Source organism: Paraburkholderia sp. BL18I3N2 (assembly GCF_003001875.1).
GTDB lineage: Bacteria > Pseudomonadota > Gammaproteobacteria > Burkholderiales > Burkholderiaceae > Paraburkholderia > Paraburkholderia phytofirmans.
This window is the reverse complement of record NZ_PVNC01000006.1, coordinates 346,029-403,699: the sequence shown is the minus strand read 5'-3', so window position 1 is coordinate 403,699 and position 57,671 is coordinate 346,029. Positions and strand designations below refer to the sequence as shown.

General features: G+C 64.5%; 46 protein-coding genes, 1 pseudogene and 2 riboswitches (1 of these 49 only partly in view). Of the genes and pseudogenes, 13 read left to right on the top strand and 34 right to left on the bottom strand.

Annotation, left to right across the window (positions count from 1 at the left end; genetic code table 11):
• The 6 genes from B0G75_RS19565 to deoC form a co-directional block, all read right to left on the bottom strand.
• Positions 1–1,365, bottom strand: partial view of a sugar ABC transporter ATP-binding protein gene (locus tag B0G75_RS19565; RefSeq protein WP_106308968.1) — the 5' portion only. 207 nt of this gene lie to the left of the window's left edge; only the first 1,365 of its 1,572 coding nucleotides appear in the window; it begins with the start codon at positions 1,363–1,365; its stop codon lies beyond the left edge, outside the window.
• A 77-nt stretch (positions 1,366–1,442) separates the two neighbouring features.
• Positions 1,443–2,447, bottom strand: coding sequence for an autoinducer 2 ABC transporter substrate-binding protein (locus B0G75_RS19560; protein ID WP_012427059.1), 1,005 nt, complete (start codon positions 2,445–2,447; stop codon positions 1,443–1,445).
• A gap of 95 nt (positions 2,448–2,542) precedes the next feature.
• Positions 2,543–3,601 carry an ABC transporter permease gene (locus B0G75_RS19555; RefSeq protein WP_106308966.1) on the bottom strand — a complete coding sequence of 353 codons (1,059 nt, stop codon included), beginning with the start codon at positions 3,599–3,601 and terminating at the stop codon, positions 2,543–2,545.
• Between the two features lie 39 nt (positions 3,602–3,640).
• Complete coding sequence (gene rbsK, locus B0G75_RS19550) at positions 3,641–4,627, bottom strand: ribokinase (RefSeq protein WP_106308963.1); 987 nt, start codon at positions 4,625–4,627, stop codon at positions 3,641–3,643.
• 182 nt (positions 4,628–4,809) lie between these two features.
• Positions 4,810–7,200 carry an aldehyde dehydrogenase family protein gene (locus B0G75_RS19545; protein WP_106308960.1) on the bottom strand — a complete coding sequence of 797 codons (2,391 nt, stop codon included), beginning with the start codon at positions 7,198–7,200 and terminating at the stop codon, positions 4,810–4,812.
• 16 nt (positions 7,201–7,216) lie between these two features.
• Positions 7,217–8,227 carry a deoxyribose-phosphate aldolase gene (gene deoC / locus B0G75_RS19540; protein WP_106308957.1) on the bottom strand — a complete coding sequence of 337 codons (1,011 nt, stop codon included), beginning with the start codon at positions 8,225–8,227 and terminating at the stop codon, positions 7,217–7,219.
• A gap of 252 nt (positions 8,228–8,479) precedes the next feature.
• On the opposite strand from deoC, the gene B0G75_RS19535 reads away from it, so the two are divergent.
• The 4 genes from B0G75_RS19535 to B0G75_RS40730 all read left to right on the top strand — a co-directional run bounded on the left by B0G75_RS19535 (position 8,480) and on the right by B0G75_RS40730 (position 12,627).
• Positions 8,480–10,102, top strand: coding sequence for a sugar ABC transporter ATP-binding protein (locus B0G75_RS19535; protein ID WP_106308954.1), 1,623 nt, complete (start codon positions 8,480–8,482; stop codon positions 10,100–10,102).
• The gene (locus B0G75_RS19530) at positions 10,099–11,100 is read left to right on the top strand and encodes an ABC transporter permease (protein ID WP_106308951.1); all 1,002 of its coding nucleotides are present in this window, start codon (positions 10,099–10,101) and stop codon (positions 11,098–11,100) included. The genes B0G75_RS19535 and B0G75_RS19530 overlap by 4 nt, the downstream gene beginning before the upstream one ends.
• 67 nt (positions 11,101–11,167) lie before the next feature.
• Complete coding sequence (locus B0G75_RS19525) at positions 11,168–12,313, top strand: substrate-binding domain-containing protein (RefSeq protein WP_106308948.1); 1,146 nt, start codon at positions 11,168–11,170, stop codon at positions 12,311–12,313.
• Positions 12,314–12,456: 143 nt separating this feature from the next.
• Positions 12,457–12,627, top strand: coding sequence for a hypothetical protein (locus tag B0G75_RS40730; RefSeq protein ID WP_181309304.1), 171 nt, complete (start codon positions 12,457–12,459; stop codon positions 12,625–12,627).
• Positions 12,628–12,759: 132 nt separating this feature from the next.
• On the opposite strand, the gene B0G75_RS19520 is transcribed toward B0G75_RS40730, so the two are convergent.
• Positions 12,760–13,047 (bottom strand): DUF4148 domain-containing protein, encoded by a 288-nt coding sequence (locus tag B0G75_RS19520; RefSeq protein ID WP_106308945.1) that lies wholly within the window; start codon positions 13,045–13,047, stop codon positions 12,760–12,762.
• A 307-nt stretch (positions 13,048–13,354) separates the two neighbouring features.
• On the opposite strand from B0G75_RS19520, the gene B0G75_RS19515 reads away from it, so the two are divergent.
• Genes B0G75_RS19515 through B0G75_RS19505 form a run of 3 tightly spaced genes read left to right on the top strand, consistent with a single transcriptional unit; the run spans position 13,355 to position 19,503 of the window.
• Positions 13,355–16,609 (top strand): efflux RND transporter permease subunit, encoded by a 3,255-nt coding sequence (locus B0G75_RS19515; RefSeq protein WP_106308942.1) that lies wholly within the window; start codon positions 13,355–13,357, stop codon positions 16,607–16,609.
• 17 nt (positions 16,610–16,626) lie between these two features.
• Complete coding sequence (locus B0G75_RS19510; RefSeq protein ID WP_106308939.1) at positions 16,627–18,003, top strand: efflux RND transporter periplasmic adaptor subunit; 1,377 nt, start codon at positions 16,627–16,629, stop codon at positions 18,001–18,003.
• Positions 18,004–18,030: 27 nt separating this feature from the next.
• Positions 18,031–19,503, top strand: coding sequence for an efflux transporter outer membrane subunit (locus B0G75_RS19505; protein ID WP_106308937.1), 1,473 nt, complete (start codon positions 18,031–18,033; stop codon positions 19,501–19,503).
• A 14-nt stretch (positions 19,504–19,517) separates the two neighbouring features.
• Here the strand turns inward: B0G75_RS19505 and B0G75_RS19500 are convergent, their stop codons facing one another.
• The 10 genes and pseudogenes from B0G75_RS19500 to B0G75_RS19450 form a co-directional block, all read right to left on the bottom strand.
• A complete protein-coding gene (locus B0G75_RS19500) occupies positions 19,518–20,978 on the bottom strand; it encodes a heavy metal sensor histidine kinase (protein ID WP_106308934.1) in 1,461 nt (486 codons plus the stop codon).
• Positions 20,978–21,655, bottom strand: a complete 678-nt coding sequence (locus B0G75_RS19495; protein WP_106308931.1) for a heavy metal response regulator transcription factor — start codon at positions 21,653–21,655, stop codon at positions 20,978–20,980. The genes B0G75_RS19500 and B0G75_RS19495 overlap by 1 nt, the downstream gene beginning before the upstream one ends.
• Positions 21,656–21,948: 293 nt before the next feature.
• Positions 21,949–22,863 (bottom strand): ABC transporter ATP-binding protein, encoded by a 915-nt coding sequence (locus B0G75_RS19490; RefSeq protein ID WP_106308928.1) that lies wholly within the window; start codon positions 22,861–22,863, stop codon positions 21,949–21,951.
• A gap of 59 nt (positions 22,864–22,922) precedes the next feature.
• Positions 22,923–23,894 (bottom strand): ABC transporter permease, encoded by a 972-nt coding sequence (locus B0G75_RS19485; RefSeq protein ID WP_106308925.1) that lies wholly within the window; start codon positions 23,892–23,894, stop codon positions 22,923–22,925.
• 16 nt (positions 23,895–23,910) lie between these two features.
• Positions 23,911–25,335, bottom strand: a pseudogene (gene atzF / locus B0G75_RS19480) (allophanate hydrolase); the annotation flags it as partial.
• Positions 25,332–28,943 carry an urea carboxylase gene (gene uca, locus B0G75_RS19475; RefSeq protein ID WP_106308919.1) on the bottom strand — a complete coding sequence of 1,204 codons (3,612 nt, stop codon included), beginning with the start codon at positions 28,941–28,943 and terminating at the stop codon, positions 25,332–25,334. The gene uca and the pseudogene atzF (B0G75_RS19480), both read right to left, overlap by 4 nt.
• A complete protein-coding gene (locus tag B0G75_RS19470) occupies positions 28,940–29,596 on the bottom strand; it encodes an urea amidolyase associated protein UAAP2 (RefSeq protein WP_106308916.1) in 657 nt (218 codons plus the stop codon). Before B0G75_RS19470 ends, uca begins: the two co-directional genes overlap by 4 nt.
• Before the next feature lie 11 nt (positions 29,597–29,607).
• Positions 29,608–30,363, bottom strand: a complete 756-nt coding sequence (locus tag B0G75_RS19465) for an urea amidolyase associated protein UAAP1 (protein ID WP_106308913.1) — start codon at positions 30,361–30,363, stop codon at positions 29,608–29,610.
• Between the two features lie 57 nt (positions 30,364–30,420).
• A riboswitch (guanidine-I (ykkC/yxkD leader) is annotated at positions 30,421–30,555 on the bottom strand.
• A 463-nt stretch (positions 30,556–31,018) separates the two neighbouring features.
• Positions 31,019–32,074 carry an isopenicillin N synthase family oxygenase gene (locus B0G75_RS19455; RefSeq protein ID WP_106308907.1) on the bottom strand — a complete coding sequence of 352 codons (1,056 nt, stop codon included), beginning with the start codon at positions 32,072–32,074 and terminating at the stop codon, positions 31,019–31,021.
• 9 nt (positions 32,075–32,083) lie between these two features.
• Positions 32,084–32,986, bottom strand: a complete 903-nt coding sequence (locus B0G75_RS19450; RefSeq protein ID WP_106308904.1) for a sugar phosphate isomerase/epimerase — start codon at positions 32,984–32,986, stop codon at positions 32,084–32,086.
• A 154-nt stretch (positions 32,987–33,140) separates the two neighbouring features.
• Here B0G75_RS19450 and B0G75_RS19445 point away from each other — a divergent pair, with 154 nt between their 5' ends.
• The 3 genes from B0G75_RS19445 (at position 33,141) to B0G75_RS19435 (ending at position 36,234) form a co-directional block, all read left to right on the top strand.
• Positions 33,141–33,509 (top strand): hypothetical protein, encoded by a 369-nt coding sequence (locus B0G75_RS19445; protein ID WP_012427100.1) that lies wholly within the window; start codon positions 33,141–33,143, stop codon positions 33,507–33,509.
• 110 nt (positions 33,510–33,619) lie between these two features.
• Positions 33,620–33,758, top strand: a riboswitch (guanidine-I (ykkC/yxkD leader).
• A gap of 180 nt (positions 33,759–33,938) precedes the next feature.
• Positions 33,939–35,033 carry an ABC transporter substrate-binding protein gene (locus tag B0G75_RS19440; RefSeq protein WP_181309303.1) on the top strand — a complete coding sequence of 365 codons (1,095 nt, stop codon included), beginning with the start codon at positions 33,939–33,941 and terminating at the stop codon, positions 35,031–35,033.
• 157 nt (positions 35,034–35,190) lie between these two features.
• Positions 35,191–36,234 (top strand): rod shape-determining protein, encoded by a 1,044-nt coding sequence (locus B0G75_RS19435; protein ID WP_106278011.1) that lies wholly within the window; start codon positions 35,191–35,193, stop codon positions 36,232–36,234.
• 22 nt (positions 36,235–36,256) lie between these two features.
• Here the strand turns inward: B0G75_RS19435 and B0G75_RS19430 are convergent, their stop codons facing one another.
• The 14 genes from B0G75_RS19430 to B0G75_RS19365 all read right to left on the bottom strand — a co-directional run bounded on the left by B0G75_RS19430 (position 36,257) and on the right by B0G75_RS19365 (position 51,230).
• The gene (locus B0G75_RS19430) at positions 36,257–37,015 is read right to left on the bottom strand and encodes a GntR family transcriptional regulator (RefSeq protein ID WP_106308901.1); all 759 of its coding nucleotides are present in this window, start codon (positions 37,013–37,015) and stop codon (positions 36,257–36,259) included.
• 35 nt (positions 37,016–37,050) lie between these two features.
• Positions 37,051–37,446, bottom strand: a complete 396-nt coding sequence (hpxZ, locus tag B0G75_RS19425) for an oxalurate catabolism protein HpxZ (protein ID WP_106308898.1) — start codon at positions 37,444–37,446, stop codon at positions 37,051–37,053.
• Complete coding sequence (locus B0G75_RS19420; RefSeq protein WP_106308895.1) at positions 37,437–38,132, bottom strand: cysteine hydrolase family protein; 696 nt, start codon at positions 38,130–38,132, stop codon at positions 37,437–37,439. The genes hpxZ and B0G75_RS19420 overlap by 10 nt, the downstream gene beginning before the upstream one ends.
• The gene (locus tag B0G75_RS19415) at positions 38,129–39,739 is read right to left on the bottom strand and encodes an ABC transporter ATP-binding protein (protein WP_181309302.1); all 1,611 of its coding nucleotides are present in this window, start codon (positions 39,737–39,739) and stop codon (positions 38,129–38,131) included. The genes B0G75_RS19420 and B0G75_RS19415 overlap by 4 nt, the downstream gene beginning before the upstream one ends.
• Positions 39,740–39,741: 2 nt before the next feature.
• Positions 39,742–40,434 carry a cysteine hydrolase family protein gene (locus B0G75_RS19410; RefSeq protein WP_106308892.1) on the bottom strand — a complete coding sequence of 231 codons (693 nt, stop codon included), beginning with the start codon at positions 40,432–40,434 and terminating at the stop codon, positions 39,742–39,744.
• A 61-nt stretch (positions 40,435–40,495) separates the two neighbouring features.
• Positions 40,496–41,422 carry an ABC transporter permease gene (locus tag B0G75_RS19405; RefSeq protein WP_012427108.1) on the bottom strand — a complete coding sequence of 309 codons (927 nt, stop codon included), beginning with the start codon at positions 41,420–41,422 and terminating at the stop codon, positions 40,496–40,498.
• A complete protein-coding gene (locus tag B0G75_RS19400; protein WP_106308889.1) occupies positions 41,415–42,530 on the bottom strand; it encodes an ABC transporter permease in 1,116 nt (371 codons plus the stop codon). The genes B0G75_RS19405 and B0G75_RS19400 overlap by 8 nt, the downstream gene beginning before the upstream one ends.
• Before the next feature lie 40 nt (positions 42,531–42,570).
• Complete coding sequence (locus B0G75_RS19395) at positions 42,571–43,668, bottom strand: BMP family ABC transporter substrate-binding protein (protein ID WP_012427110.1); 1,098 nt, start codon at positions 43,666–43,668, stop codon at positions 42,571–42,573.
• 23 nt (positions 43,669–43,691) lie between these two features.
• Entirely contained in the window at positions 43,692–45,536 is a 1,845-nt protein-coding gene (gene atzF, locus B0G75_RS19390; protein WP_106308886.1) for an allophanate hydrolase, read from the bottom strand.
• A 262-nt stretch (positions 45,537–45,798) separates the two neighbouring features.
• Positions 45,799–46,497 carry a TetR/AcrR family transcriptional regulator gene (locus B0G75_RS19385; protein ID WP_106308883.1) on the bottom strand — a complete coding sequence of 233 codons (699 nt, stop codon included), beginning with the start codon at positions 46,495–46,497 and terminating at the stop codon, positions 45,799–45,801.
• 120 nt (positions 46,498–46,617) lie between these two features.
• Positions 46,618–47,535, bottom strand: a complete 918-nt coding sequence (locus B0G75_RS19380; protein WP_106308880.1) for an ABC transporter permease — start codon at positions 47,533–47,535, stop codon at positions 46,618–46,620.
• The gene (locus B0G75_RS19375) at positions 47,535–48,626 is read right to left on the bottom strand and encodes an ABC transporter permease (RefSeq protein ID WP_106308877.1); all 1,092 of its coding nucleotides are present in this window, start codon (positions 48,624–48,626) and stop codon (positions 47,535–47,537) included. The genes B0G75_RS19380 and B0G75_RS19375 overlap by 1 nt, the downstream gene beginning before the upstream one ends.
• On the bottom strand, positions 48,623–50,251 hold the full coding sequence (locus B0G75_RS19370) for an ABC transporter ATP-binding protein (RefSeq protein WP_106308874.1): 1,629 nt from the start codon (positions 50,249–50,251) through the stop codon (positions 48,623–48,625). The genes B0G75_RS19375 and B0G75_RS19370 overlap by 4 nt, the downstream gene beginning before the upstream one ends.
• 1 nt (position 50,252) lies before the next feature.
• Entirely contained in the window at positions 50,253–51,230 is a 978-nt protein-coding gene (locus tag B0G75_RS19365) for a BMP family protein (RefSeq protein ID WP_106308871.1), read from the bottom strand.
• Positions 51,231–51,439: 209 nt separating this feature from the next.
• Here B0G75_RS19365 and B0G75_RS19360 point away from each other — a divergent pair, with 209 nt between their 5' ends.
• Genes B0G75_RS19360 through B0G75_RS19350 form a run of 3 tightly spaced genes read left to right on the top strand, consistent with a single transcriptional unit; the run spans position 51,440 to position 55,030 of the window.
• Positions 51,440–52,240: a cysteine hydrolase gene (locus B0G75_RS19360; RefSeq protein WP_106308868.1), complete on the top strand. Its 801-nt coding sequence runs from the start codon at positions 51,440–51,442 to the stop codon at positions 52,238–52,240.
• A complete protein-coding gene (locus B0G75_RS19355) occupies positions 52,237–53,433 on the top strand; it encodes an amidase (RefSeq protein WP_106308865.1) in 1,197 nt (398 codons plus the stop codon). Before B0G75_RS19360 ends, B0G75_RS19355 begins: the two co-directional genes overlap by 4 nt.
• 10 nt (positions 53,434–53,443) lie before the next feature.
• Positions 53,444–55,030, top strand: a complete 1,587-nt coding sequence (locus B0G75_RS19350) for a gamma-glutamyltransferase family protein (RefSeq protein WP_106308862.1) — start codon at positions 53,444–53,446, stop codon at positions 55,028–55,030.
• A gap of 54 nt (positions 55,031–55,084) precedes the next feature.
• Here B0G75_RS19350 and B0G75_RS19345 read toward each other — a convergent pair whose 3' ends face one another.
• Genes B0G75_RS19345 through B0G75_RS19335 form a run of 3 tightly spaced genes read right to left on the bottom strand, consistent with a single transcriptional unit; the run spans position 55,085 to position 57,380 of the window.
• A complete protein-coding gene (locus tag B0G75_RS19345; RefSeq protein ID WP_106308859.1) occupies positions 55,085–55,675 on the bottom strand; it encodes a flavin reductase family protein in 591 nt (196 codons plus the stop codon).
• Entirely contained in the window at positions 55,666–56,418 is a 753-nt protein-coding gene (locus tag B0G75_RS19340) for a GntR family transcriptional regulator (RefSeq protein ID WP_106308856.1), read from the bottom strand. Before B0G75_RS19340 ends, B0G75_RS19345 begins: the two co-directional genes overlap by 10 nt.
• Positions 56,415–57,380: a polysaccharide deacetylase family protein gene (locus B0G75_RS19335; RefSeq protein ID WP_106308853.1), complete on the bottom strand. Its 966-nt coding sequence runs from the start codon at positions 57,378–57,380 to the stop codon at positions 56,415–56,417. Before B0G75_RS19335 ends, B0G75_RS19340 begins: the two co-directional genes overlap by 4 nt.
• Positions 57,381–57,671: the final 291 nt, after the last annotated feature.

The window sequence follows — 57,671 nt, the reverse complement described above, 5'->3', positions numbered from 1 at the left end:
GACGTCGACGCCGACCGTCGGTCCATGCAAAATCAGCACGTGCGGGTCGATGGCGAGCCAGCGGCCGATCAGCACACGCTGCTGGTTGCCGCCCGACAGCGATTGCACCGGCTTGTCGACACCCGGCGTGGCGATCTGCAAATCCTTCACCGTCTGCTCCGCAAGCGCCTGCGCGCGGACGCGGTCGATCTGGCCGAAGCGGTCGCGCAAGCTGGAGATCATCGCGGTGATCACGTTGTCGCGAATCGGCTTGTCGAGAAAAAGCCCTTCGTTCAGGCGGTCTTCCGGCACATAGCCGATGCGGTGATTCTTCGCGTCCGAGGGTGTGCGCAGTGAAATCGACTTGCCGTCGAGCGTCACTTGCCCGGATTGCGCCGGCGCGACACCCGCGAGCGCGCGTGCGAGTTCGTTGCGGCCCGAGTCGAGCAAACCGGTAATGCCGAGAATCTCGCCGCCGTGCAGCGCGAACGACACGTCGCTGAACTGGCCGGCGCGCGTATAACCGCGCACCTCCAGCACGACGTCGGGCTCGTGTGCGCCTTCGCGATAGCGCTCATTCGAAAGATGCCGCCCTGTCATCAGCTCGCTGATCTGCGCCTTGGTGAATTGCGCGATCGGTCCTTGCGCCATTTTCTGCCCATCGCGCAGCACGATCACTTCGCCGCCGATCGCATAGCATTCGTCGAGCTTGTGGCTGACGAACAGCACGGTGACGCCCTGCGCGCGCAGATTCGCGAGCACGGCAATCAGATTGTCGACTTCCTTCTGCGTGAGCGACGTGGTGGGCTCGTCCATGATGACGAACTTCGCCTCGCTGGCGATCGCGCGGGCAATCGCCACGAGTTGCCGCGTGGCGAGCGGCAATTGTTCGATCAGCGTGGCCTGAAACTCCGCGTTGCCGGGCAGGCCGACCGCTTCGAGCGCGCGTGCGGCCGTGCGTGCCAGCTCGCGCCGGTCGAAGGTGCGGGCCAGCTTGCCTTGATGCATAGCGAGTTCCGACGTGAGCGCGACATTTTCGGCCACGTTCATATTGGGCAGCAGCGAGAGATCCTGATACACGGTCTCGATGCCGGCGGCGAGCGATTCGAGCGCGGAGAGCCGCGCATGCCGCACGCCTTCGATCACGAGCTCGCCTTCGTCAGGCGGCTGCGCGCCGGAAATGATCTTGATGAGCGTGCTCTTGCCGCAACCGTTTTCGCCGAGCAGGTGATAGATCTGACCGCGCTCGAACGACAGGCTCACGCCGCGCAGCGCATGCACGCCGGTGAAGCGCTTGTGCACGCCGACAACCTGCAAAAACGGCTGCGACGTTTCGGGCTGCGTTGACGGCCGTGGTGACTGCGGTGAGGTTGCGTCTTGATTCATTTTAGCAAGTCACAGGTTGAGGCGTCCCCTTGCGAGGACGCCATGACACATGAAACAAAAACCGGAAGCCGCAAAGTTCAGAACGGATACTGCTTGTAGTTCGACTTGTCGACGTTCACCCAGCCCTGCCCGCGCACGATGATGCCCTTGCCCGGACCTTTAGCGACCGTTACCTTCGTGTAGCCCGGAATGCCGAGGTCGGCGCCGTTTTCAACCGTCTTGCCGTCCACCAGCATCTGCGCCACCTTGTTCATCGCGATGCCCGCGAGCTTCGGATCCCAGAACGCGATGCCGTTGATCGCGCCGCTTTCGAGGAACTTGCCGGCTTCCGTCGGCAGACCCGTGCCGTAGACGCAGATCTTGCCCTGCATGCCGGCCTCTTCCACCGCGCGGCCAATGCCGATCACGTCGAGCGACGACGAGCCCTGGAAGCCCTTCAGGTCCGGATGCTTGCGCAGCACTTCCTTCGCGACTTCATAGGCGCGCTCGCCATCGTTATTGGTTTCGAGCTTCGGCTCGACCAGGTTCATCTTCGGATACTTGGCCTTGGCGTTGCCGATGCCGCCGTCCGCCCATTGCACCTGCGAGCGGCTGCCGAGCGAGCCGACCAGCACGGCCCACTTGCCGTCGTCGTGCATGCACGAAGCGAGCCGCTCGTTCAGGCCGGCGCCGTAAGCGGTGTTGTCGAACGCCTCGATGTCGACCATCGTGTTCTTGGCGTTGTCCGCTTCATGCGTGACCACCTTGATGCCGCGATCCATCGCCTTCTTCAGCGCGGGTTCGAGCGTCGGCGGATCGTAGGGGACCACGGCGATGGCCGTGACCTTCTTGGCGATCAGGTCTTCGATGATTTTCAGTTGCTGCGCGGCGTCCGCACGGCCGGGGCCGGTCTGATACGCGTTGATGTTGGGGTTGTCCTTGGCGAACTGCTTGACGCCGTCGTCCATGCGGTTGAACCAGTTGATGCCGGTCACCTTGACGACCGTGACGATCGTTTCGTTCGTGGCAGCCTGCGCGGCAGCGATCACGCCTACCGTCAACGCGCCCGCTGCAAGCGCGGCACCCAGTCGAGTCAATTTCATGCGATGTCTCCTTTATCGTTCGATGTCGCCCACTTCACCGTCACGGACAGCCTGGGCTCGCTGTCCGCCGCGTACTGAAACTCTATGCAACGCCTCTAACTTTTTGGCGTTGAACTCGCTGGACTCGCAGCATTCGAAGCGCCCGTCCCGCCGCCGAAGCCGAAGATGGCGCGCACCCGTTCGCCGCCCGCAAACGCCAGCGACAGCAGCAACAGAAATCCCCACGCGCAGTCGCCGAAAAACTGCGATACGCCCATCAGATTGAACAGGCTGGAGAGAAACTGCAGCACCGTCGCGGCGAAGAACACGCAGATGATGCGGCCATGACCGCCGGCGGGATTCACGCCGCCCATCACGGCGATCAGAATCGCGATCAGAAGATAGGAATTGCCGTAGTCCCACTTCGCGCTGGACGTATGCGTCGCGCTGATCAGCCCGGCCAGCGACGCGAGCACGCCGCACATCGCATAGGTCGTGATCAGCATGCGGGCGCGCGGAATGCCGGCATAAAAAGCCGCCTTCGGATTCGTGCCCATCAGATAGAGACGCAAGCCGAATGGACTGCGTTTGAGCAGCCAGCCCAGCACGATCACCGCCGCGATAAAGATGCAAAACGCGATCGGCACCTGAAACAGCGTGCCATTGCCGATATTAGACAACGGGTCCACGTAATCGACATGCACCGACGCGCCATTGCTGAGCACCACCGCGAAACCGGTGAACAGCAACTGCGTGCCGAGCGTGCAGAGAATCGGCGTGAGTCTGAGGCGCGCGATCACCACGCCGTTCAGCAGTCCGCCGAGCAAACCCATCGCCACTACGATCACGCAAAAGAGCGACGTATAAAGCGCGGGCGAGTCGTCGCCATTGACGAAGCGTGGCACGACCAGCGCGGCCACCATGCCCGACAGATTGGCAAGCCCGACGCCCGAGAGATCGATGCCGCCGTTGCCCGACACCATCGAGAGCATGATGCCGAGCGCGAGCAGGCCGAGTTCGGGCAACTGGCCGCCCATCGACTGCAGATTGTCGATATCGACGAATTGGCCGCGCGAGAGCCACGTCGCGACCAGCACGACAAGCACGTTGACGATCAGCAGGAAATTCAGTTGCCGGTCGCCGAACAGTTTTCCAGCGGTGAACGCAGACTTCATGGTGACGACACGCTCCTTCAGGCTTCGCAAACGGTCAGTTCAGGATGGCTGGGATATGCCGGCCGGCTGGTTCGGATGGCTCGGCTGGTTCAGCACTTGGTTCACTTCGTCGAGCGTCGGCATGGAAGGCGCCGTGCCCGGACGCGTCACGGAAATACCGGCGAGCGCGCAACCGAAACGCAATGCGGTGATCGCATCGTCGCCACGCGCGAGCGCTGCCGCGAAGCCGCCCGTGAAGCCGTCACCGGCGCCGGCGGTTTCCACCACGCGGCCGCAGTGATACGCGGGCACGAGCAGCGATTGATTCGCCGAATGCAGGAGCGCGCCGCCCTCGCCCAGCGTGATGATCGCCGTGCCGACGCCTTTGGCGAGCAAGACGTCGGCGGCGCGGCGGGCATCGTCGGCGTTCGCGATCGGCACGCCGGTCAAAGCGGTCGCTTCGGTTTCATTCGGGGTGATGTAGTCGCACAGCGGGAAGATGGCGTCGTCGAGCGGCATGGCGGGCGCCGGATTGAACACGGTGATCACGCCGTGCTTGCGCGCCACTTCCAGCCCGCGGCGCGCGGCTGCGAGCGGCTGTTCGAGTTGCGTGACGAACACGCGGGCAGCGGCGATGTCGGCTTCGATCGCGTCGACGTCGGCGGCTTCCATCGTGCCGGCCGCGCCGGATGCAACGATGATCGCGTTCATGCCGGTGTTGTCGTCGACGAAGATGTGCGCCGCGCCCGTCGACACGCCGTCGATCACCGACGCGCGCGCCGTGATGCCTTCAGCGGCCCACGTGGCGCGTGCAATGGAGCCGAACGCGTCGTTGCCGATGCGGGTGCAGAACACCACGTCCGCCCCGACTCGCGCGGCCGCGACCGCCTGATTCGAGCCCTTGCCGCCCGGCCCCATGGCGAACGCCGTGCCCGCGATGGTTTCGCCGATCTGCGGCATGCGTCCCGCGCGAAACGTCAGATCGGTCACGTAGATACCGAGAATGACGACGCGTCCCTTTCCGTTTGGTTGCGCGGGCGTGTTCATGCGTGCTCCCCATTTGGCAGGGCAGCCTGATTCAAGGAGCGTTGAGTCGATGCTTCACATGCGCACAACACCGCTGTCTCCAACGGCAAATCCAGATTCTTCAGCACGTTGTCTCCTCCATTTTCTGGTTGGCGTGCGTGTCTTTACTTTAAGACGTTCGGTACGGCTGCCGGATCAGCCGGTCAATCTCCGTACGGTATCCAGATGTTCTTCACCTGCACCGCCTGACGCAGGAACGGCCGGCCTTCGCTCGCACGGTCGAACCAGTCGAACTGGCGGCCGTAATCGACAAACGTTCGCTTCAGGTTGCCGACCGATTCGCGCTCGACCAGCGTCGAGTCCGCCGCGCTGCCGAAGCACCAGACCGCATCGACGTCGTCGTGTTTGACGAGCGCGGGCAGCAACGCGCCGCGTTCACCCGTGACGATGTTCAGCACGCCGCCGGGCACATCGGACGTCTCGGCCACCTGATAGAAGTCGGTGACCGTGAGCGGCGACGCTTCGCTCGGCAAGACCACTACGCGATTGCCCATCGCCAGCGCGGGCGCCGCCAGCGAAACGAAGCCGAGCAGCGGCGCTTCGTTCGGACAGGCGATGCCGATCACGCCGAGCGGCTCATGCATGGCCAGCGCGACGCCACGCAGCGGCGGCGTATGGACGGCGCCGTCGAACTTGTCGGCCCACGCCGCGTACGTGAAAAGACGCTGCACGGAGGCATCCACTTCGGCACGCGCCGCAGCTTCGGTCGCACCGTTTCGCACGACGAGCTGGCGCACGAATTCATCCGCGCGCACGGCGAGGTTTTCCGCCAGATAGAACAGCACTTGCGCGCGGTTATGCGTGCTCGCCTGCGACCATTTCTGCGCCCCGCGTGCCGCTTCGACCGCGTTGCGGATGTCCTTGCGATTACCCCCGGCGACTTCGCCGACGGGTGTGCCGTCCGGCGCATGCACCGGCAGCGAATAGCCGCTGTCCGGGCGCGCCTGCTTGCCGCCGATAAACAGTTTCGCGGTGCGATCGATCGAGGTGACGTTCGACAACGGATCGAGCGCGGCCGCGTTGCGCACGACGGCTTGCGCCGTCCGACGCTCCGCAAGCTTGGGCCACGCCCGGGGTTTCAGATATTCGTAGATGCCCTCACGCCCGCCTTCGCGGCCATAGCCCGATTCGCGGTAACCGCCGAAGCCGACCGCCGCGTCGAACAGATTTGTCGCGTTGATCCAGACGACGCCGCTAGCGAGGCGCGGCGCAACATCGAGCGCGCGGCCGATGGTCTCGCTCCACACGCTCGCGGCGAGTCCATAACGCGAGTTGTTGGCGAGCGCGATCGCTTCGTCGGGTGTGCGGAAGCTCATCGTCACCAGCACCGGGCCGAAGATTTCTTCCTGCGCCAGCGTGGAAGCCGGTGCTACGCCGGTGACGAGCGTCGGAGGGAAAAAGCAGCCGCCGGACGGGATCGTCGTATCAGGCGACTGCCACACCGAGCAACCTTCACGCCGGCCGGTTTCCACCAGTGATTGAATACGTTCGAGTTGCACCGGATCGACAATCGCGCCTAGGTCGATGCTCTTGTCGAGCGACGTGCCCACGCGCAGCGTCTCCATGCGCCGTTTCAGCTTCGCGATGAAACGCGCTTCGATGCCTTCCTGCACGAGCAGCCGCGAGCCCGCGCAGCAGACTTGCCCCTGGTTGAACCAGATTGCGTCGACGACGCCTTCGACTGCGCCATCCAGGTCTGCGTCGTCGAACACGATGAAGGGGGATTTGCCGCCGAGTTCGAGCGTCAGCGACTTGCCAGAACCAGCAGTGGCCGAACGGATCAGGCGGCCCACTTCGGTCGAGCCGGTAAAGGCGATCTTGTCGACTTGCGGATGTTCGACCAAAGCCGCGCCGGTGCGCCCATCGCCGGTAACGACGTTCAGCACGCCGGCCGGCAAACCCGCGCGATGCGCAAGTTCGGCGAACAGCAACGCGGTGAGCGGCGTGTATTCAGCGGGCTTCAACACGACGCAGTTACCCGTGGCAATCGCCGGCGCGATCTTCCACGCGAGCATCAGCAGCGGGAAATTCCACGGCACGATCTGACCGACCACGCCAAGCGGCGCGTAATCCGCGAACTCGCTCTCCTGCAACTGCGCCCACCCCGCGTGATGCAGGAAGTGACGCGCGACGAGCGGCACGTCGATATCGCGCGTCTCGCGGATCGGCTTGCCGTTGTCGAGCGCTTCGAGCACCGCGAACAACCGGCTATGACGTTGCACCATGCGGGCAAGCGCATACAGATGCCGCGCCCGTCCGGCGCCGCCCAACGCGAGCCAACCCGGTTGCGCGGCGCGCGCGGCGGCTACCGCTGCGTCGATATCGGCCGCGTCGCCTTGAGCGACCTGCGCGAGTTGCTCGCCCGTCGCGGGCGCGTTCGACGCGAAGCGCTCACCCGCCGCCGGCGCATGCCACGCACCGCCGATGAAATGCCCGAAACCATCTTCATGCTGCGCCAGCCAGGCGCGCGCGGGTTGGTCGTCCTCGGGTGCGGGACCGTACTCCATCGATGAAAAATACTCGGCTACGCTCATGGGATCGGTCTTCTGTTCAGGCTACGGGGTGACGGTTGAAAGCGGAGTAACGGCCGCTCACGTAATGTTCGAGCTGGCGTTCGATATCGGCCAGCAGGCTCGACGCGCCGATCCGGAACAGCTCCGGTTCGAGCCACGCACGGCCGAGTTCTTCTTTCATCAGGATCTGATACGACAGGACGGACTTCGCGGTCGATACGCCGCCCGCCGGCTTGAAGCCGATCAGCACGCCGGTGCGTTCCTGGTATTCGCGGATCATGCGCACCATCACGAGCGACACGTCGAGCGTCGCGTTCACGCCTTCCTTGCCGGTGGATGTCTTGATGAAGTCGGCGCCGGCCATCATGCAGACCATCGACGCGCGCGCCACGTTCGAGAGCGTGCGGATGTCGCCGGTGGCAAGAATGGTTTTCAGATGCGCCGGGCCGCAGGCCGCGCGGAAGTCGCGCACTTCGTCGTAGAGCGCCTGCCAGTTGCCGGTCAGCACATATTCACGCGTGACGACGATATCGATTTCCTGCGCCCCATCCGCGACCGAGGCTTCGATCTCTTTCAGCTTCAACGGATGCGGAATCAAGCCCGCAGGAAAACCCGTAGAGACCGCGGCAACCGGAATGCCGCTGCCGTGCAGCGCATCGACCGCCGCCGCGACGAAGCGGTGATACACGCACACCGCGCCCGTCGTGATGCCTTGCGGCGCGAGGCCGAGCGCTTCGAGCAGATCGGCGCGCACCGGCTGCCGCGCCTTCGCGCACAGCCGCCGCACGCGGCCTTCGGTGTCGTCGCCGTTGAGCGTGGTGAGGTCGATGCAGGTGACGGCTTTGAGCAGCCAGGCCGCCTGCGCATCTTTCTTGACGCTGCGGCGCGTGCCAAGCGTGGCGGTGCGCCGCTCGACCGCCGACTGGTTGACGCGCAAGCCGTCGAGCCACGAGGCGTCGAACGGCATGCCGGGATTGCGCTCGGGATGAACGTTCGGTGTGCCGCGCAGCGCGACGACCGATGAAGACTGCAATGGGGCTTCTGGCATAAGACATCCGAAAATATGATGCGACGCACAACAGCCGCCGACAATTTGTTCGCACTTATGCTACAACGATTGATAGAATCATAACAAGCTTTGCGAGCAATCGTTACATCATCAAGCGGACGAGACCGGTGAACGCCCGTGAATGTTATTGACGCACCATATTCATGATGCGAAGATCACAACACGGTTTTCGGCCGGATAGCGTTATACAAAGAAAAGAATTTCGTCGCGTGGACGAAGGAGACATGCCAGATGAGTGAGCCGGTTGCGGTCGCGGCCGCGTCATCGCCTCAGGTTCCATTGATCCGTGTTGCGGGCGTCACCAAACGATTTGGCGGCGTGCACGCGTTGCGCGGCGTCAACCTCGAAGTGTTGCCCGGCGAAGTCCACGCACTGCTCGGCGAAAACGGCGCGGGCAAATCTACGCTGATCAAGATCTTGAGCGGTGTGCATGCTTACGACGACGGCGTCATCGAAATCGCCGGACAGAAAGTCGCGTTCGACTCCCCCGCTCAATCGCGCGACGCGGGTGTCGCCGTGGTCTATCAGGATTTGAGTCTCGTCGAATCGCTCTCGGTCGGCGCCAATCTCATGTTGGGGCGTGAGCCGCGCACGCGTCTGGGCTTCGTGAAGAATCGTCAACTCATGGCCACGGTCGGCGAGTTCCTGCGCTCGCACGGCATTCCACTCGATCCGAAAGTGCCGGTCGGCTCGCTGCCCTTCGCTTACCGCCAAATGACCGAGATCTGCAAGGCGCTGATGGGCGAAGTGCGCGTGCTGATTCTCGATGAACCCACTTCCGCGTTGACCGGCGGCGAAGAGCAGATTCTGTTCGACGCGATCCGCGCGGTCACGGCTCGCGGCGTCGGCGTGATCTATGTGACGCATCGCTTGAACGAGGTGTTCAGGATTTCGCAGCGCGTGACCGTGTTCCGCGATGGTGCGAACGCCGGCACATTCCAGACGGCGCAAACGGATATGAAGCAACTGGTGGCGGCGATCGTCGGTCCCGCTCATGCCGCGTTGCAGGCACGGCAGAAAACGGCGGTCGGCGATGGAGCCGCAGTGGTTGCCTCTACCGCAAGCGCGTTGCCGGCATCAGAACAGGCGTCCAACGCCGACGCCGCGCCCGTGCTCAAGTTATCGAACGTCAGCAACGACCGCCTGCATCACATCGATCTCGTGGTTCGGCGCGGCGAAGTCCACGGACTCGCGGGATTGATCGGCAGCGGACGCACCGAGATTCTGCAAACCGTCTTTGGCCTTCGATCCGTCGACGCCGGCAGCATCGAACTGGACGGTCGGACGCGCTCGCGCATCACACCCGCCGAGGCGATTCAACTCGGCGTGGCGCTGGTGCCGGAGGATCGTCACCTCGAAGGGCTCGTGCTCGATCATTCGATCGAACGCAATCTGACGTTGCCGCGCTTGCCGCATTTTTCCCGCTGGGGATGGCTGCGCAGTCAGGCCGCCGTGCAGCAGGCGAAGCGTTCCATGAAAGAGCTGGCCGTGAAAGCGCCCAACTCATCGACCGCGGTCAAGTTTTTATCCGGCGGCAATCAGCAGAAAGTGGTCTTCGCGAAGTGGAATCATCCGCGCCCCAAGTTGCTCATGCTCGACGAACCGACCGTCGGCGTGGATGTCGGCGCGCGCGAGGAAATCTACGGCGTGGTGAACGACGCCGCGCAAGCCGGCACCGGCGTGCTCGTCGTCTCGTCGGACCTGGATGAACTCCTGCGCCTGTGCGACCGCATTTCGATTGTCGCCGACGGCTGCATCATCAACACCGTCGAGCGCGCGGAACTCGCCAACGCCGAAGCGCTGCATCACCTGATCCAACTTTCCCGTTCTTCCCTCGAGGCGTTAGCAACATGAATGAATCTGTCTCGCCGCTGACGGCCGAACGGCAGGCGTCGCCGCCGCAGAAAAGCCGTATGCGGCGCATCGCGCAAGCCTTGCTGCAAGGCGACCGGCCTTATGCGCTGTATGCCGCGTTCGCGATTCTGCTGGTGGTGTTCAGTTTCGCGTCGCCGTGGTTCCTATCCATCGACAACTTCCTGAATATCGGCCGGCAAACCGCGCTCGTCTCGATCATCGCGATCGGCATGACCTTCGTGATCATCGCGCGGCAGATCGATCTTTCCGTGGGGTCGACGCTGGCGCTCTCTGGTATGTCCGCGGCGCTCGCCATGGCGTATGTGGGCAACAACTGGGTGATCGGCGCGATTGCCGGTATCGGCACCGGCGCGATCGTCGGCGCGATCAATGGGATCGTGACCACGCGCGTGAACATTCCTTCGTTTCTCGTCACGCTCGGCACACTGAGCGCGGCGCGCGGACTCGCGCTGATGGTCACCACCACCAAGCCCGTGATCATCGATAACGACTCGTTCATCTCGATCTTCGGCGAGGGCGATATTTTCGGCGTGCCGGTGCCGATCATCTGGACGCTGCTCGCCGTAATCGCCGGCATTCTGCTCTTGCACTACAGCGTGTTCGGCCGGCAGATCTACGCGGCGGGCGGCAATCCGACCGCCGCGCTCTATTCGGGTATCAACACGCGGCGCGTGACCACCCTCGCCTTCATTCTCACCGGCATGCTGGCCGGACTCGCCGCGCTCGTGCTCTCGGCGCGCTCGCATGCGGCGCGGCCCGACGTCGTGCAAGGCATGGAGCTGGATGTGATCGCATCGGTCACGCTCGGCGGTTGCAGTCTGTTCGGCGGACGCGGCTTCGTGCTGGGGACGCTGCTCGGCAGTCTGATCATCGGCACGCTCAATAACGGGCTGGTGCTGCTCGGCGTGAGTTCGTCGCTGCAACTGGTGATCAAAGGCGTGATCATCGTCGCGGCGGTTGCGTTTACAAGGAAGTAGGCAGGAAACAAGGCAGTTCGGACGTGAAGACGCGAAGCACAGACATGAAGACCAACGGAGGAGAAACATGAAACAACGTCGTGGTTCAAGAGTAGCGTTAGCCAGTGTCATGGCGGCCGCCGCCGTCGCCTGTCTGGCTTCCCCGGGTGCTTACGCGCAATGCGTGACCGGCGTACCCGCGGGCTCGATCGGTCCGAAGGGCATCGTCGGGCAAGGACCGAACGGCGAAAAAGCCGCCTCGGTGGATGCCGTGAAACTGACCGACGCCGACATTGCCAAAATCAAGGCCGGCAAGTTCAAGGTCGGCATCTCAATGCAGACCATGAATCTCGACTGGTCGCAACTTCAGGTTGCAGGCATCACCGATACGCTGAAGAAGTACGGCGTGGAAGTGATCGGCACGGCGTCGGCGGAATATCAGGTCGACAAGCAGATCGCCGATATCGAGAACACGATCCAGCGCCACCCGAACGGCATCATCTCCATTCCAGTCGACGGCACGGCGACGGCCGCCACCTACAAGAAAGTGTCCGCGGCCGGCATCAAGCTCGTGTTCATGGATAACGTACCGACCGGCCTGAAGCATCCGGAGGAATACTCGGCGATGATCTCGGCGGACAGCGAAGGCAACGGCCAGATCGCGGCGAAAGTGCTCGCCTCGTGCGTGCCGCAAGGCGCGACGGTTGGGCTCGTGAATTTCGGCGTGGATTACTTCAGCACGACGGAGCGCACCAAGGCCGTCAATGACTGGCTGAAGAAAAACCGTCCTGACATCAAGATCAAGCAGGTCGCCTTCACGGACCCGTCTAAAGTCGGCCAGATCGCAGGCGACTTCCTCACCGGGAATCCGGACGTGAAGGGTCTGTTCGCCGTGTGGGACCAGCCGGCTCTCGACACACTCACGTCGATGCGCGCGCAAGGCGTGACGATTCCCATGACGACGGTCGATCTCGGCCTGCAATCCGCGATCGAAATCGCCAAGGGCGGACCGCTGAAGGCGACCGGTTCGCAGCGTCCGTACGATCAGGGCGTCGCCGAAGCCATGGCGATGATGAAGGCACTGATCGGCCAGACGCCGCCGGCGTGGATCGGCGTGCAATCGTTGCCGGTGGTCCAGTCGAATGTGCTCGAATCTTATAAGACCGTGTTCAAGAAGGATCCGCCGCCGCAATTGGCGGATGCGTGCAAGAAGGCCGCGCCGGCTTGCGGTTGAGGCGCACGAGCCGCGCTTCGTCATCGCGCTTCGTCATCCCACTTCTCTCCTTCAGCTTCCGGGCGCCGGCGCAACAAGCCGGCGTCGGGCGCGAATCCTGCTACTCGATAGACCTACTACGTCGATTCGGATAAGGAGAAAAGATGACCCTGCTTATTTACCTGGCTGGCTGGATCATTCTGATCGGCGGCGTGTCATGGGGATTGATGGCCATGCACGTCGCGCAACATACGATTGCCATCGTGGCGGTCATTCTGCTCGGCGTTGCCGTCATTACCGGTGCGACGCGGGCACGCAACCGCGACCGGTCATAGCGTCGGCAATCTTTCACCTGCCGGGAGCAGCCTGCCCGATACGATGCTGAATTGGCGGCTGACGCCTCCCGGCGAGCATCAACGGATGGCGGCCGGTCTGCTCGATGAACCGGATGGCCGGACCGCCCCACCTCAATTCGAGGCCGGCTCTGCGTTCGCTGCCGGCACCTGCGCGGTGCGAACCGCAGCAGCGTTATCCGTGCGGTGCTCGATCGCATAAAGCTCCCGGTTTCGCGCGACTTCGGCGTCTGTCGGCGGATAGTCGTCATCGTGTGACGGCACCAGCCCTTCGGCCTGCTCCTGCTGCAACTGCGCCACCACATCGGCGCGCGTCAGACCTGACGTGCTGGTTTGCGCAAAGACATTCGCGCCGAATGCCAGGCTGAGCGCGGTGACGGCAACAGCGTTAAGCAATTTCATGATGTCTCTCCGGTAGGGGCAGGCAATGACTGGTAGCAACACGTCTCCCATTCTTGTCATTTCCCCTGTCCGGGCACTGACCTTCAGATTACCGTTTTGTTATCTATGCACGCCCGGCAAATCACCACGCGAGGCGATGCCACCTCCCGCGCCGTCGAATCAGCATCCACATAACAGAACGGTAATCTAACCGACGGCAGCCCGTCAGCGCCGCCACGCCACACTCCTGACTCACGAAGCCCGCGTCACGCGCCCCGCAGCACTGCAGCGACGCGTGCCTCCATCGGCCTTTTTTCAGGAATCCGTCATGTGGATCGTCAGGCTGGCGCTGCGCCGCCCTTATACCTTCGTGGTCCTCGCCGTGCTGATCTTTATCGTCGGCCCGCTCGCGATACTGCGCACGCCGACCGATATCTTTCCGAACATCGATATCCCGGTGGTCAGCATTGTCTGGAGCTATAACGGCTTCTCGGCCCAGGACATGGCCAATCGCATCACGTCGAACTACGAGCGCGCGCTGACTTCAGACGTGGACGATATCGAGCACATCGAGTCGCAATCGCTGAACGGCGTCTCAGTGGTGAAGATCTTTTTTCATCCGGGCGCGGACATCAATCGCGCGATCGCGGAGGCGGCGTCCAATTCGGCGTCGATGCTGCGCGTGCTGCCGCCCGGCACATTGCCGCCGAACATCATTACGTATAACGCTTCCACAGTGCCGATCCTGCAACTCGGCCTGTCCAGCGACACGCTGTCCGAACAGCAACTCTACGACCTCGGCAACAGCCAGATCCGCACGCAACTGGCGACGGTGCAAGGCGCGTCGGTGCCGCTGCCGTTCGGCGGCAAGGTCCGGCAGATCATGGTGGATATCGACCCGCGCGCGTTGCAGGCCAAGGGACTCGCCCCGCTCGACGTGGTCAACGCCGTCAACGCGCAGAACCTGATTCTGCCGGGCGGCACGGCGAAGATCGGCACGAAGGAATACAACGTGCAGATGAACGGCAGCACCGACACGGTGGCCGCGCTCAACGATCTGCCGATCAAGACCGTGGCCGGCGGCGTGGTGTACGTGCGCGACGTCGCTCATGTACGCGACGGCTACGCGCCGCAGACCAACATCGTGCGCAGCGACGGCAAACGCGCCGCGCTCCTGACCATCGAAAAATCCGGCAGCACCTCGACGCTGACCATCATCCAGCAGGTCAAGGCGATGCTGCCGCATATCGCGGCCGGCCTGCCGAGCGCGCTGCATATCACCGCTCTGTCCGACCAATCCGTGTTCGTGAAATCGGCCGTGGTGGGCGTGGCGCGCGAGGCGCTGATCGCCGCCGCCCTCACCGCCTTGATGATCCTGCTGTTTCTCGGCAGTTGGCGTGCCACGCTGATCATCGCGGTGTCGATTCCGCTCGCCGTGCTGACCTCACTGATCGCACTGTCCGCGCTCGGCCAGACCATCAACATCATGACGCTCGGCGGGCTTGCGCTCGCGGTGGGAATTCTGGTCGACGACGCCACCGTCGCCATCGAAAACATCACGCATCACCTGGAGAACGGCGAAGCTTTGCAGGACGCGATCCTGAACGGCTCCGGCGAAATCGCCGTGCCGACCTTCGTCTCGACACTGTCGATCTGTATCGTGTTCGTGCCGATGTTCCTGCTCTCCGGCGTCGCGCGCTATCTGTTCGTGCCGCTCGCCGAAGCGGTGGTATTCGCGATGATCGCGTCGTACTTCTTCTCGCGCACGCTGGTACCGACGCTCGCTATGTATCTGATGCGCGCGCGCAGCAATGCGGCCGCGACGGGCAGCGGTCCGATTGCGCGCCTGATCCGTTTTCAAGCCGGCTTCGAGCAGCGCTTCGAACGGCTGCGCGAACGCTATCGCGGCGTGCTCGGCGCGGCGATAGCGAGCCCGAAGCGCTTCATCGCGATCTTCCTCGTGCTTTGCCTCGGCTCGCTCGCGCTGGTGCCGTTCACCGGCCGCGACTTTTTCCCGGCTGTGGATACCGGCGAGATCCGTCTGCATCTGCGCGCGCCGACCGGCACGCGCATCGAAGACACCGCGAGCATTACCGACCAGGTCGAAGCCCGCGTGCGCGAGGTGATTCCGAAGCAGGAACTCGCTGCGGTGCTGGACAACATCGGCGTGCCGGTGAGCGGCATCAATCTGACCTACGACTCGTCGGACCCGATCGGCCCCGAAGATGCCGACGTGATGATCACGCTTGCGCCGAAACACAAGCCGACCGCGCAATACGTGGCGACGCTGCGCAACACGCTGACCAAGGAATTCCCCGGCGTCACGTTCGCCTTCCTGCCCGCCGACATCGTCAGCCAGATTCTCAACTTCGGGCTGCCCGCGCCGATCGATATCCAGATCGTCGGCAACAAGCTCGACGCCAACCGCGCGGTGGCGAACCGCCTGCTCGCGCAACTGCGCGGCGTGCGCGGCCTCGTCGACGCTCGGATTCAACAACCTGGTGACTCGCCCGCGATCAACGTCAACGTCGACCGCAGCCGGGCGATTCAGGCGGGTCTGTTGCAACGCGACGTATCGCAGAATTTGCTGATCGCCCTCTCCGGCAGTTCGCAGACCACGCCGAATTTCTGGCTCGATCCGCGCAACGGCGTGAGCTATCCGCTGGTGGCGATGATGCCGCAGTACGCCGTCAACTCGCTGCAGGCGCTGGCCAATATTCCGGTGGCGGCGAACGGCGGTGCGGCGACGATGGCAGCGGCCGCGGGCACGGCCTCGTTCCCGGCGAACGGCACCGGGCCCGCGCCGCAAAATCTGCTCGGCGCGTTGAGCACGCTGACACGCGGCACGCAGCAAGCCGTCGTCTCGCACTACAACGTGCAGCCGGTCCTCGATATCTTCGCATCGGCGCAAGGGCGCGATCTCGGCGGCGTGGCGGCGGATGTCAACCGGCTCGTCGAGCAGATCCGGCCGCAATTGCCGCCGGGCGCATCCATTGTCGTACGCGGCCAGGTGCAGGCCATGCACGATTCGTTCAGCGGCCTCGCGAGCGGCCTCGTGTTCGCCATCGGCCTCGTCTATCTGCTGATGGTGGTCAACTTCCAGTCGTGGCTCGACCCGTTCATCACGATCAGCGGCTTGCCGGGTTCGCTCGCCGGCATCGCGTGGATGCTGTTCAGCACGGGCACTCGCCTGAGCGTGCCGGCGCTCACCGGCACCATTCTGTGCATCGGCATCGCGACGGCCAACAGCATCCTGGTCGTCAACACCGCGCGTGAACTTCACCACGGCGGCAAGCCGCCGTTGCAGGCCGCGCTCGAAGCCGGCTTCAGCCGCTTCCGTCCGGTGCTGATGACCGCCCTCGCCATGCTGATCGGCATGCTGCCGATGGCGCTCGGCCTCGGCGACGGCGGCGAACAGAACGCGCCGCTTGGCCGCGCCGTAATCGGCGGCCTCGCGCTCGGCACGGTGTCGACCTTGCTGTTCGTCCCCGTCGTCTACGGGATGGTGCATGCGTGGCTCGACAAACGCCGCGCGGCACGCAGCGAAAAGCACGAATCCGCAGTCACCGCCCGCACTCTTTGATTTCGACGAGACCTTTTATGAACGATTCATCACTTCCGCGGGAGTCGGGTGGGCAGGCCGAACAGGCAGCCAACGCCGCTGAAACTCGCGCGCCAGACGCCGCTCATGCCGTTCATGCCGTTGACCCCGCATCGGCAGCTTCGCCCGCACAGGAATCAGACCGCGGCGCGCGCGCGCGTGCCACCGCGTCCGCTGAATCCACGCGTGACAAAACGGCCGCTGACGCCGTGTCGAACCGCGAGACGAATGCCGAACCGCGCCGCCGTCTCTGGCCGTTCGCGCTGAGCGGACTTGCAGCAGTCTTGCTGATCACAGGCATCGTGCCGCGCCTGCATGCGAGCGCCGCGCTGACTGAGCAAACGCAGGCGCAAAGCATGCTCAGCGTGTCGCTGGTCGCACCGCGCGCTGCGCCGGCCGTCAACGAACTGCTGCTGCCCGGCGCCGTCACGCCGTTCGCCGAAGCCTCTATCTATGCGCGCACCAGCGGCTACCTCGCGCACTGGAACACCGACATCGGCGCGCAGGTGAAAAGCGGCGAGGTTCTGGCGACGATCGAAGCCCCTGATCTGGACGCGCAACTGCGCCAGGCCCGCGCCGACGAAGCCACCGCGCAAGCCAATTTCGACTACGCGAAGACCACCGCGCAGCGCTGGCAGGACATGCTCAAGACCCAATCGGTCGCGCAGCAGGACGCCGACACCAAGCTCAGCGACATGGAAGCGCGCCGCGCGATGCTGGCGTCGGCGCAGGCCAATGTCGCGCATCTCGCCGAACTCGTCTCGTACGAAAAGATCACGGCGCCGTTCGACGGCGTGATCACCGCGCGCAACGTCGACGTCGGCGCACTGGTGACGGCGGGCGGCACGCCCGGCGCCGCGGGCATGTCGGGCGAGCTGTTCCATATCCAGCAGAACGGCGTGCTGCGCGTGTTCGTCGATGTCCCGCAGAACGACGCGCCGTACGTCACGCCGGCCACGGGCGTGTATCTGACCGCACAGCAGTATCCAGGCCGTCGCATCGCGGCGAAGGTGGCGCGCAGCACCGGTTCGATCGATCCTTCGAGCCGCACGTTGCGCGTCGAGGTCGACGTCGACAACAAGGACGGCGCGCTGTTGCCCGGCGCTTACACGCAGGTGCATCTGCAATTGCAATCGATCACGCCGGCGCTCGATCTGCCGGTCAGCGCGCTGCTGTTCAGGCCGGACGGCGTGACGGTCGCCGTGGTCGACAGCAACGGCCGCGCGCTGCTCAAGACCGTGCAGATCGGCCGCGATTTCGGCACGCACGTGGAAATCACGACCGGACTGGCCGCCACCGACCGCGTGATCGACAACCCCGGCGATTCGATCTCCACCGGCCAGATGGTTCAGATCATGCCGGCCATGCACGGCTGAGTGCTTCGTCAGATAAAGGATTTGCCGATGATCAACCTGTCTCTTCCCCGGTCTTTGCCGCGCCGCGCGCTGGCGGCCACGCTGATCGGCGCGCTGCTCAGCGCGTGCTCGACCCTGCCTGCGTACCAACGCCCGAGCGCCGACATTCCAGCGCAGTACGCGGGCGCCGTGCAAGCGGGCGCCGCGCCAGGCTGGGCGCAGGCCGCGCCGGCCGACTCTACGCCGCGCGGTCCCTGGTGGACGATCTTCAACGATCCCGTGCTGAACGAACTGGAGGCGCGCATCGACGTGTCGAACCAGACCGTGCGCAAGGCCGTCGCGCAGGTTCAGCAGGCACGCTCGATGGTGGACTATCAGCGCGCCGGCTTCTTCCCGACCATCACCGCCGGTGTCGCGCAGGATCGCTACCGGACCTCGCAGAACGTGGAAGGGAAATCGCTCGCGGGCAAGACGGTGCCGGACTATTCGGCAGGCGTGTCGGCGAGTTGGGAGCCGGATCTGTTCGGGCGGGTCCGCGACAGCGTGAATGGCGCGCAGGCCGACGCTCAGGCGAGCAACGCCGACCTCGAAGGCGTGCGCCTGTCGATGAGCGCGGACCTCGCCGCCGACTACTTCTCGTTGCGCTCGCTCGACACGCAGAAGAAGCTGCTCGACGACAGCGTGAACGCCTACGCCGCCGCGTTGACGCTGTTGCAGCAGCAGCTGAAGAACGGCGCGATCGATGCCTCCGCCGTCGCCCAGGCCACGACGCAACTCGAAGCGACGCGCACCCAGGACACCGACATCGACGTGACGCGCGCGCAGCTGCAGCACGCAATCGCGACGCTGATCGGCGAACCGGCATCGACCTTCACGCTGGCGCCGAACGGTTCGGCCGTGACACCGCCGGCAATTCCAATTGGTGTGCCCTCGCAACTGCTAGAGCGGCGCCCCGATATCGCCGCCGCCGAACGGCGCGTGGCTTTCGCGAATGCGCAAATCGGCGTGGCGCATGCGGCGTTTTTTCCGGATCTCGTGTTGTCTGCGAGCGCGGGGCTCGAAAGCACCTTTTTCGCGCCATGGTTGAGTGCGCCGAGCCTGTTCTGGTCGCTCGGCCCGCAACTGGCCGGCACGCTGTTCGACGGCGGCAAGCGCAAAGCCGCCCTGCACGGCGCCACCGCGCAATACGACGGCGCGGTCGCGGATTATCGACAGTCGGTGCTGGTGGCGTTCCAGCAAGTCGAGGACAACCTGTCCGCCCTGCACTCCCTCGCCGACGAAGCCGCCAGCCAGCAGCGCGCCACCACGGCCTCGGACCTGTCGTTGCGGCTCACGACGAATCGCTTCAACGCAGGCGCGGTCAGCTATCTCGACGTGGTGACCGCGCAGACGATTGCGCTGACGAACCAGCGTATCGCGGATCAGATCGCCGCGCGGCAATTGGAGTCGAGTGTGTTGTTGCTGAAGGCGTTGGGTGGGACTTGGGGCGAGGAAAGCAAGAGTGCGGCGGGAGCGGCGTAAGCGTTTCCCCACCCTCACCTAACCCGCGGAAACCTCAGCACGAACCGCGTCCCGCGCGCATCGCTCTCCGCATGCACCGAGCCGCCGTGCAGCTCCATGATCGCGCGCACGATGGCAAGCCCGAGCCCCGTCGAACCCGTGGACCCTTGCGACAGCCCCGCCGACGGCAGCGAACTGCGCGACGGATCGACCCGATAGAAGCGGTCGAAAATCCGTTCGAGATGCTCGGCGGGAATCGGCTGTCCCGGATTCTCCACGGTCACGCGCACCGCGTCGGCCGACGCGCAGGCGTCCAGCACGATCTCGCCGCCCGGCGGCGTATAGCGAATGGCGTTGGCGAGCAGATTGCTCACGGCGCGGCGAAACAACTCGAGATCGGCAGTCACGGCAGCCGTGCCGCTCACGCGCAAACGCACGTCCGCATCGTCGGCAATACCTTCGAAATACTCGGCGATATGCGTCAACTCCTGCCCCGCGTCGAACTCACGCAATTGCTTGACGAACTGCGGATGTTCGGCGCGCGCCAGAAACAGCACGCTCTCGATCATGCGCGAGAGCCGGTCGCATTCTTCGAGACTCGAGGCGAGCAGCGTTTCGTATTCGTCGACGGAACGCGGCCGCGCGAGCGCGACTTCGGCGGCGCCGCGCATGTTGCTGAGCGGCGTGCGCATGTCGTGCGCGAGGTCGGCGGTGAAGCGCGACAGACGCTGGAAACCCTGTTCGACGCGTTCGAGCATCGCGTTCAGCGAGGCCACCAAAGCTTCAAGTTCGCTCGGCACGCGCGCCACCGCGATGCGCGTATCGAGCCGATTCACCGTGACGAGGCTCGCGCTCGCCGCGATATCGCGCAACGGCCGCAGCGCGGCACGAATCAGCAGGTAACCGAGCAGCATGGCCAGCACCACGCCGGCCACGCCCGCGAACGTGAGCTTGTCGCGGTAGCGGTCCAGCAGCAGCCAGCGGTCGCTCATGTTGCGCGCTACCAGCAGGCTCGCCGTGTCGCCGTTACGCAGCCTCGCGTCCGTGAAAATGCCGCGGATCGGCGCGCCGTTGCGGCTGGTCCAGTCGCCAATATCGGCTTCCGTGATGCGCGTGGTCGCGGCAACGCGCGTGAGCGGCGGCAGCGCGGCAATGGTCGCGGCGCCGCTCGCCGCATCCGGCACGGCGAGCGCGCCCGCGATATTGTGTTCGATCGCTCGCTTGCCGTCGGGATCGAACACTTCCATCGACAGCGCTTCGTTGCCGAGCACGACGCTAGTCAAGCGCTCGCTGTGGTCGCGAATGCTTTGCGCCGAGTCCAGCTCCTCGGCGAGGCGCCGTGCATGACGCGCGGCGAGCACGATGTCGAGATTGTCCTGCGCCTTGATCTGCTTTTCGAGCGCGATATACAGGAAACTGCCGACCAGCACGAAAACCGTCAGCGTGGTGGCGCCGAACGCCAGCGCCAGCGCCGCGGCGAGAGAGCGGCCGCGCATCAAGCGGTGTCCTTCAGTTCGAGCACGTAACCCACGCCGCGCACGGTGTGAATCAGCTTGACGGGAAAGTCGTCGTCGATCTTGGTGCGCAAGCGGCGGATCGCAACTTCGACCACATTGGTGTCGCTGTCGAAATTCATGTCCCACACATACGACGCGATCTGCGTACGGCTCAGCACTTCGCCCTGACGGCGCGCGAGCAGTTGCAGCAGCGAGAATTCGCGCGGCGTGAGGTCGATACGCGTGCCGCCACGCTTCACGCGACGGCGGTTCACGTCCATTTCCAGATCGCCCACCTTGATCAGTTCGCTTTCGCGCGGCGGACCGCGGCGCGCCAGCGTGCGCACGCGCGCCAGCAATTCGACGAAGGCAAAGGGTTTGACGAGGTAATCGTCCGCGCCCAGTTCGAGGCCGCGCACGCGGTCGTCGACGTCGTCGCGCGCGGTAAGGAACAGCACGGGCGTAGTGCGTTTCGCGCGCAGGGTCTTGACGACGGTCCAGCCGTCCATGCCCGGCAGCATCACGTCGAGCACGATCACGTCGTACTCTTCTTCCAGCGCGAGGATCAGCCCTTGCGGACCGTCGTTGGCCACATCGACCGCATAGCCGGATTCTTCCAGGCCCTTCTTGAGGTAGGCCGCTGTTTTCAGCTCGTCCTCGATCACCAGGATGCGCATCGGTTGCTCCGCTTGGCGTTGACGGTGAAATCATACCGTCAAGCACTCGGGCGGGTGATTACGATCCGGTAATGTTGTTGCGCTCGCACGGCAGGCGCGGTGCGGCGCGCGTCGCCGACGAACTTCGCGGGGCCAGCGCCGCGCCGCCTTCCCGATGCGGCGCCACAGCACCGGCGTGCCGCGAGTCGTGCCGATCAGGTCGCGGACGTAGCACGCGCCGCGATGCGGCGTACCGGCGGCTTCGTTGCCGATGCGTCGCCGCGCGCTCGTGACAGAGCCGTGACCGCTATGCCCTATTCGACGTTGTCCGCCACATCGGTCATACGGATCATGTGCGGTTTGACGACGTCGTCCTCGTCGTCGCCGGTCTCCGTGGGCGGATGGATCAAGGCTTCGAGCCGCGCCTTGGTCGCCAGAAACTCGGGCGACGTGACCTGCGAATAGTCGCGCGGCCGCGGCACCGGCACTTCGATCAACTCCTGCACCTCGCCGGGATTCGCCTTCAGCACCAGGATGCGATCGGCGAGAAAGATCGCTTCGTCCAGATCGTGCGTGATGAACAGCACGGTCACGTCGATGTTGCGCCAGATATCGAGCAGGTGCGTCTGCATCTTCGCGCGCGTTTGCGCGTCGAGTGCGCCGAAGGGTTCGTCCATCAACAGAATGCGCGGCCGGTTCGCGAGCGCGCGGGCGATCGCCACGCGCTGTTTCATGCCGCCCGACAACTGATGCGGATAGGCATTGGCGAATTTCGTCAGACCGACCAGATCGAGCCATTGCAGCGCCTCGCGTTCCGCATGCAGGGTGCTGTGGCCGTTCATCTTCAGACCGAACATGACGTTCTTCTTGACCGTCAGCCACGGAAACAGCGTGTAGCCCTGAAACACCATGCCGCGGTCGGCGCCCGGCCCCTGCACCGGTTTGCCGTCGAGCAGGACGCTGCCGCTCGTCTGCGCTTCCAGGCCGGCGAGAATGCGGATCAGCGTGGACTTGCCGCAGCCCGACGGTCCGATCACGCAGACGAACTCGCGCCGGTGCGTCTTGAAGCTGATGCCGTCGAGCGCCGTGCACTCGCCTTGCGCTGCCTTGAAGCGCTTGCCGAGGTCGCGCACCTCCAGAATCACCTCGCGCGATTTCAAACGGTCGAAACGCTCGCGTACCGCTTCGGACTGGATCAGGTACGACGGAACGGGTTGCGGATTTAACATGATGGAATCCTTTGAAAGCGGTGCGATGCATGCAATGAGCCGTGGCACGAAGCCGTCCGCTACGCCTTGAGCGTGCGGTCCCACGGAAACAGCTTGCGGCCGAGATAGGCCAGCACGAGATCGGTGCCGAGGCCGATGATGCCGATCATCATGATCGCGGCGTACACGTTGTCGAAATGCTCGTAGCGCGCCTGCTGGGTGATGTACCAGGTGATGCCGGAACTGGTGCCGACCAGTTCCGCCACGATCAGATACGTCCAGGCCCAGCCGAGCAGAATGCGCTGGTCGCGGTACAGGTCCGGCAGGATGCCCGGAATCACTACATGGGTGAGCAGCTTGAGCTTCTTCGTGCCGAGCGTCATGGCGGCTTCGAACAGGCCGTATTCGAGCTTGCGGGTGGTGTTGGCCACGATCAGCACCTGCTGGAACAACGTGCCGATCACGATGATCGCGATCTTTGGGCCGTCGTAAATGCCGAGAATGGCCACCATCAGCGCACCGAACGCGGGCGCCGGCAAGTAACGGAAGAACTCGAAGAACGGCTCCTGCAAGCGCGCGATCGCGCTGTACGTGCCGCACACGATGCCGATGGGCACGCCGATCACCGACGACAGCACGAAGCCCCAGAAGATCACCTGAATGCTGTGCCACAGACTCTGATGCAGCCAGACGCCGTCGCGCGATGCAGGCGGCGTGGTGAACGCGGTGTAGAACGCGCGCAGCACTTCATGGGGTGCGGGCAGATACACCGGATTGACCGGCTCGCCGGCCGGCAAGGCCGCATGGGCGTCGCGCGCGTGGGCCAGTTCGTCGGCGAACACGTCTTTGTCGACACGCATGCCCGGCTGGAAATAGTCGACGCTGCCCGGGATGTCGATCAGCACCTGCGGATGCCAGATGAACGGCACGTAGCTGACCAGACACCAGACAAAGAGCGGCAACAGGAACGAGCCCGCCCCCAAGAACCATTTGCCGCGCGAGGAGAGTTCGCGGCGCACCGCGAACCATTCGGTTCTGTCAATGACGGCCATGTGATTCTCCGAGGCGAACGGCGGTTGCGTCGTATGCGGACCCTGAAGCGGCGGTCGTTTCGTCGAGCCACGCGCGCGCCAGATCGAGCAGCACCATGTCTTCGTGCGCGCGCGCGACGAAGGTCACGCCGAACGGCAAGCCCGCATGCCGGCCGACCGTGCAGACGCCGGCCGGCACCGCCAGCGCGGCCAGATCGAGCAGATTGACGAAGTTCGTGTAATAGCCGAAGCGCGAATTCACGCGGATCGGGTCCGCTTCCAGTTCGTCGACGGTGGCGGTGGTCGCCGAGGTCGGCGTGACGATGGCGTCGATCCGCTGCCAGACTTGCGCCGCCTGCATGCGCAGGAACGCGAGGCGGTCGAAGGCGGCGAACGCATCGGCCGCGCTCCAGCGCGCCGCGCCGCCGATGATCTCGCGGATCACCGGATGCAGCGCGTCGGGCTGCGTGTCGGCGAACTCGCGGATCGCCGCGAGCCGCTCCGCTACCCACGGCCCTTCGTAGAGCAGCCGCGCGGTCGCGAGGAACGGCTCGAAGTCGATCTCGACCAGTTCGGCGCCGGCTGCGCGCAGGCGCGTCAGCGCGGCATCGAAAGCGTGCGTGTACGAGGTGTCGCCGAAAAATTCGAGCTGGTTTGCGCGCGGCACGCCAAACCGCACACCGCGCAGCGACGGTTGCGCGCCAAGCTGCGCGGCGCCCGGCGGCGGCTGGAATTCGCGCGCGTACGGATCACTCGGCGCCACGCCGCGCGCGGCGTCGAACACGCACTGCGCGTCGTCCGCCGAGCGCGCGAAGATCGACACACAGTCGAGCGATTTGCAAGCCGGCACCACGCCGAGCGTGCTCAGCACGCCCTTGGTCGGCTTCAGTCCGAGCAGGCCGTGGAATGCCGCGGGCACGCGTCCGGATCCGGCCGTATCGGTGCCCAGCGAAAACGCCGCCAATCCGAGCGCGACCGATACCGCCGAACCGGAACTCGATCCGCCCGATGCGTAGCGCGGATCGAGCGCGTTGCGGCAGGCACCGTGCGGCGAGCGCTGACCGGACAAACCCGTGGCGAACTGGTCCAGGTTGGTCTTGCCGATCGGAATCGCACCGGCCGCGATCAAGCGCGCGACTACGGGCGCGCTGGCCTCAGGCGTGTACGCATAAGCGGGGCACGCGGCGGTGGTCGGAATGCCGGCCAGGTCGATATTGTCCTTGATGGCGAACGGCACGCCGTAGAGCGGCAACGTGTCGATGTCGCGACCTTCGAGCGCGTCGGCGTAACGCATCATCTCGTTGCGGCTCAACGGGCGGATCCATGCGTGATGCGGATCGTCGCCCGAAGTACGCGCGGCGACGGCTTCAACCAGTTGCGCCGGCGTGAGGCTGCCGGCGCGGTAGCGCGCCCGCAGCGCTTCGATCGACATGGACTGGAACAGATCGTCGTGGGATTTCATTTGCACGTAGCCTCCTCGGTGGCGTCGGCTGCAATGCCGGCGCGCATCACCATCAATCGCTGACCCGCGACGACCGCCGCGCCTTCCGCGCAATCGATCGTTTCGATCACGCCGTCGCCGCTCGCGGTGACGGAGATTTCCATCTTCATCGACTCGACGATCGCGAGCACCTGGCCGTCGCCGACCCGTTCGCCCTCCTTGACGAGCAGCTTCCACACGCTGCCCGACACGTCGGCGACGATACCTTGCTGGCCAGTCGCGAGCGCGTCGTTTGCCGAGTTGCCGCCAGCGGCTGCATCGCCATCCGTTTCGCCGACGTACGCGGCATGTCCGGCCGCGTCCCAGCGCTCACGTTCCGCGTCGAACGCGGCTTGCTGAGTGCTTTTGAACGCGGCAATCGAATCGGCTTCATCCTTCAGGAAACGGTTGTACGCGCCGAGGTCGAATACGGACTCCTCGATCTTCAGGCTCGCGCGGCCCGCGATGAAATCCGTACGCAGTTCGGCCAGTTCGGCCTCGCTGACTTCGTAGAAACGGATCTCATCGAAAAAGCGCAGCAGCCAGGGCTTGCCCGCTTCGAACTCGCGCGTCGTGCGATAGCGGTTCCACATCTGCACGGTGCGGCCGACGAACTGATAACCGCCCGGCCCTTCCATGCCGTACACGCACAGATACGCACCGCCGATGCCCACCGCGTTCTCCGGCGTCCACGTGCGCGCCGGGTTGTACTTGGTCGTGACGAGCCGGTGACGCGGGTCGAGCGGCGTCGCGACCGGCGCGCCGAGGTACACGTCGCCCAGGCCCATGACGAGGTAGCGCGCGTCGAACACGATGCGTTTCACGTCGTCGATGCTATTCAGCCCGTTGATGCGGCGGATGAACTCGATATTGCTCGGGCACCACGGCGCGTCGGGACGCACGGATTGCATGTAACGCTCGATCGCGATGCGCGTCGACGGATCGTCCCACGAAAGCGGCAGATGCACGATGCGGTTCGGCACGCGCATCGCGTCCACCGCGGGCAGTTCGCGTTCGGCTTGCTGCAGATGCGCGAGCAACGTGTCGTGCGACAGCACGCGGTGATCGAAATGTACCTGCAGCGACCGAATGCCCGGCGTCAGATCGATAATGCCCGGCAAGCGGTGCGCGTCGAGCCAGTTCATCAACGCATGCACGCGAAAACGCAGGTTCAGGTCGAGCACCAGCGGACCGTATTCGATCAGCACGTTCTGATCGCCAGAGCGGCGATAGACCACGCCGGTGCCCTCGCCCGCCGTCGGGTCGCGGTAGAGGATGCAATCGTGAGCCGCCGCTTCGCCGGCCTCCATAGCGTACTTGGGCGAGGCAAGCACCGCTTTGACCGGCATCCGTTCGAAGCGCACCGTATCGCCTGGTCGCAGTTGACCGAGTTTCCACAACTCCTCGCCCACCACCGTGACCGGACACACGAAACCGCCGAGGCTCGGACCATCAGGCCCAAGGATCACAGGCATGTCGCCGGTGAAATCCACCGCGCCGACCGCATACGCGTTGTCGTGAATATTCGATGGATGCAGCCCCGCCTCGCCGCCGTCCGTGCGCGCCCATTGGGGCTTTGGGCCGATCAGGCGCACACCCGTGCGGCTGGAGTTGTAATGCACCGTCCAGCGCGTGCCGTAGAGCATGGCGATGTCGTCGGGCGTGAAAAAGTCGGGCGCGCCGTGCGGGCCGTCGAGCACGCCGAGCGTCCAGTCGTGCGTCAGGACCGGCACGCGCGCTTTATCCAGTTGCGCGCCTGCTGCGCCGCTGCCCGCGTCGTCGGTGAGATGCAGCACGTCGCCCTTGCGCAGCGCGCGCCCCGCGTGGCCGCCGAACTGACCGAGCGTGAAGGTCGCCTTGCTGCCCAGATAGTCCGGCACCTGCAGGCCGCCCTTCAGCGCGAGACATGCGCGCATGCCGGCGCCCGTCACGCCGCCGAGCTTGAGCACGGCGCCCGCCGGCGCGCGCGTGACCTGCCAGAGCGTCACCGGCGCGCCGTCGAGCGTGGCGGCGAGTGGCGCGCCGCCGAGCACGAAAAGCGTCGCGGTATTGAAGCGCAGCGTGGCGCCGACCATCGCGCATTCGAGCCCCGCGGCGTCGGCGGGATTGCCGAGCAGTTCGTTGGCGAGACGGAACGACAGATCGTCCATCGGGCCCGACGGCGGCACGCCGATATCCCAATATCCGGTGCGTCCCGGCGTCTGCTGTACGGTGGTCTGCACGCCGCCGTCGAGCACGTCGACCGTATGCGGCGCGAACATGAAGCGTCCGAGGAACGCGGTGGTCTGCTCACCGCGCGCGAACGTCGCCGAGCCGGCAATGGCGCGCAGATAGTCGAGGTTGGTCTCGATGCCATACAACTGCGTTTGTTCCAGCGCGGCGCGCAGCGCGGCGAGCGCGGCTTCGCGCGTTTCGCCTTTGACGATCAGCTTGGCTAGCAACGGGTCGTAGAACGCGCTGACTTCCGTGCCGGAATCGACCCAGGTATCGACGCGCGCATCGGCGGCGAACGCGACATGCGTGAGGACGCCCGCACTCGGTTGAAACTGTTTGTGCGGGTCTTCCGCGTACAGCCGCACCTGGATGCTCGCGCCTTGCGGCACGGGCGCCAGCGTATCGAGCGGCGCAAGCTCGCCCTCGGCTTCACGAATCATCCACTCGACGAGATCGATACCCGTGACTTCTTCCGTCACGCAGTGCTCGACCTGCAATCGCGTGTTCACTTCGAGGAAATAGAAACGGCGCGTGTCGGCATCGAAAACAAACTCCACGGTGCCCGCGGACTTGTACTTCACGGCTTGAGCGAGACGCACGGCGCTCGCATGCAGCGCGCTGCGTTCCGCGTGCGTCAGGCCGGGCGCGGGCGTCTCCTCGATCACCTTCTGGTTGCGCCGCTGCACCGAACAATCGCGTTCGCCGAGCGAGATCACGCCGCCTTTGCCGTCGCCAAAAACCTGCACTTCGATATGGCGCGCGTTTTCCACGAACTTCTCGACGTAGACGCCCGCGTTGGCAAAATTCGCTTCGCCGAGCCGGGCGACCGATGCGAACACGCCTTCAAGTTGCGCGGCGTCGCGGCACAGCGACATGCCGATTCCGCCGCCGCCCGCGGTGCTTTTCAGCATCACCGGATAGCCGATCGACTCCGCCTCGCGCAACGCCGCGCTGACGTCGGGCAGCAAGCCGGTGCCGGGCAGCAAGGCGACGTCGTTGGCTTGCGCGAGTTCGCGCGCCGTGTGTTTCAGGCCGAACTCGCGCATGTGCTGCGGCGTGGGGCCGATGAAGCGAATCCCCGCGTCGTCGCAAGCTTGCGCGAAGGCCGCGTTTTCGGACAGGAAACCGTAGCCGGGATGCACGGCGTCGGCGCCGCACGCACGCGCCGCCTCGAGAATCGCCGCGCTGTTCAGATAGCTCTGCGACGCGAGCGCCGGGCCGATGCACACGGCTTCGTCGGCGAGCATCACATGCATGGCGTGGCGGTCGGCTTCGGAATACACCGCGACCGACGCGATGCCCAGCCGCTTGAGCGTGCGAATTACGCGGCAGGCAATCTCGCCGCGATTGGCGATCAGGACTTTGCGGAATCTCATTGGGCATCCCATATCGTCAGTCGCACGGGCGTCGGGTTGTAGCCGTTGCACGGATTGTTCAATTGCGGGCAATTCGAAATCAGCACCGTGACATCCATCTCGGCGCGCATCTCGACATATTTGCCCGGCGCGGAGATGCCGTCCTCGAAGGTCAGTTTGCCGAACGGCGTGACCGGCACGTTCATGAAGAAGTTGATGTTGCTGACGATGTCGCGCTTGCCGAGTTGCGTGCCCACACCGCACGTGCAATGCGTGAGCGCATGCAGGAAGCTGTCGCGGCAACTATGCATATGGCGCTTGTCGAGCGCATAACGCACGGTGTTGCTCTCGGCCGCGCAAGCACCGCCGAGTGTGTCGTGGCGCCCGCACGTGTCGGCCACGATGCTCAGCATCGGCTTGCCGAGGTTCGACATCAGCGTGCTGCCGGCGGACAGATAGAGATTGCGTTGCGCGCGGATCGTGTCCTGCGCGCTGTAGCGTTCGAGCGAATCGGCGCTGTTGTAGAACAGTGTGTCGACCGCCTGATTGCCTTCCAGGTCGAGAATGCGGAACACCTGGCCGCGCTTGACTTCATGCAGCCACGGTTCGCCGGAGGGCAATGTGAGGTCGTAGACCGCGTGACGGAGTTCGAGCTTGCTTTCGATGATAGGCATCGCGGGTCTCCTTAAACGAACAGACGGTCGGTGTTGACGAAGCCGCGGCCGTTCTCCGGGCACGCCGAGCGGCACGGATCGTCGGCCGGCACGCAAGCGTCGGCCGCATACGCGCGGTACGCGATCAGCTTGACGGGCCGAGGCTCGTATTCGGATGAAGGGTCGAGCGGATGCGGTGCGGTCGAAAACACGGCGAGCGTGTCCATTTCGAAGCGCAGATCGAACGCGGCGCCCGCCGGCGAATGGCCCGCTACGAAGCTGAGCGCGCCGTCCTCGCCGATCGCGAGTTTGCTGAAGAAGTTGATATTGGCGACGAGGTCACGTGTGCCGAGCCCGTGCTTCGCCAATTCGAGCAGCAGGCTGTCGCGGCCGTTGCGGATCATGGCATTGCGATGCTGCTGATAGCGGGCCTCGCCGTATTTCGCGGCGACCAGTTCCGCGTCGCCGACGCCGCCGAGCGGATCGTGCCAGCCGAGCGTGTCGGCGATGATCGAGGCCAGCACGCGGCCCATGTCCGAGTAGAGCACGTGGCCGCGCGTCAGATGCGCGGTGTGCTGCGCCTTCAGCGTATCGGCCATGTTGTAGCGTTCGAGCGGTGCGTCGTGCCGGTAGAACACGGCGGCCAGATTCGCGCCGCCTTCGCTATCGACGACGCGCAACGCCATGCCACGGCGGAGCACGCCGGACCAGTGCGTGCCGGCGGGAATCACCGTTTCCCACGCCACGTGCGGGATCGGTGCGAGATCGACAGAGGATTGCGTCGACATGGAGGCTCCAGGTATCGGTTGGGAATAAGCATGAGAGGGCGATTGACCGACATCGCGACCTCCCGGGCTTTTATCCCTCCGTGGAGCCTCGCCGGCGCCTTGAAAGAAGGTGAACGGCAAGACCGGATTGCTCTCGGACCAGACATCGTGCGCATTGAGACGCGCACAACCGGAACCCTAGCGATCCTGAAGATGATGCAAATTACTTCGCACCTCTCGCTGCGTAGCTAAGCGAGTTGTGTGCCAGGGTTGTGGTGAACATGCGGCAAGTGTCACGTGGCAAGGGATTGGATGCGATGCGCGTGGCCGGCTGGCATAGTTGGGCCGATCGCTCGCGCACCAGCGGCGTTTGTGAGTCCGCACCAGATGGATGCGCCGGGCACCACGATTGGGCTCGAACCGGGCGTGCGCAACGGCGGCAGATGGCTCCGAGCGATGGCATGGTGTGTGCGTATCAATGCGTCACGTCCACTCCCTTCCCTACACGACCATGCCGACGCTCGCTACCATTCGACGCGCGCTTTACACCTTGATGTCGGCACGTTTCATCGAGTTGCAAAAGCAACAGCGCCGCTCATAACTGGAGCGGCGTTGTTGTCGTGATGCTGCGCATCCAGTTATTTTCTCGTCGATCACAGTGCGTGTTCGCTCGGCCTCACGTGTCCAGCTCCGCGCTCGCATAGCGCGCCTGTTGGCCGAAGCTTGCCAACGCTTTCGAACCATCGGGCAACAGGAGTTCTCCACGTTCGAGACGTTCCTTCAGATAAGTAAAGCTCTGCGCCGTCTGCGCGAACAGATGGTCGCCCGCCGAGACGGGCGGGTATTTCGCCACCGCTTCGGTCGTCGCGAATTGCAGCAGCGGTGCGACGACCGTGTGATAGTCGCAGGCAAAGAAGAGCGGAAACGAGTAGCGCTCTTCCCTCACCTTGCGCACGCGATGCGACGTCGCGACATAGGTGCCGCCCGTCCACACTTCCAGCATGTCGCCGATGTTCACGACGAATGCGTTCTCGACCGGCGGCGCATCGATCCACTCGCCCTCGCCGTTCATCACTTCGAGTCCTGGCGCGGTCGGCAGCAGGATCGTGAAGCACTCGTAGTCGGTATGCGCGCCGATGCCGGGCCGGTCTTCCGCCGACGGATCGAGCGGATAGTGGATCAGACGCAACTGGCTCGGTGGCTTGCGCAGATACTGCTCGAAGTGCTGTTCAGGCAAGCCGAGCGCAAGCGAAAAACCTCGAAACAGGGCGCGGCCGAGTTCGAACGCCGCTTCGTAATAGCCGCCCACCGCTTCGCGAAAACCCGCTTGTGCCGGCCAACTATTCGGGCCGAGCATCGGCGTGCCGGCACGCACGTCGGGATCGTCGGCGGGCAGTTCGCGGCCGGTGTCGAAGGCTTCCTTCCTGTCGCGTTTGCCGCCCGCGAAGACTTCCTCGCCTTCGGGCACGTAGCCGCGATGCGCCGTCGACTTGCCGATGTAGTAGCGCATCTTCCATTCGTGTTCGGCTGCGAAGAAGCGTTTGGCCTGCTCGATCAACGCGCTTTGTTGCGCGCGTGACACCTGGTGGCCGGTGACATAGAAGAAGCCGGCCTCGCGTGCCGCGCGATCGAGTTCGCGTGCGGTGGCGAGCCGCTGGGCGTGGTCATCGCTGAACAGGCCGCTCACGTCGACGATGGGTAGTTGCTGAAAGCTCGTATGGGTTGGGTTCATGAGAGGTGCCTAGACAAGCTGCGTGATGGTTTGAGATTGCGTTCGCTCTTTTTGCCCGCCGCGCCCTGCGCTGTCGGCGAGAAACGCAGCCAGATGGCGCCGTTCCTCGCGCCCCATCCATGTATTGATCTCCCACAGATCGGCCACCGGCGCGTTCGTAAACGGCAGCGTATGCAGATAGCCGTCGGGGCCGAACTCCGGTGTCATCGTCGTGACGGTGTAGCCCTGCTTGATCTGCGCGCCCCATAGCGCTTCCCAGATCCGCTGATGCGAGGCAAGGCAGTCCGCATATTCGGGCGCCGCGGGGTGCGGCACCTGCGGACCTTGCGGATAGCCGACACGCCCATGCAGATGATGCGCATGCGGCGCCAGTTCGAGGATCGTGTCCCACTCGCTGTCGAGCAGCCGCTCGCATACCGAGACCCAATGGCTGAAGTCGCAGGTTAGCTTGAGCGTCGGCACGGCACGCGCGACGTCGCGGGTGATCCAGGGGTTGAAGAACGAGCGCCCGCGATGCGTTTCGAAGCTGCACGTCACGTCGTGCTTCGCCGCGATCTCCACCGCGCGCGCGAAGAAGTCCACCTGGGTTGCCGCCGGCCAAGCATCGCAACCGGCCATCACGTTGAAGAAGCGCGGCTCGAGCGGCTTGCCCCACACGATCTTCTCCTCGAAGTCCCGCAGATGATCGGCCGGCGTCGCCGAGCGCTCCGGCACATAGCTGCCGGCCGTCGTAATCTCCGCGATGAAACCCAGGCCTTCGTCGGCAATCGCCTGCGCAAACGCGTCGCGCGCCGCGCCGCCGGCCGGCACCGGCGCTTCGATACCATCGAAGCCTGCCGCCTGCACGAGCGGCGCGGCATCGCGAGGACCGCCGTCGAATCCCCAGAACGTCTTGAACAATTCGAATTTCATCGCCACTCCATTTACATGCAAATTTGCATGCAATAGTACACATGAAAAGCACGGGTCAATAAACTATCCATACAGAGTCGCGCATTATTTTCGCGCCCGATTTCCGGCTCAATTAGCACTTAAACTGTGCAGCCCTCCTCCTCGTGGTGAATCGATGAAGAAGAAAATTGCGCGTACCAAGGGGCAAGCCGTCGCGCGCGCCATTCTCGACATGGACTGGCAGTGGTCGGCGCATTTCGGCGATCTCGGCCTGAACGACCTGAACTACAGCGACCTGTTCTGCCGCATGTGGGTGGACCGGGACGACTACTTTGCCAAGACCGCGCTCTACGAATTCATGCCGGGCGTGAGCCGCCGCACCGCCGTGCGGTACGTGCAGGAGCTGATCGACAGCGGCTGGCTGCTGGAAACGAGTTCCGCCGAGGATCGCCGCATCAAGCAGGTGAGCCTCGCGGCGTCGATAGAGGAACGCCTGGAGCAGTTTCTTGCCTATGTGCATCAACGGTTTGCGGCGCTGGACTGACGGCGCGCGCGCAGTGTACTTGCGCTCGAGCACTCGCAACGGTCTGGACGGCGCGACCCGCTGGCATATTTCTCGCTAGATAACTCACCGAGAGGTGCGGCAGCGTCGCATCTTAGGGATGCTAGGGTTCCGGTTCGCGAGAATGTCTGGTCCGAGAGCAGCCCGGTGCGCCGGCGGTTCGGTTGCGAGTTTTCACTGCAAGCACGAACCGCCTGCCGCACTACACGGCGGGACAAAAGCCCGGGAGATTGGCGATAGCAATGTCTATCGTGCCTCTCCGTGGCCGGTGTTTGTCTCCCGCAGTTTCCGCGCTTTGTCGTTCGTGCTCTGTCTTCGTTCTCTTGCGGGAACCGGTCATGTTGTTTCATCGCGCAGTCGCCGCGCGATCCAACTCAACAATCGCAATTGACCGGTCTCCTGGAGAAAACGATGAAACGCTTCGAATCCGTCCTGACGTCTCGCACCTCGCGCACTTCCCGCGCTTCCGGCACTTCGCTCGCCTCGCCTGCCCGCATCGCCGCGGCCCTGCGCACGCGTGGCGCCCTCGCTGTAGCCGCCGCCGCGCTCGCTATCGGTCTTGCCGCGGGTCCTGCCGCCAGCCCGGCGCAGGCCGCGGCCGCACCGCTCGCCATCGGCTATAGCGACTGGCCCGGCTTCGTCGCTTTCCAGATCGCCATCGAAAAAGGCTGGTTCAAGGAAGCCGGCGTCGACGTCAATTTTCAATGGTTCGACTACTCCGCGTCGCTCGATGCATTTTCCGCCGGCAAACTCGACGCGGTCGGCGCGACCAACGGCGACGCGCTCGTGACCGGCGCAAGCGGCGCGAAGAACGTGATGATCCTGCTCACCGACTATTCGAGCGGCAACGACATGATCGTCGCCAAGCCGCCGGTGCGCACGGTGGAAGGACTGAAGGGCAAGAAGGTCGGCGTCGAAATGGGCCTCGTCGATCACCTGCTGCTCGACACCGCACTCGAAAAACATGCGCTGAAGGAATCGGATCTCACCCTCGTCAATGCGAAGACCAACGAATTGCCGCAAGTGCTCGCCTCATCCGGCGACGTCGCCGCCGTCGGCGCATGGCAGCCGAACGCGGGCGAAGCGCTCAAGCGCGTGCCCGGCTCGCGGCCGATTTTCACCTCCGCCGACGCCCCCGGCCTGATCTACGACGCGATCACGGTCAATCCCGTCAGCCTGCAATCGCGCAAGGCCGATTGGGCCAAGGTGATCAAGGTCTGGTATCGCTGCGTAGCCTATATCAACGATCCGAAGACGCAGCCGGACGCGGTCAAGATCATGTCCGCGCGGGTCGGTCTCACGCCGGCGCAGTACCTGCCCTTGCTGAAAGGCACACATCTGCTCGACGCCGCGGCGGCGAAAAAGGCCTTTACCAAGGGTGACGGCCTCGACTCCGTGTACGGTTCGAGCGTGAACGCCGACAAGTTCAACGTGCGCAATGCCGTGTACAAACAGTCGCAGAACGTGAGCGCCTATATCGATCCGACGCTTGCCAACGCGCAGTAAGCGGCCCGCGAGGCGCCGCAATCGCAACCGCTAAAAAGCCCGCGGACCCGAAACTGTTATTCTTGCGTCTCTCCCGACCGTCAACTGGTCGCCTGCCGCCTTCGGGCGGCACTCCAAGCGGCGCTTTGCGCCCGACTTCCGAGAGACAGGAATTTGCATGTTCGGTTTTCTGCGCGGCTATTTTTCCAATGACCTGGCAATCGACCTCGGCACGTCGAACACCCTGATTTACATGCGCGGCAAGGGCATCGTGCTCGACGAACCCTCGGTGGTGTCGATTCGCCAGGAAGGCGGTCCGAATGGCAAGAAGATCATTCTGGCTGTCGGCAAGGAAGCAAAACAGATGCTCGGCAAGGTGCCGGGCAATATCGAGGCGATCCGCCCGATGAAGGACGGCGTGATCGCCGACTTCAACATCACCCAGCAGATGATCAAGCGCTTCATTCAGATGGCGCACGAGTCGCGTATGTTCGCGCCGTCGCCGCGCATCATCATCTGCGTGCCGTGCGGTTCGACCCAGGTGGAGCGGCGCGCCATCAAGGAAGCCGCGCACAGTGCCGGCGCCTCGCAGGTCTATCTGATCGAAGAGCCGATGGCCGCGGCGACCGGCGCGGGCTTGCCGGTGTCGGACCCGACCGGTTCGATGGTCGTCGACATCGGCGGCGGCACGACCGAAGTGGGCGTGATCTCGCTCGGCGGCATCGTCTATAAAGGCTCGGTGCGCGTGGGCGGCGACAAGTTCGACGACGCCATCGTCAACTACATTCGCCGCAACTACGGCATGCTGATCGGCGAGCAAACCGCCGAAGCGATCAAGAAGGAAATCGGCTCCGCGTTTCCGGGCTCCGAGGTCAAGGAGATGGAAGTCAAGGGCCGCAATATGTCCGAAGGGATTCCGCGCAGTTTCACGGTGTCGAGCAACGAAATTCTCGAAGCGCTGACCGATCCGCTCAATCAGATCGTCTCGGCCGTGAAGATCGCGCTGGAACAAACGCCGCCGGAACTGGGTGCGGATATCGCGGAGCGCGGCATCATGCTGGCGGGCGGCGGCGCGCTGCTGCGCGATCTGGACCGGTTGCTCGCTGAGGAAACCGGCTTGCCGGTGTTCGTCGCCGAAGCGCCGCTTACGTGCGTGGTGCGCGGCTCGGGGATGGCGCTCGAACGCATCGACAAGTTCGGCGGCGCGTTCTCTTACGATTAAGCCTTGGAGTGGATCGAGCCGCTCAGGAGACGAACGGCAGCTTGCTATCGCGCGCCGCCGCGAGCATCGACAGTGTGATCTTGCGCACTTCCAGCTTGCTCTGCGTGATATGCGCGCGCAGCAGAATGATCGCCTCGGTCAGGCGGTTGCGTTCGATCAGGTTGAGCATGGTGGAATGCTCGTCGTAAGTGGCGCTGGTGCGGTGCGGTTTCAGAAAATCGAGCCGCCGCACGATGCGGATGCGCTCGGTCACTTCGTTATGCACGCGCAGCATTTCCATATTGCCCGTGGCGGCGACGAGTTGCCGGTGAAAGTTTTCGTCCATGCCGAACATTTTCACTGGATCGCTCTCGCGCAACTCGGGCGCCACGCACCAGACCGCCTTCAATTCCTCGACGGCCGCATGCGCGGCGTCACCGCCCGCGCCCAGCCGCTCCACCGCCGCGACTTCCAGCACGATACGCAAATCGTAGAGTTGATCGAGCTGATCGAAGTTGATCGGCGAGACTTTCCAGCCGCGCCGGAAGCCAACTTCCAGGTAGCCTTCGCGTTGCAGACGGAACAGGCCGTCGCGCATCGGCGTGCGTGACACGCCGTAGTGTTGCGCGATGCCGTTTTCGGAAAAGCGATCGCCGGGAAACAGGCGAAAGCTGAAGATATCGGTCTTGAGCTGCTGGTACACCTGCTCGGCAAGCGGATTGGCCGCGGCCGGCGTGGCAGGCGTCTCCTGCATGCCGGATGCGGCTGGCGTCTCCAGCAGATTCGTCGGGTCGTCGTTCATGATGCCAGGGTCCCTTTTTTCTTATTATCGGCGTTTCATGGGCCGGCCGGAGAATTGATCAGGCTCACGTGCGCGGCGACGATCTTCCAGCCTTCATCGGGACTGAGTCTCGCCCAGGTTTGCATCTGGCGGCCGAGCAGATGCGTGGCGTCGCTGGTGAACTCGGTGCTGACGGTGGCGAAGTCCGTTCCGAAGGTCGTCACCACGGTGCGATGCAGTTTGCGCGACTTCGGCACCGGCTCGCAGTGCTCGCGCCACGCACGGATCGCCTCGCCACCGTGCTGCATTTCAGCGATGCCGTAGCGCACGGTTTCCGGCGTGTGCCAGAACAGCGCGTTCATCGCCGCGACGTCGTTATCGACCAGCGCGCGCTCGTATTCGATGAACGCCGCGTGGACCTGTGCCACGATTTCGGACTGGTTTATTTCCATGCCTGGGTCGTCTCGCCGGTTTTGATCAATGAAGCAAAGGGCGCGGTCCAGCCGACAATGCCGCCCTGCGAGCGCACCATCTCGAGCGTCGCCTGTTTGAAGGCGGGGAAATAGCTCGCGGTGGCGTCCTCGATCAGCAGGCTGTCGTAGCCTCGGTCGTTGGCTTCGCGCATCGACGTTTGCACGCACACTTCGGTGGTCACGCCGGCGAACACCAGATGCGTGACGCCGCGCATCGCGAGTTCTTCGCCGAGGCGGGTCGCATGGAACGCGCCTTTGCCGGGTTTGTCGATCACCAGTTCGCCGGCAAGCGGCGCGAGCGGTTCGATGATCGCATTGCCGGGCTCGCCGCGAATCAGAATGCGGCCCATCGGCCCGGCGTCGCCGATGCGCGCATTCGGCGCGCCGCGCAGACGTTTGGCCGGCGGACAGTCGGACAGATCTGGAGCGTGCGATTCACGCGTATGCACGACGAACCAGTGGTGCTTGCGCGCGAAGGCGAGCAACGCGGCTACTGTCGGCACGATGTCCGCGAGCAGCGAAACGTCGTTGCCGAGCGATTCGCCGAAGCCGCCCGGCTCGATGAAATCGCGCTGCATGTCGATCACGACCAGCGCGGTTTTCGCGGAGTCGATGCTGAACGGGCCGGGTTGGGCGTCGATGGTCAGCGTGTTAGTCGGTGTCATCCAATGGCTTCCCTGAGTTTTTCGGCGGGCGCGGCGGGTTGCATCGGCGTGTCGCCGTGGCCGGCCATATGCTGGCCGAGCACCGTGCGATCCGCGTGTGCCGCCGGGGTTTCGTACACCAGCTCGCCCTCGGCGATCACCATGATGCGGTCAGCGAGTTCGAGCAGTTCGTCGAGGTCTTCGCTGACCAGCAGCACGGCCGCGCCCGCATCGCGCGCGGCCATCAGACGCGCATGGATATCGGCCACGGATGCGAAGTCGAGACCGAACACGGGATTGGCGACGATCAGCACATCCACCGGCTGTCCGAGTTCGCGCGCCAGCACCGCGCGTTGCACGTTGCCGCCCGAGAGCGTACCGATCGCGCGCTCCGGCACCGGCGGGCGCACGTTGAATTCGCCGATCAACTGCGTAGCACGCGCGCGCATGGCGCGGCGATCGAGCCACCAGCCGCCGCGCCGCAACGGCTCACGGTCGAAGTCGCGCAGCGCGAGATTCTGCGCCACGCTCATGGCGCCGACGCAGGCGTTTTTCAGCGGCTCTTCGGGGATCGCGAAGACCCGCCGTTGCGTCATCTGCTCGCGCGTCGCCTGGTACGGCTTGCCGGCCACCCGCATGTCGCCGGTTTTAACGCGACGCTGGCCGACCAGTGCTTCCACCAGTTCCTTTTGACCGTTACCGGAGACGCCCGCAAGCCCGAGGATTTCGCCCGCGCGCACGGAGAGCGTCGCGTGCTTCACCGCCGTGTGGCCGCGATCGTCTTCCACGGATACATCGCGTAGGGCAAGGCGCACCTGGGCCGATTCAGCGAGCGGTTTGCGCTGGACGCGCTCCTCTGTCACCGCGGCCATGACCGGCGCATCGCTCGTTGCCACCGTGCCCATCATCCATGCGGCGAGTTCGTCGCGGCTGGTGTTCGCCACCGCGCTGGTGCCGACCTGGCGCCCCTTGCGCAACACGGTGACGTCGTCCGCGTAGGCCATCACTTCGCGGAACTTGTGCGTGATCATCAGCACAGTCAGCTCGCCGCGTGTGGTCAGCTCGCGCATCAGGCCGAGGACTTCGTCGGCTTCCTGCGGCGTCAGCACGGAAGTCGGTTCGTCGAGTATCAGGAAGCGTTGCCGCAAGTAGAGTTGCTTGAGGATTTCGAGCTTCTGCTTTTCACCCGCGGCAAGTGCCGCAACCGGCGCGTCGAGCGGCAAGCGGAACGGCATGCGCTGCATGAACGCCAGCAGCGCGGCGCGTTCCGCTTTCCAGTCGATTTTCCACGGCATCCGGCCGCGCGCAAGCAGCAGGTTTTCTTCCACAGACAACCCCGAGGCCAGCGTGAAATGCTGATACACCATGCCGATGCCGAGCGCTTGTGCATCACGCGGCGAGTGGATATGCACTTCGCGGCCGTCGGCGGCGATCTGTCCGTCGTCGAGCACGCCGTAGCCGACCAGGCCCTTCACGAGCGTGCTCTTGCCCGCGCCGTTCTCGCCGAGCAGCGCGTGGATCGTGCCGGCCTCGACCTTGATCGAAACGTCGTCCAGCGCGCGAAACGCGCCGAACGATTTGCTCGCATGCATGACTTCAACACCGAGAGCTTGCCGTACGGTCGACATGATCATCCACCTAGCGTTAGCAGCAAAGCGCCGGAGTCCGACACCGTGCCGAACACGCCGCCTTGCATCGTGATCATGTGCAAGGCGGCGTCGTGATTGCTTTTGTCGGTCGCGCCGCAGCAGTCGGCGAGCACCGTGCATTCGAAACCGCGGTCGTTGGCTTCGCGCATTGTCGTGTGCACGCAGACGTCGGTCGTGATACCGGTCAGAATCAGATTCTCGATGCCGCGCGTGCGCAGGATCAGTTCGAGATCGGTCGCGCAGAACGAGCCCTTGCCGGGCTTGTCGATCACGATCTCGCCCGCGAGCGGCTTCAGTTCGTCGATGATGTCCCAGCCCGGTTCACCGCGCACGAGGATCTTGCCGCACGGACCGTCGTCGCCGATGCCCACGCCGTCGGTGCCCGCGCGACGGCTGCGCCAGCGCTTGTTGGCGGGCAGATCGGAGAGATCGGGACGATGGCCTTCGCGCGTGTGAATGATCGTTAAGCCCTGCTCGCGCATCGTCTTCAGCACGCGTTTGATCGGCTCGATCGGCGCGCGCGTGAGCGAGAGATCGTAGCCCATCTTGTCGACATAGCCGCCGTGGCCGCAGAAATCCGTCTGCATGTCGATGATCACGAGCGCGGTGTTCTCCGGGCGCAGGTTGCCGTCGTAGGGCCACGGGTAGGGTCTCGCTTCAATGAATCGGGTCATGGTCTACGTGTCCTGAGTTAGGTTCGAGAGAATCGGCAAATTCCGCGATCGTGTCGGCATGTCAGCGCGTCAGGCTCAGCTCACCAGGCGCGCCCGCCAGCGTGCGATCCGGACGGCAGTTGATGATCATGATCACGAGCGTCAACACATACGGCGCGGCGTTATAGAGGTAGTAGCCGCTCGTCACGCCGATAGCCTGCAACGCCGGGCCGAGCGCGCCCGCGGCGCCGAACAGCAACGCGGCCCATAGGCAGCGCAACGGCTGCCAGCGCGCGAAGATCACCAGCGCGACGGCCATCAACCCCTGACCGCTGGAGAGCCCTTCGTTCCAGCTCCCCGGATACACGAGCGACAGATAAGCACCGCCCACGCCCGCGAACACGCCGCCCACCGCAGTCGCCGCGATCCGCACACGCGTGAGCGGATAGCCCATCGCCCGCGCCGTTTCCGCGTGGTCGCCGACGAGCCGCAGCACCATGCCCCAGCGCGTATTGCGCAAGCCCCATTGCAGAACGAACGCGAGCGCCACGCCGATCACGAACAGCAGGTTCAGATGCAGTGCGTTATGCAATTGCGGCGACGAACTCCACGCGCCGAGGTCGATGAACGGCAGCATCGGCGCTTGAGGTTCGATAAACGGTTTGCCGAGATAGAACGCGAGGCCGGTGCCGAGCAGCATCAACGCGATACCGAAGGCGATATCCGACACGCGCGGCAACGAGCACACGAGACCGTGCAGGCAACCGAGCAGCAAGCCGACCGAACCCGCGGCAAGCACGCCGATCCACGGCGAGCCGCTCAGAAAGGCGCCCGCATAACCGCTCATCGCGCCGGACACGAGAATGCCTTCCAGGCCGAGATTCACGCGGCCGCCCTTCTCGGTCAGACACTCGCCGAGACTGACGAACAGATAAGGCGTGCTGACGCGGATCGCTCCGGCGAACAGAGACAGCAACAGAATGACGATGGGCGAGTGCATATCAGGCATGGGTCTGCTCCAGTTGCACGGGAAGATCGGTCTGCGCAATGGCATGCAACTTCACGCGCCATGCGGCGATGCGGCCGCCGAGCGCTTCCCACGCGAGCAGGTTGGCGAACAGCAGCCCTTGAAGGACGAGCGTGGTGGCGTCGGGCAGATCGAGGCGCCGTTGCAGCAGACTGCCGCTCGCCTCGATGCCGCCGATCATCAACGCGCACGCGATGATCGCAAGCGGGTTCTGGCGCGCCGCGAAGGCGACGAGAATGCCCGCGTAACCGTAGCCCGCGAGCAGCGACGCGTTCGCGCTGCCCTGCACCGCTGCCACTTCGAACATGCCGCCGAGGCCGGCTGCGGCGCCGCCCAGCACGCACGCCGTGAGCGCGAGCATATTGACCGGCAAGCCGACCAGACGCGCCGCGCGATTGCTGCCGCCCACCACGCGCATCGCAAACCCTTTGGTGCTGAACTTCACGAACACCCACGCCGCGATGCATGCAACGACGCCCCAGAACAGGCCCCAATGCGTATCGAGTCCAGGAATCGAGCCGATCATCATCGCGTCGGGCACGGGCAGCGTCGACGGCTTGTTCAGGCTTGCCGGATCGCGCAACGGCCCTTCCACCAGATGCTTGAATACCGCAATCGCGATATACGACATCAGCAGGCTGCTGATGGTCTCGTTGACACCGCGCCATTGCCGCAACGCGCCGACCGCGCCGATCCAGACGCCGCCGGCGAGCATGCCGGCAAGCGCCATCAACGGTGTGGCGATGAGCCAGGGCGTGTTATGCGGCAGCATCTGCGGGACGATGGCGGCGCACATGCCGCCGAGCGCGAGTGCGCCCTCGCCGCCGATCACGATCAGGCCGACCTGTGCGGGCAATGCGACACACAGGGCCGTGAGCATCAACGGCGCGGCGCGCAGCAACGTGCTTTGCCACGCGAACGAGGAACCGAACGCGCCCTGGAAAATCAGCGCGATCGCGTCGGGCGCCGGCTGTCCCTGCGCCAGCAGAAACAGCGAGAACAGCAGCAAGGTGCCGAGCACCGCCAGCACGGTCGGCAGCGCGGGCAGGAACGAGAGCATCACTCTCGCGGCAGAGGCATTGGGGCGCATCACGGCTCCTTGATTGAAGCGAACATCGCCGTCACCGGAATCAGATCTGGCCGACGACGCCCGCGACCAGATAGTTCATGCTCTCCAGCGTGTAGTCGGTCTGACTGTGACTCGCGCCCGAGGCGATCGCCGTGCCGCCCTTGTTGTCCTTCATCGGGCCTTTGAAGATCACGAAGTTGCCGGCCACCATGCTGCTTCTGATCGAGTCGGCGTTCTGCTTCGCGGCGGCCGTGACCTTCGCGCCGTACGGCGACATCTTCACGAAGCCTTCTTTCAGGCCGCCGCGCAAGACGTTGGGTTGCGGCGTGCCGGCTTGCGCGCCCGTCACCAGTTGCTTGTACGGCGTCGCCCAATCCCATTCCGCGCCGGTCAGATAACCCTTGGGCGCGAGCGCGGCCTGACTCGCGTGGTAGCCGCAACTCATCGCACCGCGTTTTTCCGCCGTCTCGACTACCACCTTCGGACCGTCCACGTGACAGGTCAGCACGTCGCAACCCTGATCGACGAGACTGTTGGTGGCTTCGGCTTCCTTCACCGGCATCGACCAGTCGCCCGTGAAAATCACCTGCGTAGTGATGGACGGATCGACCGACTGCGCGCCGAGCGTGAACGAATTGATGTTGCGCAGCACCTGCGGAATCGGCTTGGCCGCGACGAAGCCGAGCTTCTTGCTCTTCGTCATATGGCCGGCGACCACGCCGTTCAGGTACTGGCATTCGTCGATATAGCCGAAGTAGCTGGTGATGTTCGACGGGTTGCCCTGCTTCCACAAACCGCCGCAATGAGCGAATCGCACCTTCGGATACTTCGCCGCCATCTTTAGCACGTGCGGGTCGAAGTAGCCGAACGAGGTCGCGAAGATCAGCGTGGCGCCGTCCTGTTCGATCATCGCTTCCATGGTCTTTTGCACGGCGATGGTCTCGGGCACGTTCTCTTCTTCCACCACCTTCACGTCGGGCATCTTCTTGATTACGGCGGCGGCTTGCGCCTGCGCCTGGTTGTAGCCGTAGTCGCCGCGCGCGCCGACGTAAATCACGCCGACGGTGGTCTTCGGCGCGGCGAACACCGACTGGATGGGCAGAATATTGCCGAGCGTCAACAGGCTGGCGCTCTTGATGAAATGGCGGCGGCTGGTCATGGTGTCCAATTCCTGATCGAAGGTTAAAGAGCGTTGGCCTGGGGATCGGTTTGCGGGTCGGCCTCGAGGCTGGCGAGGTACGCGAGCCAGCCGCCGAACGACGTGATGTCGCGCGCGCCGCTGTCCTCGCTCACCGCCGACGGCTCGCAGATGAAGCCTTTCACGCTGTCGCCGTCGGCGAGTTGCAACGTGCCGATGCCGAGCGGCGCGGGTACGTCGGCGACGAATTGGCCGAAGCTGCGCAGCGGCACTTCCCAGAGTTCGATGGCGATCGGCTGGCCTTGCTGTTCCGTTGAACGCACGAGGCCGGGCTTCGGCGGCTGGGTGTTGGCGAGCGCGTAGAGCTTGTAGCCTGGTGCGGTGTGTGTCGCTTTCGCGAAACGCGCGCCGGCTTGCTGGAGTTGCCAGTTCAACGGCTGGCCGCGCAGATGCGCGCCGACCACCGCGAGGGTGACGGTGGGTTCCTGAAACGGCAGCGGCTGGATGAGCGTGGTTGTTGTTACGGCCTCCGCGGTTTCGGTGCCATTCGCGAACAACGCCTGAATCCGCGCGCCCAGTTCGGCGAGGCGCCGGTCCGCGCCGCTCGGCGCGATCAGCGTCACGCCGGCCGGCAAGCCGTCGCTGCGCCGCTGACACGGCACGGCCAGCGCGCACAGATCGAGCAGGTTGACGAAGTTGGTGTAGTAGCCGAGCTGGCTGTTCAATTCGATGGGATTGGCCTGCACGTCGGCGATCAACGGATGAGTCGGCGTGGTGGGCACGATCAGGATGTCGATGGTTTCGAAGAGCGCTTCGGCATGGCGTTTCAGATCGGCCAGAGCGTACTGGCCGTTAAAGGCATCGGCGGCGCTGAACTGCTCGGCCTTGCCGATCACCTTGGCCACGACCGCATCGATCACCTGGCGACGGGTTTCGAAAAACGTGCCGAGCGCCGCGCGCCGTTCCGCGACCCACGGGCCGTCGTAGAGCAACGCCGAGACCGCTTTGAGCGGTTCGAAGTCGATTGCTTGCGTCGGCAGATGCAGATGCGTGGTGAGCGTGTCGAGCGCGGTTGCAAACGCCCGGCTCGCGATGGCGTCGCCATAGAACTCCAATCGCTCCGGCACGCCGATGCGCGGAGCCGAACGCAGCAGGCCAAGGCTCGGCACCTTGCGCGAGTAGCCGTCGAGCGAATCGAAGCAGGCCATTTCGCAGAGCACGCGCCAAGCGTCGTCGACATCGTGCGCAAAGACGGAGATCGTGTCGAGGCTTCGGCACGCGGGCACCACGCCACGTTTGCTGACCAGTCCCAGCGAAGGTTTCAGACCGGCCAGCCCGTTGAATCCGGCCGGCACGCGGCCAGAGCCCGCGGTGTCGGTGCCGAGCGAAAACGCCACGCAACCCGCCGCCACCGCGACCGCCGAGCCCGAACTCGAACCACCCGACACGCGCAGCGGCGACTCGCTGTGCCGCACGGCGCCATACGGCGAACGCGCGCCGACAAGGCCGGTGGCGAACTGATCGAGATTGGTCTTGCCGACCAGGATGGCGCCGGCGTCGATGAGCCGCTGCACGGCGAACGCCGACGTGTCCGGCGTGTAGGCGAAAGAGTCGCAAGCGGCCGTAGTCGGCAAGCCGGCGACGTCGATGTTGTCCTTGACGGCGAACGGCACGCCAAAGAGCGGCATGTGCTCGAACACCGCAGTGCCCTGCGCTTCGTATAGCGCTTCGAGCGCCTTCGCGCGAGCCTGCACGTCGGCTACAGGCACACGCAGAATCCAGGCTTCCGGGCGGTCGCTGGCTTCGATTCGCGCCAGCGCCGACGATACGGCTTCAGTCGGCGTGAGGCTGCCTGCCGCGTATGCCGCGAGCAGGCCGTTGACCGTCATGGGTGAAGAAATTGGCACCTGTTTTTCCTTGAGTTCAATCTTGAATACAAGTTTGGACTCAAATTAGCAGGAGCTATGCCAAGTGTTTATTCAACTCGATAAACCGCCTCGAACCCTTGCTGGGCGGGGCTTTTACGTCCCTGCCGACGCGCGCGAAGCGCGGCCGGAAACGCCCCGCTCCGCGCTGCCCATGGTGCAGCGCTCACCAACTCGGGGCTCACGCGCCCCGGATTCGCGCCGACGCACGCTTGGGCAACGCGGGCTACGATGCGGGGGCCACCACGAACGCGCGCACCATCTCATGCGCCTGAGCTTTGTGATCTCCCTGCCACTGCGCGGCGAGCATGTCGGTGTTGAAAATGCGCGACAACGTATAAGCATTCGACTTGTGGAACGAGCACAGACTCACCAGCGCCACGTACAGATGCAACGGGTCCATGCCCTTGCGCAACGAGCCGTCGTCCTCGCCACGCGCGATCACCGTGCGCAAAAGCGTCAGCACCGGCGACGACATTTCCGGAATCGCGCTCGAACGTTTCATCACGCGGGCGCGGTTCAGGTTCTCGAATGAGAGCAGCTTCGACAGTTCGGGATGCGCAGCGAAGTGTCCTTCGATGAAATCGTAAAGCTGCACAATGGCCGTGACCGGATCGATCTGATCGACATCCAGCTTGAGCTTCAGCTCGGCTTCCCGCAGCCGCCCCAGCACGAACTCGAGCACTTCCAGATAGAGCGCTTCCTTGCCGCCGAAGTAGTGATAGATCATCCGGATGTTGACCTTCGAGCGGCTCGCGATCGTCTCTACTCGCGCGCCGCTCAGGCCTTTGTCGGAGAACTCCGCGATCGCAATTTTGAAGATGCGCTGACGGGTCGCCGCCGCGAGCTTTTGACGCTGGGTCGTGGGCTCGGTCGAAGCAGCGGCGGATACAGCGGAAACCGATCGGGCTGAAGCACGTGTCATAAGGATGGAGAGCGTGGCGTCAAGTGGATGCGTGGCGATGCGTAACTACCGGCAGTAACTACCGGCAGTAACTACCGGCAGTAACTACCGGCAGTAACTACCGGCATTGTAAGCGCGGCCTCAGCGGCGAAACGGCTGGGTGAGCGCGAGCGGCGCGGTTTGCCGGCCGATCAGCCCGGCCACCGCGATCAGCGCGAGCAGATAAGGCAGCATCACCAGCAGCGCGGTCGGCACCTGCACGCCGATCAACGGCAACTGAAACTGCAGTGCGCTCGCGGCGCCGAACAGCAGACACGCACACACCGTGCGGCCGATCTTCCAGTTACCGAAGATGATCGCGGCAATCGCCAGATAGCCGGCTCCGCTCGTCATCCCTTCGGTAAAGGTGTGAATGTCGCCGATCGAAATGGAGCACCCCGCCGCGCCAGACATGACGCCGGAAAACAGCACCGCGCCATAGCGCAGACGTGTCACCGAGAGGCCCGATTGATCGACCGACCTGGGCGCCGCACCGACCGCGTGAAGCGCGACGCCGAGCGCGGTGTGCCGCATGACGAGCGAAGTCGCGAGCAGAATCGCGAGGCCGAGATAAACCAGCCACACCTGATGAAACACCGGCTCGCCGATCACGGGCAGCGTGCCGAGTCCTGGCGGCGACCAGCGCGCGAGCCCCGGAATCACCGCGCTCGAACGCTCGCCGAACAACTCCCGATAGGCGAGCGTCGTCGCGCCGAGCGCCAGAATATTGATGCCGATGCCGGTCACGATCTGATTGGCGCGCAGCGTCACGCTGAGGAACGCCTGCAGCAACGCGACCGGCAGCACGCCGAGCATGCCGATCGCGAGACCGAGCGTTGCGTTGCCCGTCGCCCATGCACCGGCCGCACCGAGAAACGCCCCCGAGAGCATCATGCCTTCAACGCTCATGTTGAGGACGCCTGCACGCTCGCTGATCAGCTCGCCGGTCGATGCCAGCATCAGCGGCGCCGCAAAACGGATCGACGAGCCGACGAAAACCGCCACGAATTCCGCGTTCATCAGCGTGCTCCTTTGGGTTCGAGCCACAACGAACCGCCGGCCAGCGCGACGATCACGATGCCCTGCACCACCAGCACCAGCGCCGACGGCACCGACGCGACCATTTCCATGTTGATGCCGCCCGAGCGCAGAAAGCCGAACAGCAGCGCCGCCGCGCAGACGCCGGTGATCGAACCGCGCGCGAGCAAACCGACCACGAGGCCGTCGAAACCGTAGCCCGATGAAAAGCCCGCTTTCAGCGAGTACTGATCGCCTTGCAGCATCAACGCACCGGCGAGACCACCTAGCGCGCCGGCCAGCGCCAACGCGCCGACGATGGTGGAGGTAATCGGCATGCCGGCGCGCCGTGCGGCCAGCGCGTTCAAACCGACCGCGCGCAGATGCATGCCGAAGCGGCTATACACCAGCACGAGCGCCACCGCGATACACAGCACGACGGTGATGGGCAAGCCGATGTGCAATCCCGTCGAACTCGAACTGGCGAGCAACGGCAGCCTGGTCGAATCGGGAATATCCAGCGATTCCGGCAGCGTGGCCGCGTTGCTCATCGGCTGGCGCAGCAGCGCTTCCGATTGCACGCACCAGTAAAGAAACCAAACGGCGATGAACGTCAGCAGCAGTGTGCTGATCACCTCGTTGGTGCCGGCGCGCGCTTTCAGCCAGCCGGGAATTGCGCCCCACGTGGCGCCCGCCAAGGCCGCCGCCAGCATCGGCACGATGAACGGCAGGCCGAGCGGCAGATGCGCGACGTGGCCATACAGACTAACCGCGGTGGCGGCGATGCCGCCCATCGCGATCTGCCCTTCGCCGCCCACATTGGTCAACTGCGCGCGATTGGCCAGCACGAAGCCGCTGCCGACCAGCGCGAACACCAGGCTGCGATTGATCGACGCGCCGATCGCGTACGGCGAGCCCCACGCACCGTCGGCGAACGCGGCCATGGCGTCGCCGAGCGGCACGTGGACGATGGCAATCAGCGCCATGGCCGCGACAATCGCGACGAGCGCCGCGCCGCTTAGCACCGCGGCGGTTCTCATCCGCCGCGAACCACGCCAGCCGGCGCGGGAAAATGGACTCGATAAAGTGCTCATGCTGTCTGCCCTGCCATCCATGCGCCAATGCGCTCGCGTTGAAGATTGAGTTGCGACGCCTCCGGCACGCAGGTGCCCATGATGCGGCCGCGATACATGACGAGGACGCGGTCGGCCACCGCCATCAGTTCGTCGAGTTCGGAAGAGATCAGCAGCACGCCGACGCCTGCGTCGCGTGCCGCGCGGATATGGTCGTAGACCGCGGCCACCGCGCCGACGTCGAGCCCGCGCGTAGGCTGCGCGGCCACCAGCACGGCCAGGCCGTCGAGCGTGAGTTCGCGCGCCAGCACCGCTTTCTGCTGATTGCCGCCGGAGAGGCCGCGAAATGCGACATCGGGACTCGCGGCGCGCACGTCGAAGCGCTGCATCAGCGCGCGCGCATCGCGGCGCATCGCGCGACGCCGCATGAAGCCGCGCCGCGAGTAGTCGTCGAGCCGGTTGAGAAAGAGGTTCTCAGTCAGACTCATGCCGGCCACGCAACCAACCGCGTGGCGATCTTCCGGCACCACGCCGACACCCGCCCTGGTCAAGGTTTGCGGTGCAGCCTGAGTGCAGTCCTTGCCCTGCACGAAGAAGCGCCCCGCGCTCGCCTTCTGCATTCCCGCGAGCACCGCGCCGAGTTCGCTCTGCCCGTTACCTTCCACGCCCGCAATGCCGACGATCTCACCGCGGTTGACCACCAGCGTGCAGTCTTCGAGACGTGTCACGCCGTCGGCGTCGCGCACCGTGAGTCCGTCGATCTGCAAGGCTTCGTCGGCGAGCGGACGGGTGTAGGGCGACGTGCTGCGGGTTGCTGAACGCGGCGTGGCGGTCGCATTGGAATCCGCGGCGGCGCCTTGATCCGTACTGTCCGGACGCTGGATCATCGCGCGCACGAGTGCGTCGACATCGGCGGACGGCGTGCTCGAACGGGCCACCACACGGCCGCCTTGCAGCACCGTCGCGCGGCTTGCGATACGGCGGATCTCGGCCAGCTTGTGCGTCACCAGCACGACCGCGCAGCCGCGCGCGACCACGCGGGAGCACGTGTCGAGCAGCGCATCGATTTCAGCGGGCAACAGCACGGCCGTTGGTTCATCCAGCACCAGCAGACGCGGCTCGCGAATCAAACACTTGACGATCTCGACGCGCTGCTTTTCACCCACAGAGAGATCGGCGACCCGCGCATCCGGATCGAGCGCGAGCCCGAGTTCCGCCACCAGCGCACGCACGCGCTGCGCCTCACGTTTGCGATCGAGCCAGCCGCGCACCTGTCCGAGCAGCAGGTTATCGAGCACGCTCACGTCTTCGACGAGGCTGAAGTGCTGATGAACCATCGCGATGCCGTGCGTGAGCGCGTCGCGCGGACTATGCGGCTGGTACGGCGCGCCGTCGAGCCACATTGCGCCCGCGTCGGGCTGATGCACGCCGAACATCACGTTGCACAGCGTGGACTTGCCCGCGCCGTTTTCGCCGAGCAGGCAATGCACTTCGCCGGCGAAGAGTTCGAGCGAGACATCGGTCAACGCCTGAAACGCGCCGAAGCGTTTGACGATGCCGTCCATGCGCAGCACCGCCGCGCGCGGCGTGCTGGCGCTCAGGCGCGCATCGGAGTGCACGGTGGCAGAAGCGGAAGTCGCGTCCATGTCAGCCTTCGGAGACCTTGATCTTGCCGCTTTCGATGTCCTGTTCGATCTGCTTGATCTTCGTCGACATCTGCGGCGTCGGCGTGCACACCACCATGCCCGACGCTTTCGGTCCCATCGCCAGACCGAAGGCCTTATAGCCCGGCTGCCAGGTACCGGCCGCCATCTGGTCGATCGCGTATTGCACCTGATAGCCGACGCCCGTAATCGAATAAGCGATATACAGCGGGTCCGTGCCGCAGCGGTCCGTATAGCTGCCGATCACGTGCGTGTGCTTCTCGTTGGCCGCCTGCTCCATGCCGCGCAAACCGAGATTGAGAATGTGATAGTGGACGTCCGCGCCTTGCGAGATCGCCGCGAGCGTCGCTTCCTTGGCCTTCGATACGTTATCGAAGTCACCGGTGTAGCTCTCAAAGTATTTGATCTTCGGATTGATGGAGCGCGCGCCGTTGCCGAACTCCTTGCCGGCGTTGACGATGGACGGAATCTCCATGCCGCCCACGTAGCTCACCGCGCCGTTCTTCGACAGCATCGCCGCAGCCGCGCCGGCGACGTAAGCGATCTCCGCCTGCTTGACGTCATAGCCGGCCACGTTCGGCGGCATGTCCTGCCCCTTGTTGCCGCCGACGATCGCGAACTTCACATTGGGAAAACGCTTCGCGATCTTCAGCACCGACGCCTGGGTCTGCCCGCCCACGCCGATCACCAACTGGTTCTTCGACGCGAGATTGGTCAGCGCCTGTTCCATGTCGGCGTAGTTGATGTTCTCGATCATCTGCGTCTTGAGCTTCGGGCCGAGTTCCTTCTGCGCCGCGACGAGGCCGTCGTAGCCGGATTCCATCCAGCCTTTGTCCGACTTCGAACCCGGAATCAGCACACCGACGCGCAGCGGATCGGCGGCGACGGCATGGATCGCACTGGTGGATGCGGCGAGCGCGACGACGCAGGTCGCGAGAGTTTTGAACTTGGCGATCGACATTCTGGCATTCCTTTTGCGTTTGGTTTGGGTAAGTAGGTTATTCATGAACGAAACCAATGCAACTTCGATGCCATGTGATCGGTTTAGCGGCACGTGTTCCTTGTTTTCAACCTGCCCGCTGAAGCGATTCGAAGCACACACAAGCAGTGCGTGGCGCCATCCACGCCACCCGCTTTCAATAGCGATCCCAACCCGATGGAGAACTTTCGATGAAACAGCACGACGCATACGGCACAAGCGTTTCCGGTCAGTTGGGCCGCGACGGACGGCCTCGCTGGAGCGCGAGTGAAACGCTCGTCGACATGTCGTTGCCCGCGCCTGAACCGGTCGTCGCGACACTGCCGTGCGAGCCGCAAAATGTCCGTATCGATCTGCGCAGCACGGCCATTATCGTGATCGACATGCAGAACGACTTCTGCACCAACGGAGGTTGGGTTGCCCAGATTGGGGGCGATTTCGCGGTCGACCGCGCGCCGATTGCACCATTGCAGCGCTTGCTGCCGGTGCTGCGCAAAAGCGGTGTGGCGGTCATCTGGGTCAATTGGGGCAACCGGCCCGACCTCGCCAACATGCCGCCGAATCAGTTGCATCTATATAAGCCGACGGGTACGGGAACCGGCCTCGGCGAGCCGCTCGCGAGCAACGGCTCGCACGTGCTCGAAAAGGATTCGTGGGCCGCGGCGGTGGTCGATGAACTCGCGCCGCTGCCGCAGGACATCTGCGTGGACAAGTACCGGATCAGCGGCTTCTGGGACACGCCGCTCGACAGCATCCTGCGCAACCTCGGCATTCGCACCGTGCTGTTCGCGGGCGTGAATACCGATCAGTGCGTGCTGCATTCGCTCACCGACGCCAACTTCCTCGGCTACGGTTGCGTGCTGGTTGAAGACTGCTGCGCGACGTCATCGCCGGACTTCTGCACGGAAGCGGCCGTCTGGAACGTGAAGAAGTGCTTTGGCTTCGTCACGGATTCCACGCGAATCGTCGATGCCTTGGCGGACGCCGCATGAGCGCGTTCATTCCGGGTCCGCGCGTGCAGGCCGCCGCGACGGCGAGCGGTCCGCTGGATGGCCTGCGCTTTGCGGTCAAGGATCTGATCGACGTCGCCGGCGTGACGACCGGCGGCGGCAATCCCGACTGGCTCTCGACGCACGCGGCGGCTCGCGTTCACGCGCCATGTGTCGACGCCTTGTTGGCGGCCGGCGCGACGCTCGACGGCAAGACGATCACCGACGAACTCGCCTATAGCCTCGAAGGCGAGAATCATCACTATGGCACGCCGCTCAATCCGCGCTGGCCGCAGGCACTGCCGGGCGGATCGTCGAGCGGTTCGGCGTCGGCGGTGGCGAATGGCGACGTGGACTTTGCGCTGGGCACCGATACCGGCGGCTCGGTGCGCGTGCCCGCCGCGTTCTGCGGTCTGTTCGGCATGCGGCCGAGTCATGGCGCGATTGCGCTCGACGGCGTACTGCCGTTCGCGCCGTGCTTCGATACGGTTGGCTGGTTCGCGCGGTCGATCGCTGTCTTGCAGGCAGTGGGCGATGTATTGTTGCCGAAGATGTCGTGCGGTGATGGAGCTTCTTTAGATAAGGTTCGCCTCACGCGCGTCGCCGAAGCTTTCGCGGCTCGCGAGCGCAATGAACCCGACGACGCGGCGCGGCTCACCGCGCTGGCTGAATCGCTCGGCGCGCAAAGCTCGCGCAATGTGTTCACCGGTGGCGGCGCTCGCTGGCTCGCGTGTTATCAGGCCGTGCAGGACCTCGAAATCGACGCCTCGCTGGGCGAATGGATTCGTTCGACGCAGCCGCGCTTCGGGCCATCCATTGCGCCGCGCTTTGCTCGGCTGGAAACACTCGACAGACAGCGGACAACGCAATGGCGCACGGTTCTTCAGGAGTCACGCAGCGCGTTGGACTCGTTGTTCAAAGAAGAGGAAAACACGGTACTGGTCATGCCCACCACACCCGTTTCGTTATTGCAGAAAGACGCCTCGGACGAAGCAATTGGCCGTTTCTACGAAGACTCGCTCACCATGAACTCACTCGCCGCGTTCGGCGGCCTGCCGCAGATCACGCTCCCGTTCAGTGATGCACTCGACCGGCCGCTCGCGCTGTCGCTGATCGGTGCGCGCGGCAGCGATCGTGCGTTGCTGAGCCTCGCGCGCGATCTATACTCACGACACGTTTTCGCGAACCCTCAGTAGCGGAGCATCGATGCACAATCCACAACCCGCCGGCACTCGCGGCGGCATGGTTACGAGTCCGCATGCATTAGCCAGCGAGGCCGGCCGCGACGTCATGCGCGCGGGCGGCAATGCCATTGAAGCGGCAATCGCGATCGGCGCCGCGCTGTGCGTGACGTACCCGCATTTCACGGGCCTTGGCGGCGACGCCTTCTGGGTGATCGGCGACCGGCAAGGGACGTTGCGCACGCTATCGGGCATCGGCCAGGCCGCGGCACAACTGCCGGCATTCGACGGTGCGATTCCATTGCGTGGTCCGGCTTCTGCGATCACCACGGCCGCGACCGTCGATACATGGAATCAGGCTTACGAAATCAGCCAAAACGTTTGGGGCGGCATGCAGTCGTGGCCGTCGCTGTTCGACCGTGCCCTCGAACTTGCCGCCGACGGTTTTCCTGTCACGCCGTCGCAGCATTTCTGGCAAACCCTGCGCGCCAATGAATTGCAGGCGTTGCCCGGCTTCGCGGCCACCTTCGCGCCGCACGGCCACATTCCCGCGATCGACGAGCGCTTGACTCAACCGGCGTTAGCGAAGAGCCTCGACCGTCTTGCGCGTTTCGGCGCGCGTGAGTTCTACGAAGGCGAACTGGCCGAGCGCGTAGCCCATGGCCTCCGGCAAGCCGGTTCGCCGCTCAGTGCGAGCGACCTGGCCCGCACGCATGCGCGCAACGAAGCGCCGCTGCGCGTCGCCTATCGCGGTGGCGAACTGGTGAGCTTGCGGCCGCCCACGCAAGGCGTAACGACCTTGCAGATCATGGGCACGCTGGAACGCTTCGATCTCGCCGCGATTCCAGAAGGCAGCGCCGACTACTATCACCTGCTCGTGGAAGCGGTCAAATGCGCGTTCGTGGATCGTGACCGCTTCGTCTGCGATCCGGAGTTCAACATCGTGCCGGTGGACGAGATGCTCTCGCCCGCCACGCTCGACGCCCACGCCCGCTCGATCCATCCGCGTAAAGCGCGCACATGGCCGCATGTTTTTCGTCCGGGCGATACGGTGTTCATCGGCGCGACGGATCGCGAAGGCCGTAGCGTGAGTGTGCTGCAAACGGTCTACTTCGACTGGGGCAGCGGTGTTGTGGCGGGCGATACCGGCATTCTGTGGCACAACCGCGGCGCGTCATTCAGCACGAACCCCGTGCACCACAATGCCGTGCAGCCGGGCAAGCGGCCTTTCCATACGCTCAATCCCGGCATGTATATGAAGGACGGCCGCCCGCAATTGCTGTTCGGCACGCAAGGCGCTGACGGCCAGCCGCAAACGCTGGCGGCGATTCTCACGCGGCTGATCGACTACGGCATGGACCCGCTGACCGCCCTCGCCCGTCCGCGTTTTCTGCTCGGCAAGACGTTCTCGGATACGCGCGACGCGTTAAAGCTCGAAGCGGACGCCGGCGCCGACGTGTTCGCGGCGCTCGCCACACGCGGACATGAAGTGAGCGCGATCGATGCGCAAAGTCCGTTGGCGGGACATCCGGGCGTGATTCGCATCGAGGCGGACGGCTCGGCCACGGGGGCGCACGATCCTCGCAGCGACGGCTGGGCGCTCGCGGTGTAATCCGACGTGACGTGAGGCGATGTGATGCGCGGTGATGTGATGGACGCCGGGACCTCACCCAAGGCTGAAGCGGTCCCGCGTCGTCACATAGTCGCTCGCGCCGAAGCGGCCCACTGGAAAATAATGCTGCAGCCGAACACGCCACGTTTGCGTATCGATCAACTCGTCCCGCGCGTGCAGCCGATGCACGCGTCCAATGAAAATCTGCCGGCTCGTCGTCTCCAGCGTCTCCCACGTCGTGCACTCGAACGCGACCGGCGCCTCGGCGATTCGCGGCGGCTCGACGTGCGAACTCGGCACCGGCGTCAGGCCGACTTCGGCGAGTTCGCTCACGTTCGGCGGCAATCTTTCTCCGCAGCGATGCATTTTGTCCGCGATGGCTTCGTCCGCGAGATGCACTACGAACTCGCCGGTGCGTACGATGTTCACCGCCGTATCCTTGAGCGTGCCGTCGGCCACGCGGTTGATACTGATCATCACGATCGGCGGCTCCTCGCCGAGCATGTTGAACATCGAGAACGGCGCCGCGTTGATCGTGCCGTCGGCGCCGAGCGTGGTGACGAGCGCGATCGGACGCGGCACGATCAGGCTCGCCATCAGCTTGTAACGCTGGTATTCGGTGATCGCTTCGAAATCTATTTCCATGTCGGCGCCTGGTTGGGAGTGACGGATGCGGTGATGCCGAGCAACTGGCCCAAGCTCTTTTCGCCGCGCATCCGCGAGGTTTCGATCCGTTCTTCGAGGTCGCGCAGATGCGCTTCCATATGCGCCATCGCGCCTGCCGCATCGCGCGCCTCGATGCAGTCGACGATCGCCGCGTGCTCCGCGTGTTCGCACGGCGCATGCCCTGGCGGCTCATACACGCCGACGATCAACGAGCAGCGCGAGACCAGTTCCTTCAGATAGTTTTGCAGGATCGAATTGCCGGCCAGCGCGGCGATGCGCATATGAAAGCCGCTGGCGAGCGTCGCCCACGAAGGCTGATCGAAGCGATGCATCGCGTCATGTTCGCTTGCGAGCTGTTGACGCAACGCCTTGATGTCTTTGGCGGTCGCCCGCTGCACGGCCAGCTCGACCAGCATCCGTTCGACGGAGCGGCGCGCCTCGAAGATCTCGCGCGTTTCCTCGGGCGTGGGTTCGGCGATCACCGCGCCCTTGTTCGGCCGCAATACGACGATGCCGTCATACGCGAGTTTTTCCAGCACGCGCCGCACCACCGCGCGGCCCACGCCGAACAACTGGCACAACTCGGGTTCCGGCAGCTTCGTGCCCGGCGTCAGACGATGATTCAGCACGCCGTCGAAGATCGATTGATAGATGCGCGCGTCGAGGTCGGCATCGTCTTTCAAGGGCTTTTTCGCGGTGGTCGCGCCGGCTTTCGCGTTCATGCGATTTCCGGGCGCACGACACCGTCCCGCTCCAGCACGTCCATATGATCTGCAATGGCGCCCGGCGTGGTGATCCACACGTCGCCCCGGGCGCGCGCCGAGGCGATATGTTCGAGTGCGCGGCGCAGATGCCGCAAACGATACGGCTGCCCCACCAGATACGGATGCAACGCGATGCCCATCACGAGCGACTGCGGCTGCGCGCCGCGATTGGCCTGTTCGAGCATCTCGTCGAACTGATCGATGATCATATCGGCGAACGCGTGGCCATCCATATGGCGGCCCACCATCATCGGCAGATCGTTGAGTTCCTGCGGATAGGGAATCGACCAGAGCGGCGCGCCGCGTGTGGCCATCCGCACGGGACGGTCGTCGTGACACCAGTTCAGCGTGTAGCGATAGCCGGTTTCCGCGAGCAGATCGGGCGTGAGATGGGACTCGGAAATCCACGGCGACAGCCAGCCTTGCGGCGCTTTGCCGGACACTTCAGCGATCCGTTCGCGGCAATGCAGAAGCAGCTCGCGTTCGCCGGTTTCGTCGAGATCGCTCTGGCGGTGCGCGTTCGTATGGCCGTGGCCGATCAGTTCGTCACCGCGCGCCACGCAGGCCGCGATCAATTCCGGGCAATGATCGTAGAGCGCAGTGTTAATGAGTGTGCCCGCGGGCAACGCGAGTTGATCGAACAACTCAATACAGCGCCACGCGCCGACGCGATTGCCGTACTCGCGCCAGCTATGGTTCAGCACATCTGGTTGCGGTGAGATCGGACCGAGCGCGGCGCCGAGCCCTTCGCCAAAGGCAAAGTGTTCGATGTTGAAACCCAGATAGACCGCGAGCCCGCTGCCGCCGGGCCAGCGGTACGCGTCGCTGTCGGTGATCGGGCGATATGCGAAGCGGCCATGCGTGGCAAGCAACTGACGCGCGCGACTCCCTGGGGCGGGCATGTTCCGTATGTCGTTCATTTGAAGAAGCCGTGGGTGGGAAATAGCACCGCGCCCCGCGCGCGCATGAACCGGAATGGCCAGTTCATGCCCCGCGACGGACCCGGCACGCACCGCGATCGCGCAAAAATAATCGTTTGAATCGCTAACGATCGACGCTGCGGATCGTTTGCAATATGTGAGCCAACTCGTAGACGTTAAGCACACCGGCGCGTCGGCAATCAATCGTGTATCGCGATGCAAACGATGGCACATGTCTTGCATTTGCCTGGTCTCGTTGAGGCGCCGCGTTGCTTTTCCTGCGCCCCGCTT

Coding starts and splice junctions, on each gene's coding strand:
- B0G75_RS19560 (WP_012427059.1), bottom strand. CDS start 2,447: ATGAAATTGACTCGACTGGGTGCCGCGCTTGCAGCGGGCGCGTTGACG.
- B0G75_RS19555 (WP_106308966.1), bottom strand. CDS start 3,601: ATGAAGTCTGCGTTCACCGCTGGAAAACTGTTCGGCGACCGGCAACTG.
- rbsK (WP_106308963.1), bottom strand. CDS start 4,627: ATGAACACGCCCGCGCAACCAAACGGAAAGGGACGCGTCGTCATTCTC.
- B0G75_RS19545 (WP_106308960.1), bottom strand. CDS start 7,200: ATGAGCGTAGCCGAGTATTTTTCATCGATGGAGTACGGTCCCGCACCC.
- deoC (WP_106308957.1), bottom strand. CDS start 8,227: ATGCCAGAAGCCCCATTGCAGTCTTCATCGGTCGTCGCGCTGCGCGGC.
- B0G75_RS19535 (WP_106308954.1), top strand. CDS start 8,480: ATGAGTGAGCCGGTTGCGGTCGCGGCCGCGTCATCGCCTCAGGTTCCA.
- B0G75_RS19530 (WP_106308951.1), top strand. CDS start 10,099: ATGAATGAATCTGTCTCGCCGCTGACGGCCGAACGGCAGGCGTCGCCG.
- B0G75_RS19525 (WP_106308948.1), top strand. CDS start 11,168: ATGAAACAACGTCGTGGTTCAAGAGTAGCGTTAGCCAGTGTCATGGCG.
- B0G75_RS40730 (WP_181309304.1), top strand. CDS start 12,457: ATGACCCTGCTTATTTACCTGGCTGGCTGGATCATTCTGATCGGCGGC.
- B0G75_RS19520 (WP_106308945.1), bottom strand. CDS start 13,047: ATGAAATTGCTTAACGCTGTTGCCGTCACCGCGCTCAGCCTGGCATTC.
- B0G75_RS19515 (WP_106308942.1), top strand. CDS start 13,355: ATGTGGATCGTCAGGCTGGCGCTGCGCCGCCCTTATACCTTCGTGGTC.
- B0G75_RS19510 (WP_106308939.1), top strand. CDS start 16,627: ATGAACGATTCATCACTTCCGCGGGAGTCGGGTGGGCAGGCCGAACAG.
- B0G75_RS19505 (WP_106308937.1), top strand. CDS start 18,031: ATGATCAACCTGTCTCTTCCCCGGTCTTTGCCGCGCCGCGCGCTGGCG.
- B0G75_RS19500 (WP_106308934.1), bottom strand. CDS start 20,978: ATGCGCGGCCGCTCTCTCGCCGCGGCGCTGGCGCTGGCGTTCGGCGCC.
- B0G75_RS19495 (WP_106308931.1), bottom strand. CDS start 21,655: ATGCGCATCCTGGTGATCGAGGACGAGCTGAAAACAGCGGCCTACCTC.
- B0G75_RS19490 (WP_106308928.1), bottom strand. CDS start 22,863: ATGTTAAATCCGCAACCCGTTCCGTCGTACCTGATCCAGTCCGAAGCG.
- B0G75_RS19485 (WP_106308925.1), bottom strand. CDS start 23,894: ATGGCCGTCATTGACAGAACCGAATGGTTCGCGGTGCGCCGCGAACTC.
- uca (WP_106308919.1), bottom strand. CDS start 28,943: ATGAGATTCCGCAAAGTCCTGATCGCCAATCGCGGCGAGATTGCCTGC.
- B0G75_RS19470 (WP_106308916.1), bottom strand. CDS start 29,596: ATGCCTATCATCGAAAGCAAGCTCGAACTCCGTCACGCGGTCTACGAC.
- B0G75_RS19465 (WP_106308913.1), bottom strand. CDS start 30,363: ATGTCGACGCAATCCTCTGTCGATCTCGCACCGATCCCGCACGTGGCG.
- B0G75_RS19455 (WP_106308907.1), bottom strand. CDS start 32,074: ATGAACCCAACCCATACGAGCTTTCAGCAACTACCCATCGTCGACGTG.
- B0G75_RS19450 (WP_106308904.1), bottom strand. CDS start 32,986: ATGAAATTCGAATTGTTCAAGACGTTCTGGGGATTCGACGGCGGTCCT.
- B0G75_RS19445 (WP_012427100.1), top strand. CDS start 33,141: ATGAAGAAGAAAATTGCGCGTACCAAGGGGCAAGCCGTCGCGCGCGCC.
- B0G75_RS19440 (WP_181309303.1), top strand. CDS start 33,939: ATGAAACGCTTCGAATCCGTCCTGACGTCTCGCACCTCGCGCACTTCC.
- B0G75_RS19435 (WP_106278011.1), top strand. CDS start 35,191: ATGTTCGGTTTTCTGCGCGGCTATTTTTCCAATGACCTGGCAATCGAC.
- B0G75_RS19430 (WP_106308901.1), bottom strand. CDS start 37,015: ATGAACGACGACCCGACGAATCTGCTGGAGACGCCAGCCGCATCCGGC.
- hpxZ (WP_106308898.1), bottom strand. CDS start 37,446: ATGGAAATAAACCAGTCCGAAATCGTGGCACAGGTCCACGCGGCGTTC.
- B0G75_RS19420 (WP_106308895.1), bottom strand. CDS start 38,132: ATGACACCGACTAACACGCTGACCATCGACGCCCAACCCGGCCCGTTC.
- B0G75_RS19415 (WP_181309302.1), bottom strand. CDS start 39,739: ATGTCGACCGTACGGCAAGCTCTCGGTGTTGAAGTCATGCATGCGAGC.
- B0G75_RS19410 (WP_106308892.1), bottom strand. CDS start 40,434: ATGACCCGATTCATTGAAGCGAGACCCTACCCGTGGCCCTACGACGGC.
- B0G75_RS19405 (WP_012427108.1), bottom strand. CDS start 41,422: ATGCCTGATATGCACTCGCCCATCGTCATTCTGTTGCTGTCTCTGTTC.
- B0G75_RS19400 (WP_106308889.1), bottom strand. CDS start 42,530: ATGCGCCCCAATGCCTCTGCCGCGAGAGTGATGCTCTCGTTCCTGCCC.
- B0G75_RS19395 (WP_012427110.1), bottom strand. CDS start 43,668: ATGACCAGCCGCCGCCATTTCATCAAGAGCGCCAGCCTGTTGACGCTC.
- atzF (WP_106308886.1), bottom strand. CDS start 45,536: ATGACGGTCAACGGCCTGCTCGCGGCATACGCGGCAGGCAGCCTCACG.
- B0G75_RS19385 (WP_106308883.1), bottom strand. CDS start 46,497: ATGACACGTGCTTCAGCCCGATCGGTTTCCGCTGTATCCGCCGCTGCT.
- B0G75_RS19380 (WP_106308880.1), bottom strand. CDS start 47,535: ATGAACGCGGAATTCGTGGCGGTTTTCGTCGGCTCGTCGATCCGTTTT.
- B0G75_RS19375 (WP_106308877.1), bottom strand. CDS start 48,626: ATGAGCACTTTATCGAGTCCATTTTCCCGCGCCGGCTGGCGTGGTTCG.
- B0G75_RS19370 (WP_106308874.1), bottom strand. CDS start 50,251: ATGGACGCGACTTCCGCTTCTGCCACCGTGCACTCCGATGCGCGCCTG.
- B0G75_RS19365 (WP_106308871.1), bottom strand. CDS start 51,230: ATGTCGATCGCCAAGTTCAAAACTCTCGCGACCTGCGTCGTCGCGCTC.
- B0G75_RS19360 (WP_106308868.1), top strand. CDS start 51,440: ATGAAACAGCACGACGCATACGGCACAAGCGTTTCCGGTCAGTTGGGC.
- B0G75_RS19355 (WP_106308865.1), top strand. CDS start 52,237: ATGAGCGCGTTCATTCCGGGTCCGCGCGTGCAGGCCGCCGCGACGGCG.
- B0G75_RS19350 (WP_106308862.1), top strand. CDS start 53,444: ATGCACAATCCACAACCCGCCGGCACTCGCGGCGGCATGGTTACGAGT.
- B0G75_RS19345 (WP_106308859.1), bottom strand. CDS start 55,675: ATGGAAATAGATTTCGAAGCGATCACCGAATACCAGCGTTACAAGCTG.
- B0G75_RS19340 (WP_106308856.1), bottom strand. CDS start 56,418: ATGAACGCGAAAGCCGGCGCGACCACCGCGAAAAAGCCCTTGAAAGAC.
- B0G75_RS19335 (WP_106308853.1), bottom strand. CDS start 57,380: ATGAACGACATACGGAACATGCCCGCCCCAGGGAGTCGCGCGCGTCAG.